Origin of the sequence: Halococcus salifodinae DSM 8989, from assembly GCF_000336935.1 — an archaeon.
Taxonomy (GTDB): domain Archaea; phylum Halobacteriota; class Halobacteria; order Halobacteriales; family Halococcaceae; genus Halococcus; species Halococcus salifodinae.
The window spans coordinates 1-55,775 of sequence record NZ_AOME01000078.1 but is presented as its reverse complement, the minus strand read 5'-3'; the positions used below and the strand labels follow the sequence as shown (position 1 = coordinate 55,775).

55 protein-coding genes and 3 tRNA genes (1 of these 58 running past the window's edge) are annotated in these 55,775 nt (G+C 65.0%); 37 read left to right on the top strand and 21 right to left on the bottom strand.

Translation table 11 applies throughout. The annotated features are described in order from the left end of the window. Window positions 1–179 carry the 3' portion of a MazG nucleotide pyrophosphohydrolase domain-containing protein gene (locus C450_RS17085; protein ID WP_005045553.1) on the top strand. 127 nt of this gene lie to the left of the window's left edge, so 179 of the gene's 306 nt are visible here — the last part of the coding sequence; the start codon falls outside the window, past its left edge; the stop codon is at window positions 177–179. Window positions 180–189: 10 nt separating this feature from the next. Here C450_RS17085 and C450_RS17080 read toward each other — a convergent pair whose 3' ends face one another. Next, the gene (locus C450_RS17080; RefSeq protein ID WP_049910370.1) at window positions 190–561 is read right to left on the bottom strand and encodes a dihydroneopterin aldolase family protein; all 372 of its coding nucleotides are present in this window, start codon (window positions 559–561) and stop codon (window positions 190–192) included. Window positions 562–854: 293 nt separating this feature from the next. On the opposite strand from C450_RS17080, the gene C450_RS17075 reads away from it, so the two are divergent. Together C450_RS17075 and azf are read left to right on the top strand one after the other, a co-directional pair. Next, a complete protein-coding gene (locus C450_RS17075) occupies window positions 855–1,463 on the top strand; it encodes a translation initiation factor IF-2 subunit beta (protein ID WP_005045550.1) in 609 nt (202 codons plus the stop codon). 99 nt (window positions 1,464–1,562) lie between these two features. Continuing rightward, on the top strand, window positions 1,563–2,318 hold the full coding sequence (azf, locus tag C450_RS17070; RefSeq protein WP_049910363.1) for an NAD-dependent glucose-6-phosphate dehydrogenase Azf: 756 nt from the start codon (window positions 1,563–1,565) through the stop codon (window positions 2,316–2,318). Window positions 2,319–2,354: 36 nt separating this feature from the next. Here azf and C450_RS17065 read toward each other — a convergent pair whose 3' ends face one another. From C450_RS17065 to C450_RS17055, 3 genes are all read right to left on the bottom strand, one after another. Beyond that, window positions 2,355–2,849, bottom strand: a complete 495-nt coding sequence (locus C450_RS17065; RefSeq protein ID WP_005045548.1) for a hypothetical protein — start codon at window positions 2,847–2,849, stop codon at window positions 2,355–2,357. 61 nt (window positions 2,850–2,910) lie between these two features. Next, on the bottom strand, window positions 2,911–3,531 hold the full coding sequence (locus tag C450_RS17060) for a DUF309 domain-containing protein (protein WP_005045547.1): 621 nt from the start codon (window positions 3,529–3,531) through the stop codon (window positions 2,911–2,913). A 65-nt stretch (window positions 3,532–3,596) separates the two neighbouring features. Then, entirely contained in the window at window positions 3,597–4,034 is a 438-nt protein-coding gene (locus tag C450_RS17055; protein WP_005045546.1) for a DUF4112 domain-containing protein, read from the bottom strand. 146 nt (window positions 4,035–4,180) lie between these two features. Here C450_RS17055 and C450_RS17050 point away from each other — a divergent pair, with 146 nt between their 5' ends. After that, entirely contained in the window at window positions 4,181–4,627 is a 447-nt protein-coding gene (locus C450_RS17050) for a MaoC family dehydratase (protein WP_005045545.1), read from the top strand. A 49-nt stretch (window positions 4,628–4,676) separates the two neighbouring features. On the opposite strand, the gene C450_RS17045 is transcribed toward C450_RS17050, so the two are convergent. Continuing rightward, on the bottom strand, window positions 4,677–5,297 hold the full coding sequence (locus C450_RS17045) for a VOC family protein (RefSeq protein WP_005045543.1): 621 nt from the start codon (window positions 5,295–5,297) through the stop codon (window positions 4,677–4,679). Between the two features lie 131 nt (window positions 5,298–5,428). Here C450_RS17045 and C450_RS17040 point away from each other — a divergent pair, with 131 nt between their 5' ends. Then, window positions 5,429–6,043, top strand: a complete 615-nt coding sequence (locus C450_RS17040) for a YegP family protein (protein ID WP_005045542.1) — start codon at window positions 5,429–5,431, stop codon at window positions 6,041–6,043. 375 nt (window positions 6,044–6,418) lie between these two features. Here C450_RS17040 and C450_RS17035 read toward each other — a convergent pair whose 3' ends face one another. The 3 genes from C450_RS17035 to C450_RS17020 all read right to left on the bottom strand — a co-directional run bounded on the left by C450_RS17035 (window position 6,419) and on the right by C450_RS17020 (window position 8,315). Further along, window positions 6,419–6,853, bottom strand: a complete 435-nt coding sequence (locus tag C450_RS17035) for a hypothetical protein (RefSeq protein WP_005045541.1) — start codon at window positions 6,851–6,853, stop codon at window positions 6,419–6,421. Continuing rightward, window positions 6,846–7,544, bottom strand: a complete 699-nt coding sequence (locus C450_RS17030; protein ID WP_005045539.1) for a hypothetical protein — start codon at window positions 7,542–7,544, stop codon at window positions 6,846–6,848. The genes C450_RS17035 and C450_RS17030 overlap by 8 nt, the downstream gene beginning before the upstream one ends. A 698-nt stretch (window positions 7,545–8,242) precedes the next feature. Further along, window positions 8,243–8,315: transfer RNA gene (locus tag C450_RS17020), tRNA-Arg, on the bottom strand. Window positions 8,316–8,411: 96 nt separating this feature from the next. Between C450_RS17020 and C450_RS17015 the strand changes: the two genes are divergently transcribed. Then, entirely contained in the window at window positions 8,412–9,101 is a 690-nt protein-coding gene (locus C450_RS17015; protein WP_005045537.1) for a hypothetical protein, read from the top strand. Between the two features lie 95 nt (window positions 9,102–9,196). Here the strand turns inward: C450_RS17015 and C450_RS17010 are convergent, their stop codons facing one another. Further along, window positions 9,197–10,498 carry a S8 family peptidase gene (locus tag C450_RS17010; protein ID WP_005045536.1) on the bottom strand — a complete coding sequence of 434 codons (1,302 nt, stop codon included), beginning with the start codon at window positions 10,496–10,498 and terminating at the stop codon, window positions 9,197–9,199. A gap of 689 nt (window positions 10,499–11,187) precedes the next feature. Here C450_RS17010 and C450_RS17005 point away from each other — a divergent pair. From C450_RS17005 to C450_RS16995, 3 genes are read left to right on the top strand one after another with little or no spacing between them, the layout of a single operon-like run. Next, entirely contained in the window at window positions 11,188–12,639 is a 1,452-nt protein-coding gene (locus tag C450_RS17005) for a single-stranded DNA binding protein (RefSeq protein WP_005045534.1), read from the top strand. 45 nt (window positions 12,640–12,684) lie between these two features. Further along, entirely contained in the window at window positions 12,685–13,128 is a 444-nt protein-coding gene (locus C450_RS17000; RefSeq protein ID WP_005045532.1) for a histone family protein, read from the top strand. Next, window positions 13,125–14,138, top strand: coding sequence for a histone deacetylase family protein (locus tag C450_RS16995; RefSeq protein ID WP_005045531.1), 1,014 nt, complete (start codon window positions 13,125–13,127; stop codon window positions 14,136–14,138). The genes C450_RS17000 and C450_RS16995 overlap by 4 nt, the downstream gene beginning before the upstream one ends. On the opposite strand, the gene cca is transcribed toward C450_RS16995, so the two are convergent. Further along, complete coding sequence (gene cca, locus C450_RS16990; protein ID WP_005045529.1) at window positions 14,117–15,481, bottom strand: CCA tRNA nucleotidyltransferase; 1,365 nt, start codon at window positions 15,479–15,481, stop codon at window positions 14,117–14,119. The genes C450_RS16995 and cca overlap by 22 nt on opposite strands. Window positions 15,482–15,565: 84 nt before the next feature. Here cca and C450_RS16985 point away from each other — a divergent pair. Both C450_RS16985 and C450_RS21780 read left to right on the top strand, forming a co-directional pair. Beyond that, window positions 15,566–15,638 (top strand) — tRNA-Asn (locus C450_RS16985). A 425-nt stretch (window positions 15,639–16,063) separates the two neighbouring features. Next, a tRNA-Ile gene (locus C450_RS21780) sits at window positions 16,064–16,192 on the top strand. Window positions 16,193–16,250: 58 nt separating this feature from the next. Here the strand turns inward: C450_RS21780 and C450_RS16980 are convergent. Then, a complete protein-coding gene (locus C450_RS16980) occupies window positions 16,251–17,405 on the bottom strand; it encodes an NAD(P)/FAD-dependent oxidoreductase (RefSeq protein WP_005045528.1) in 1,155 nt (384 codons plus the stop codon). A 146-nt stretch (window positions 17,406–17,551) separates the two neighbouring features. On the opposite strand from C450_RS16980, the gene C450_RS16975 reads away from it, so the two are divergent. From C450_RS16975 to C450_RS16955, 5 genes are all read left to right on the top strand, one after another. Then, the gene (locus C450_RS16975; RefSeq protein ID WP_005045527.1) at window positions 17,552–19,132 is read left to right on the top strand and encodes a DHH family phosphoesterase; all 1,581 of its coding nucleotides are present in this window, start codon (window positions 17,552–17,554) and stop codon (window positions 19,130–19,132) included. A gap of 48 nt (window positions 19,133–19,180) precedes the next feature. Then, window positions 19,181–19,984, top strand: a complete 804-nt coding sequence (locus C450_RS16970) for a CBS pair associated ParBc domain-containing protein (RefSeq protein WP_005045526.1) — start codon at window positions 19,181–19,183, stop codon at window positions 19,982–19,984. A gap of 322 nt (window positions 19,985–20,306) precedes the next feature. Beyond that, window positions 20,307–21,329 (top strand): ABC transporter ATP-binding protein, encoded by a 1,023-nt coding sequence (locus C450_RS16965; protein ID WP_005045524.1) that lies wholly within the window; start codon window positions 20,307–20,309, stop codon window positions 21,327–21,329. Beyond that, window positions 21,326–22,141 (top strand): ABC transporter permease, encoded by an 816-nt coding sequence (locus C450_RS16960; protein ID WP_005045522.1) that lies wholly within the window; start codon window positions 21,326–21,328, stop codon window positions 22,139–22,141. Before C450_RS16965 ends, C450_RS16960 begins: the two co-directional genes overlap by 4 nt. A gap of 376 nt (window positions 22,142–22,517) precedes the next feature. Beyond that, a complete protein-coding gene (locus C450_RS16955; protein WP_005045520.1) occupies window positions 22,518–23,726 on the top strand; it encodes a trans-sulfuration enzyme family protein in 1,209 nt (402 codons plus the stop codon). A 5-nt stretch (window positions 23,727–23,731) separates the two neighbouring features. On the opposite strand, the gene C450_RS23730 is transcribed toward C450_RS16955, so the two are convergent. After that, on the bottom strand, window positions 23,732–24,157 hold the full coding sequence (locus C450_RS23730) for a DUF7347 domain-containing protein (protein WP_440717302.1): 426 nt from the start codon (window positions 24,155–24,157) through the stop codon (window positions 23,732–23,734). Between C450_RS23730 and C450_RS16950 the strand changes: the two genes are divergently transcribed. The 8 genes from C450_RS16950 (at window position 24,071) to C450_RS16915 (ending at window position 34,252) form a co-directional block, all read left to right on the top strand. Next, on the top strand, window positions 24,071–25,771 hold the full coding sequence (locus C450_RS16950; RefSeq protein WP_005045519.1) for a methylmalonyl-CoA mutase family protein: 1,701 nt from the start codon (window positions 24,071–24,073) through the stop codon (window positions 25,769–25,771). The genes C450_RS23730 and C450_RS16950 overlap by 87 nt on opposite strands. 146 nt (window positions 25,772–25,917) lie before the next feature. Next, complete coding sequence (gene acs / locus C450_RS16945; RefSeq protein WP_005045518.1) at window positions 25,918–27,894, top strand: acetate--CoA ligase; 1,977 nt, start codon at window positions 25,918–25,920, stop codon at window positions 27,892–27,894. Window positions 27,895–28,053: 159 nt separating this feature from the next. After that, complete coding sequence (locus tag C450_RS16940; RefSeq protein WP_005045517.1) at window positions 28,054–29,505, top strand: substrate-binding protein; 1,452 nt, start codon at window positions 28,054–28,056, stop codon at window positions 29,503–29,505. 195 nt (window positions 29,506–29,700) lie between these two features. Next, entirely contained in the window at window positions 29,701–30,672 is a 972-nt protein-coding gene (locus C450_RS16935) for a branched-chain amino acid ABC transporter permease (protein WP_005045516.1), read from the top strand. Between the two features lie 181 nt (window positions 30,673–30,853). Next, a complete protein-coding gene (locus C450_RS16930; RefSeq protein WP_049910368.1) occupies window positions 30,854–31,996 on the top strand; it encodes a branched-chain amino acid ABC transporter permease in 1,143 nt (380 codons plus the stop codon). After that, window positions 31,996–32,754: an ABC transporter ATP-binding protein gene (locus C450_RS16925; protein WP_049910360.1), complete on the top strand. Its 759-nt coding sequence runs from the start codon at window positions 31,996–31,998 to the stop codon at window positions 32,752–32,754. The genes C450_RS16930 and C450_RS16925 overlap by 1 nt, the downstream gene beginning before the upstream one ends. Then, window positions 32,751–33,494, top strand: coding sequence for an ABC transporter ATP-binding protein (locus C450_RS16920; RefSeq protein WP_005045513.1), 744 nt, complete (start codon window positions 32,751–32,753; stop codon window positions 33,492–33,494). The genes C450_RS16925 and C450_RS16920 overlap by 4 nt, the downstream gene beginning before the upstream one ends. After that, window positions 33,491–34,252, top strand: a complete 762-nt coding sequence (locus C450_RS16915; protein WP_005045512.1) for a thioredoxin domain-containing protein — start codon at window positions 33,491–33,493, stop codon at window positions 34,250–34,252. The genes C450_RS16920 and C450_RS16915 overlap by 4 nt, the downstream gene beginning before the upstream one ends. Window positions 34,253–34,319: 67 nt before the next feature. Here the strand turns inward: C450_RS16915 and C450_RS16910 are convergent, their stop codons facing one another. Next, on the bottom strand, window positions 34,320–34,715 hold the full coding sequence (locus C450_RS16910; protein ID WP_005045511.1) for a universal stress protein: 396 nt from the start codon (window positions 34,713–34,715) through the stop codon (window positions 34,320–34,322). 87 nt (window positions 34,716–34,802) lie between these two features. On the opposite strand from C450_RS16910, the gene C450_RS16905 reads away from it, so the two are divergent. After that, a complete protein-coding gene (locus C450_RS16905; protein WP_005045510.1) occupies window positions 34,803–35,678 on the top strand; it encodes a DUF7537 family lipoprotein in 876 nt (291 codons plus the stop codon). A gap of 46 nt (window positions 35,679–35,724) precedes the next feature. Here C450_RS16905 and C450_RS16900 read toward each other — a convergent pair whose 3' ends face one another. The 4 genes from C450_RS16900 to C450_RS16885 form a co-directional block, all read right to left on the bottom strand. Continuing rightward, entirely contained in the window at window positions 35,725–36,003 is a 279-nt protein-coding gene (locus C450_RS16900) for a DUF7520 family protein (protein WP_005045509.1), read from the bottom strand. A 342-nt stretch (window positions 36,004–36,345) separates the two neighbouring features. Further along, window positions 36,346–38,139: a cbb3-type cytochrome c oxidase subunit I gene (locus C450_RS16895; protein ID WP_049910366.1), complete on the bottom strand. Its 1,794-nt coding sequence runs from the start codon at window positions 38,137–38,139 to the stop codon at window positions 36,346–36,348. Between the two features lie 190 nt (window positions 38,140–38,329). Then, window positions 38,330–38,722: a DUF6684 family protein gene (locus C450_RS16890; protein ID WP_005045507.1), complete on the bottom strand. Its 393-nt coding sequence runs from the start codon at window positions 38,720–38,722 to the stop codon at window positions 38,330–38,332. Between the two features lie 40 nt (window positions 38,723–38,762). Beyond that, window positions 38,763–39,167 carry a DUF7541 family protein gene (locus tag C450_RS16885; RefSeq protein WP_005045506.1) on the bottom strand — a complete coding sequence of 135 codons (405 nt, stop codon included), beginning with the start codon at window positions 39,165–39,167 and terminating at the stop codon, window positions 38,763–38,765. A gap of 117 nt (window positions 39,168–39,284) precedes the next feature. On the opposite strand from C450_RS16885, the gene C450_RS16880 reads away from it, so the two are divergent. Next, entirely contained in the window at window positions 39,285–40,145 is an 861-nt protein-coding gene (locus tag C450_RS16880) for a cytochrome c oxidase subunit 3 (protein ID WP_005045505.1), read from the top strand. 80 nt (window positions 40,146–40,225) lie between these two features. On the opposite strand, the gene C450_RS16875 is transcribed toward C450_RS16880, so the two are convergent. After that, complete coding sequence (locus C450_RS16875; protein WP_005045504.1) at window positions 40,226–43,474, bottom strand: FAD-binding and (Fe-S)-binding domain-containing protein; 3,249 nt, start codon at window positions 43,472–43,474, stop codon at window positions 40,226–40,228. A 232-nt stretch (window positions 43,475–43,706) separates the two neighbouring features. Then, window positions 43,707–44,573 carry a cytochrome c oxidase subunit II gene (gene coxB, locus C450_RS16870; RefSeq protein WP_005045503.1) on the bottom strand — a complete coding sequence of 289 codons (867 nt, stop codon included), beginning with the start codon at window positions 44,571–44,573 and terminating at the stop codon, window positions 43,707–43,709. Window positions 44,574–44,688: 115 nt separating this feature from the next. Between coxB and C450_RS16865 the strand changes: the two genes are divergently transcribed. From C450_RS16865 to C450_RS22175, 6 genes are all read left to right on the top strand, one after another. Beyond that, window positions 44,689–46,191: a heme o synthase gene (locus tag C450_RS16865; RefSeq protein ID WP_005045501.1), complete on the top strand. Its 1,503-nt coding sequence runs from the start codon at window positions 44,689–44,691 to the stop codon at window positions 46,189–46,191. A 22-nt stretch (window positions 46,192–46,213) separates the two neighbouring features. Next, window positions 46,214–46,891, top strand: a complete 678-nt coding sequence (locus C450_RS16860) for a DUF7546 family protein (protein WP_005045500.1) — start codon at window positions 46,214–46,216, stop codon at window positions 46,889–46,891. Between the two features lie 78 nt (window positions 46,892–46,969). Continuing rightward, on the top strand, window positions 46,970–47,200 hold the full coding sequence (locus C450_RS16855) for a SelT/SelW/SelH family protein (protein ID WP_005045498.1): 231 nt from the start codon (window positions 46,970–46,972) through the stop codon (window positions 47,198–47,200). A gap of 72 nt (window positions 47,201–47,272) precedes the next feature. Further along, window positions 47,273–48,340 (top strand): ABC transporter ATP-binding protein, encoded by a 1,068-nt coding sequence (locus C450_RS16850; protein WP_005045497.1) that lies wholly within the window; start codon window positions 47,273–47,275, stop codon window positions 48,338–48,340. 29 nt (window positions 48,341–48,369) lie between these two features. Then, the gene (locus C450_RS16845) at window positions 48,370–49,089 is read left to right on the top strand and encodes an ABC transporter permease (protein WP_394324915.1); all 720 of its coding nucleotides are present in this window, start codon (window positions 48,370–48,372) and stop codon (window positions 49,087–49,089) included. Between the two features lie 236 nt (window positions 49,090–49,325). Continuing rightward, a complete protein-coding gene (locus tag C450_RS22175; RefSeq protein WP_161606976.1) occupies window positions 49,326–49,490 on the top strand; it encodes a hypothetical protein in 165 nt (54 codons plus the stop codon). A 35-nt stretch (window positions 49,491–49,525) separates the two neighbouring features. Here the strand turns inward: C450_RS22175 and C450_RS16835 are convergent, their stop codons facing one another. Further along, a complete protein-coding gene (locus C450_RS16835; protein WP_005045494.1) occupies window positions 49,526–50,134 on the bottom strand; it encodes a DUF420 domain-containing protein in 609 nt (202 codons plus the stop codon). Between the two features lie 122 nt (window positions 50,135–50,256). On the opposite strand from C450_RS16835, the gene C450_RS16830 reads away from it, so the two are divergent. The 5 genes from C450_RS16830 (at window position 50,257) to C450_RS23270 (ending at window position 55,219) form a co-directional block, all read left to right on the top strand. Beyond that, entirely contained in the window at window positions 50,257–50,673 is a 417-nt protein-coding gene (locus C450_RS16830; RefSeq protein WP_005045492.1) for a cobalamin B12-binding domain-containing protein, read from the top strand. Beyond that, window positions 50,670–51,809, top strand: a complete 1,140-nt coding sequence (gene meaB / locus C450_RS16825; protein ID WP_005045491.1) for a methylmalonyl Co-A mutase-associated GTPase MeaB — start codon at window positions 50,670–50,672, stop codon at window positions 51,807–51,809. Before C450_RS16830 ends, meaB begins: the two co-directional genes overlap by 4 nt. 34 nt (window positions 51,810–51,843) lie before the next feature. Next, on the top strand, window positions 51,844–53,613 hold the full coding sequence (gene polX, locus C450_RS16820; protein WP_005045489.1) for a DNA polymerase/3'-5' exonuclease PolX: 1,770 nt from the start codon (window positions 51,844–51,846) through the stop codon (window positions 53,611–53,613). Between the two features lie 420 nt (window positions 53,614–54,033). After that, window positions 54,034–55,002, top strand: a complete 969-nt coding sequence (locus C450_RS16815) for a sugar phosphate nucleotidyltransferase (protein WP_005045488.1) — start codon at window positions 54,034–54,036, stop codon at window positions 55,000–55,002. 85 nt (window positions 55,003–55,087) lie between these two features. Continuing rightward, window positions 55,088–55,219 (top strand): hypothetical protein, encoded by a 132-nt coding sequence (locus C450_RS23270; RefSeq protein ID WP_275039285.1) that lies wholly within the window; start codon window positions 55,088–55,090, stop codon window positions 55,217–55,219. A 17-nt stretch (window positions 55,220–55,236) separates the two neighbouring features. Here the strand turns inward: C450_RS23270 and C450_RS16810 are convergent. Then, a partial coding sequence (locus C450_RS16810) for a Dph6-related ATP pyrophosphatase (RefSeq protein WP_005045486.1) occupies window positions 55,237–55,775 on the bottom strand: 539 nt, incomplete at its 5' end.

The window sequence follows — 55,775 nt, the reverse complement described above, 5'->3', positions numbered from 1 at the left end:
ACTGGGGAACGAAACCGAACGATCTCGACGTCGAGACCGACGAGATCGGCGACGCCCTGTTCTCGTTGCTCGCCGTGGCGGAATCGCTCGACATCGATGCTGGAGACGCTCTCGACGAATCGCTCGCGAAGTACGAGGAGCGTCTCGACGAAACGGGAAGTGCCTCGTCCGACGGCTGACCCGGCGTGGTCAGTCCAGCGCCTCGACCGATGTGACCCGCATCCGGGGATACCCTTCCTCCATCGCCATTCGTGCGGTGATCTCGTTTCCTTCGTACTCCACGACGAGTTCGACTTCCATGAACCGGCCCGTGAGTTCGGTGTAGCCGTGATCGATGGCGGCGTCGAGTTCGTCGACGAGGATCGTGACCGAGACCGATTCGCAGTACGGCTGGTTTTCGATCGCGTCCTCGATCGCGCGCTCCAGACTGGCCGCGCTTTCGGGACTGACCGGCGTGCCGGCGAACTGGTGATACAGCGTGCCGAACTTGATCCCCGCCTCGAAGCAGGCGGTCTGGGCGTCGGTCGGTGGGGGCGAACTTGCTTCGGAGTTGGCGGTCATCAAGTAGGGGTTCATGCTGGGTAGACAAATACACTGTCAGTCGGATGAGTTCATTCGAACAAATTCCGACACAAATGAGAACCGCAGGCCACACCCTCCCCAACCGATTCTTTCGCTCCCTATGGTCGCTCACTCATCCCTCGCACGAGTCGCACGCCTCCGGCGTGCTCCCGCGCGCCACCGCCTACCGCCGACCGCCTACCGTCCACCGTTCTCGGTGTCAAACGGCGGCGAACGTCCCTGGCGCGTTCTCTCACGGAATCCATTTAGGGAGTGAGATCCTCGTATCAGTCATGGATTACGAAGCCAGTCTCGACCGAGCGATGGACTCGGTCCCCGATCTCGACACCGGTGATTCGCGGCTCGACGTGCCCGACGCGGAGGCCCAGAAGGACGGCGCATTCACGCGGCTCGTGAATCTGGGACGGGTCGCCGACGCGCTCTCGCGCGAGCCCGAACACCTCCACCGGGTGATCCAGCGCGAACTCGGGACGAACGGCCAGTTCGGCGACGATCGCGCGCGGTACAACGGATCGTTCTCCAGCGACGATTTCGGCACGGCCATCGACGGCTACATCGAGGAGTTCGTGACCTGTTCGGAGTGTGGCCTCCCGGACACACGCCTCGAAATGGAAGGACGGACCCGAATGCTCCGGTGTGAGGCGTGTGGGGCCTTCCGCCCGGTCGCGAAGAACACGGGCTCCCAGCAGTCCAGCCAGCAGCCCGACGTCGAGGAGGGCCGAACCTACGAGGTCAAGATAACGGGTACGGGCCGGAAAGGCGATGGCGTCGCCGAAAAGGGCAAGTACACCATCTTCGTGCCCGGCGCACAGGAGGGCGACGTGGTCGACGCCTACATCGAGAACATCAGCGGGACGCTCGCGTTCGCCCGGCTGGCGTAGCGCGCCGAAACGGATTCCAGTGGGTCGCTGTTCTTCGACTGTTTCCGCCGCGGGGTGAACCGCACGTTACTTACCGGCGGGTTCCCGACTCCCGGCTGAATGGCGGAGAGGCCACGGGATTCGAGAGTGTTACTTACCGGCGCGTCGGGGCGCGTCGGCGAGGCGATCCTGCGCCGGCTCGGTGAGGAGTACGACTGGCGGCTGCTCGACCGCGAGCCACCGACGGGCGAGCCCGACCACGAGTACGTCGTCGCGGACGTCACCGACGAGGAGGCCGTTCGCGAGGCAGTCGACGGGATGGATGCAGTCATCCATCTCGCCGGCGATCCGCGGCCGGAAGCGCCGTGGGACAGCGTGCTCGCGAACAACATCGACGGGACCCAGACCGTTGTCGCGGCGGCCGCCGACGCCGGCGTCGGGAAGTTCGTCTTCGCGTCCTCGAACCACGCAGTCGGCGCGTACGAGACCGACGAGCGCACACCAGAGCTGTATCGTACGAGCGACGAGTTCCGACTCGACGGCACCGAGCTACCGCGACCGAGCAATCTCTACGGCGTCGGCAAGGTCGCCGGCGAGACGCTGTGTCGGTACTACCACGACGAAACGGGGATGAACACGGTCTGTGTCCGCGTCGGGAACCTGACCGAGGATCACCCGCCGATCGATTACGAGCGCGGGCAAGCGATGTGGCTCTCCTATCGGGACTGTGCCCACCTCTTCGAGCGGTGTCTCGAAGCCGACTACGACTACGAGATCGTCTACGGCATCTCCGACAACGACCGGAAGTACTACTCGATCGAGCGCGCCCGCGAAGTGCTCGGCTACGATCCCCAGGACAACTCGGCAAGATACTGACTCACTCGCCCTCGCCCGTCTCCCTTGCAGTGGTACTCAGTTCGTTTCTCTGACGACATCGGTATCGTCCCGGTAGTTCGTCGTTCCCGACTCCGGACGCATTCTCGCGTCGGTATCCAGAATGGTCTCAACCCGCCGTTCGAACTCCATCTCGGAGATGTTCCCGGCCGCATACTGGCGTTTCGCGACAGCAATGGAGTCGTCGTGGTTCTCTTCGGATGGTGGCGTCGCATCAGGCTGGGAGTACGCTTCTGGCGACTCGACGTTCCCGATGAGCGAGAGATAGACCGGCCAGATCATCATGAGGGAGAAAACAACGAGCCCGAGACTAACCCCTGCCAGCAGGAACGGAGCCCAGAAAGCACTCGACGTGATGAGACCAGCGACCGACCAGACGAGCGAGTACACACCGACGGAGCCGGACGGTACTGCGACGAGAAGCCGACCGGAAGCACCGTCCGGCGTGTAGTGCTCGATGCGTTCGTGGCACTGCTGTCGAGTAGTCGAGCGTGGTGAAGGGTGATCGGCCATATCACGAGCACGGATGACACACTAATAGTATTTTTGAACGACAAATAACCTTCGTGACTTTTTACCGCTCCTCGAACAGCCCATCAACGTCGCGGTCGCGGGCGGCTCGGCGTTCAGTGTGTTCAGTGAGGCGCTGGAGGACGATTCCTCGGTTGTTGGGATCACGGACGAAGTCCATCACGAGCGTCACGAACGGACTGGTCTCGTTGCCGGCAGCGACATCCTCGCGGGCGTATTCGACGGCGCACTCGACGGTCGCGTGGTCGGAGTCGCCCTCTTCGGCGAGGACCTCCGCAGCGACTGCACTCGCTTCGAAGTCGAGGTCATCGAGGACGAGTTGGCGGCCCTCGTGGGTCAGCGAGAGCGGCGGTGCGCGTTCGATCGATTCGGGATCAGTGCCGAGAACGGCGAGATACTCTCGGACCTCGTCGACGTTCACGCCGCGGTAGTCTTCGGGGAGGTCGGCGAGATACTCGCGGGCGCTTTCGGCGAGGCCACACGCGCCCGTCCAGTTGTGCTCAGTCGCGTGATGGACTGCCGCAGTGAACTGGATCAATCCATGCAGAAAGCGTTCGTCCTCGCCCGCATCGAGAGCGAGCCAGCGGTCTTCCCACGCGTCGTGGGCGGCGTGGAAGCGACCGGCGTTGTAGATCGCGATACCGGCCTGGAGATGAGCGTCCATACCTGCCGTTCGGTTCGTGAGCCGAAACGCGTTCCGGGTGTGCCCACGCTGCGGGGGTTGCCCGCTCACTCGATGGGCACGTCGGTACGGTTTTCGAGGTGGGATTCGAGCAGCGCGACGTTGCGCTTGTTGGCTTTCCAGACCGCATCGAGGAGCGTTCCGGCGACCGGAATCAGCCCACCGATCGTGTCGAGGGCGACGTTGCCGATCATCCGGACGAGCGTCTTCGGCGGTACCCCGAGGCGTGTGGCCTCGACGACGATGTGTGAGGAAAGCGCCGCGCCAGCGATATCGCCCGAGACCGGAGCGATGCTCAGGATCGGATCGATGCCGACCCGGTAGCCGATCCCGGGGATCGGGATCGCCTCGTCGAGAAGTGTGGCCATCGCTCGGGAGCGTTTCAGCGCCGCACGCTCGCGGGACGGGAGTGTGTCGGGATCGAGACCGTCCTCGGTGGCAGTCACGTCTTCGAACCAGTCCGTGGACGGGTCGTCTCCTGGCATACGCTCATCACCGACCCGCACACGGATAGACATGCTGCCGGCGAGAGCACGCACCGTCACGCGCCGTCTCCGTTCGCCGGATGGGAGTTCTGGCGTCGAACGGGGGTGTGGGGAACAGCTATAGCCGCCGGCCGACAGTTCGGGACATGGCGCGCGAGTGCTTCGAGGACGTTGCCGTCGGCGAGACACGTGAGTTCGGCAGCCGCGACGTGACCCGCGAGGAGATCGTCGAGTTCGCCGGGCGCTACGATCCACAGCCGTTCCACACCGACGCAACAGCGGCCGGGGAGTCCATGTTCGGCGGGTTGATCGCGAGCGGGTGGCACACCGCGGCGATGACGATGGAACTACTCGTCACGAACGTCTTCGAGGGGTCGGCCGCGACAGGTGCGGTCGGGGTCGACGAGCTTCGCTGGCCGAACCCGGTGCGACCGGGCGACACGCTCTCGGTGCGGACGGAGGTGCTCGACACCGAGTCGTGGAGCGATCGTCTCGGACTGGTTCGGAGCGAGACGACGACCGAGAATCAGGACGACGAGACCGTCATGTCGATGGTCGGGCTCGTGCTGTACGAGCGACGCGACCCGGAGTGAGCGGGCGTCCGCTGTAACTGACGGTCGTCAGCCAAAACGAGCGACCGGGTTACTCGACGCCACCGACGCCGCTCGCCGCGTCCGGGAGGTCGTGGGGTTCGGCGGGGAGGTCGAGTTCTTCGAGCGCGGCCGCGAGATGTTCTTCCTCGGCGTAATCGGCACCCTCGTCCTCACGGATACGCTGGGCGGTCGCGAGCACCTCACCCCGACGATCGTCGGGGATCTCGTACTTGTCGGTGGCGAGTTCGATCACGAGGCCGTTGTTGTCGCGGGTGTACAGCGAGTGGAAGACCCCGCGGTCGAAGACGTTGTAGCCGCGGCCGTCGTCGTCGAGTGCTGCCATCACCTCGTCGAAACGGTCGGGATCGACGCCGAAGGAGAGGTGATGGACCCCACCGACGCCGCTGCGCTGGGGCTGAGGGTTCGACTCGCGGTCGTCGCTCACGAAGAAGGTGATGATGCGGCCGTCGCCGGTGTCGAAAAAGAGGTGTGTTTGGGAAGGGTCGTCGAGGTTGGGCTGGCGCAACACGAGGGACATTCCGAAGAGATCGCGGTAGAACGCGAGCGTGTCGGCTTCGTTGCTGCCCCAGACGGTGACGTGATCGGTGCCGGTGGTGTGGAAGGGGCTGTCGGGTCGTGTTGCCGTGACAGGAGATGGATCGTCGCTCATCGTGTCGAATTCGGGTGCCGACGTGGATGAATCTGTCCGTGGCGGAGAGGGAGGAGGATGGGGAGGGGAGGGGAGAGGAGTTGCAATCGCCGGATGGAGGTTTATGAGAGCGGACGATCAACGGTGATCCCATGAGCGAGCACGATCACGACTACACGCTGACTGTCCGGCCGAACGCCACCCTCAGAGTCGCGTACAGCACCGACGAGGGGGCGCTCGAAAAGGCGCTGGTCGCGTTCGAGTACGGCCACGACGGAGTCGAGGGAATGAGCGACGCCAGCGAAGGGGTCGTATGGCGGGGCTACGAGATCGCGCTCTCGCGCAACGGCGAGAACGTCCTCGATCGCGGGACACCGTTCGTCGAATCGGGCGACGTCGAGCGCGGTCTCGAACGCGGCGTCGACACCGCCACCAAGTACGGCCGGCAGTTGCGCGAGCGCATCGGGGACCTCCGCGAGCGACGGTCGGGATCGTCGCTCGGGATCGCGGATGCTGACGGGGCGGCCGAAACGCCCCGAACGGTCGAAATCCCTGGTCCGCGCGATACGACCGTCGAAATCTCGCTGTCGGGAACGTCGGCGACGTTCGATCTCTACGAGGACGACGGCGGGAGCTGGCGCTGGCGGCTGACCCACGACGACGAGACGCTCGCGGTCAGCCCGACGGGCTACGAGTCGCGCGAGGACGCCGAGGAATCCATCACCGCGCTCAAGGCGAACGCGCTCGGCGCAGAAATCGCAGACTGAGCGACCGCTCACCGGTTTTCGATGCGGAAGTCCTGGCGGAGTCCCACGCGAGCGCCAGCGAGCGTGGGGCACGCCAGGTCGTGAACGAGCGAAGCGAGTGAACGTCCTGGCGGAGATTTGAACTCGCCAAGACGGACCTGCTCGCTTTGCTCGCAGGTTGCGACTTGTCTGCTCAAATCTCCTGTCGGAGATTTGAACTCCGGTCACCGGCTCCGCAGGCCAGTAGTGTTACTCCACGGGTGCGCCGGGGGCGCACCGCGTGAGAAACCCGGATAGGACGTGCTCCCCTGCTCACAGTACGATTCGACGTGATCAGGATTGATAAAGACGCGCGTCACTGGCTGTTGGCCAATCGCTGCTGGCCGAGTCCGCTGACTACTTTTTCTCGGCCAGCTTCAGGCGGCGAGAGGGATACACCTCGTAATCTACTCCATCACCGTTGAGCTTTGAGAGGGGTATCTCCTCTTCCCTATCAGGCCAACTCGGCATGTAATCATCGAGCACATCACGCTCGACGACGATGACCACGTCGTCGTTCGGCGGATAGTGGTCGTCTCGCTTAGCGAGAGTTTCTCCTGTACCGGGGAGATCCCATTCCGATGCGGTCGCGTCGGGGAGATTCACGACGACCAAATCATCGGGGTCCGAGTCATCGATGTCGTGGACGATGTCGCCGAATTTTAGCCCCTGGTCAACCTCGGCTGCCCCGCCCCCCGAGAGTGTCTGCTGTCGTGAATCGGTTCCAGTTGTTTCTTCGGCGCTGTCCTCGTCTTCATCCCGTTCTGGTCGTGTGCCGTATGTGTTACCCATGAATGTCGACCTCTTGATCGCTCGACTGTGTGAAGTGATCGAGCGTCGTTGGTTTGAGAAGTGCTGTTCTGGGGCTGGGCTCCCATGCAGCGAATTCTTCGTGAGAGAATGCCCCCGACTCAGTTCTGCACGCACGGATCCAGTTGCTCTTACCTGCAGCTGCGACGACGCGAGGGGGAAGCCTCCGAAGATGATCGGGAGCGAGCCGCCCAATGAGTAGAACTCCGCTAGGGTCTATCACGTCGACAAGACGTGTGGCGTGTCTGACCATACTGCGGTAGCCAGGATATTGAGTGACGTCGAACGCACAGTACCCAGTGTCGATCTTCTCGAACGTCCGCAAACATCGTTTGAAATGCCACCGTTTGTATCCCTTTGCAAGTGGGATGATTTGGGTGCTGCTGGCGATCTCATTGAGGTGTTCGTAGATCTCCAACAGGCCGTTCATGCACTCATCGATCTGCTCGATTTGCTCGTCAGCGGTCATCGACCTGTATACCCACCTGTCGTGGGGGATGTAGTAGTCAGGGCGGACTTCTTCGATTTGCTCGAGTTCTTCTTCGACTTCCAGATCGACGAGATACTTGTCCTCCTGAGTGGTAGTGACGATGAGCTTCTGGTCGGGCCGAAATGTTTCGTTGAATACCTCTGGACGACGTGCAAGCCACTTCGCTCGCTCGCGAGTCGTCATCAAGTATTCCAGGTTCGAGCAATCTGGAAGGAACCCCCTATGGTTCGAGTTGCTGGGCTCGAACTTCGTAACAATGCCTCGCGGATACCCTCCCTCAGTAGTATCCGTACTGTCGGTTAGCGGCTTGGAGTTGCCACTATCGCCTGTAGAACTTGCGGAATTCATTCTCTGCTAGCCAGCCTCTTACTGTTTTCATTGAGAGGCAATTATCAATTGTTGCTAAGAACATAAGAAGGTGTTGGTGGTCTTACTCTAGGACTTAGAAGACCCTCATATCTCGCAGATCGACGGATTAGTCAATCGTATTTTGCCGCTACCAATAGTCTCAGGGGAAGGTTTATATCCGCGCTTAATATATCTATATATGAGAAAGTCACGATAACAGAAGCGTCCGGGCGTTGCAGCGCCCGAACGTGGCTTTCTCATGGTGGCAGAAAGCCATGCAATCAAACGACAGCGACGGCAATGAAACTTTGGTCGAGAAGCGCGCACGCAGGGAGTCTTTCGGCTTCACAGTGTGTCGAAACGGCGTCGTCAACGTACGTAACGAGTCTTACGGCGACGATAAGAGCAAATATGCTGAGTGGGTGGCAGGCCAACAGCACACCACATTATGTGAAATTGACGTCCTGGCGGAGTCCTGCGCGAACGCAGTGAGCGCAGGGCACGCCAGGACGTGAACGAGCGAAGCGAGTGAACGTCCTGGCGGAGATTTGAACTCCGGTCACCGGCTCCGCAGGCCAGTAGGATAGTCCACTACCCAACCAGGACTCACTCCCCTCTACACCAGTTCGGGTTAAACCCGTTACGGTTGCCGCGTCGGCGAGCCGCCACAAGACACATGTTTTCGCCCGGTGACGTGCCAACATGAACCGTCGTGAAGTCCTCGTGGCGACTGCCGCCATCGTGAGCACTGGCTGTCTCGGCAACAGCGGGGGCGAGAACGGCTCGACTGCCGAACCCACCGATGGAGCCGCCACAACGACCGAGACGACCGAAGCCGACGCCACGGACACGGCCGAATCGACCACCACCGCGACCGAAACGGCCACGACGACCGCCGAATCGACGGGGACGACGACCGGCGGTGAGGCCACGAAAACCACCGCAGCCCGCACCAAGACGCCAGAGGGAACGACGATGGACGGAACGACCACGGATGGGCCGACGAACGGGACAGCGACCAACGGCACGGCGACGGGCGACTCGGCGGCCGACCGATCGTTCACGGTGCGCGAGACAGGAGGCGAACCGGGCAACGAGGCGAGCGTGACCGTCGAGAGCGGGGGCTCGCGGATCGTCGTGGCCGGAACGATCACCGGTGGGAACGGGTGTCAGACGGCCGTCCTCGATGCAGTGCGGACCGACGACGGGACACTCCAAGTCGTGGTCGCCACCGAGCGCGCCGCGGACGCCGGCACGATGTGTACGCAGGCGCTCGTCGGGATCAGCTATCGCGCGACCGTCACCGTGGAGAGCCAGCCGACGTCGGTGACGGTGATCCACCGCGGCGCTGGCGGCGAGGAGACAGTCACCACCGCCGAACCCGGCAGTTGACCGTCCGAGCGAGAGACCGAACGAACGCGCACTCGCCGTCTCATTCTGATCGGGGGGTTTGTGACGAACGAAAGAGACCGCGTCGTTAGCCGCTTTCAGTCATCTTCTTCTTCCTTTTCGTCTTCTTCTTCTTCTTCTTCTTCTTCTTCTTCCTCTTCGTCGTCTTCCCTCTCCCCGTCGTCCTCTTCTTCGCCGTCATCGTCTTCGTCGTCGTCCGACAGCCTGGCAACCAGCGCAGTGAGGTCGAGATGGCCGTCGCCACGGAAGTCGGGTTCACCGATGTCGCTCGCGGTGTTCCGGATGGCGTCCTCGACCTCGCTGACGCTGAGATCGGGTCGCAGCGATCTGGCGAGTGCGACCGCACCCGCGACCTGCGGGGCCGCCATCGAGGTTCCAGCCTTGAAGCCGTACTCGGCGGAGACTTCGCCGTTCTGTTGGCTGAAGACCGTCGAAAGCACGAGGTCGTAGAAATACTTGGGTTTGTCCGCATCGCCGTCGCCGAACTCCGTAGACGCCTCGGGATCGAAGTTGCCGCCGCCGGCGCTCACGTCGATGACGCTGCCGCCGTAAAAGGTGTACTTCGCCGGCTGCGTGGTCGGCTGCCGGAGCGGCGGGAGCCCCTCGTACTCTCCGTCGTCCTCGTCGTCCTCCTCTTCATCATCGCCCTCGCCGGTCCGCGGCTCGTCGTCCCAGAGGAAGCCGATCGGTCCCGTCGCCGAAACGACGAACATGCCCTCGGCCTCAGTCGGGATACCGAGTACCCGCTTGGGGTCGAGGTCGGTTCCGTCGAGACCGGGATCGTCTCCATCGTTGCCGGCGGAGTTGACGACCACCGTTCCCCGCTCGTTGGCGTACGCGACGGCTCGGTCGAACATCTCCTTGATCGGGAGCAACCCCTCGTAAAAGCGCGGGTTGGTGAAGATCTCTGGGAAACCGAGGCTCATGTTCGCCACGTCACAGCCTTTGTCGGCGGCGTCCATGATCGCGGCGATGATAGCGCTGTTGGCTCCGCTGTTCTCGGCCGTCGGCGAGAACACCCGAAGCGCGAGGAGGTCAGTCTCCGGAGCGACGCCGAGCACGCCGCCGCGTCCGCCGTCGAAGTCGTTCGTCGCGGCGGCGATGCCGGCGACGTGTGTGCCGTGGTCGCCCCCACCAGGGGCGAAGAACCCCTTCCCGTCGCTGGTGAAGTTCTTCGAGAGGTCGCGATTGACGACTTCGTCGAGATCCGGGTGGTCGGCGTACACGCTGGAATCGATGATGGCGATCCGTGACCCCTCACCCTCGGTGACTTCGTGAACTTCTTCGATGTCCTGTACTCGCTTGTCCCACTGGAGCCGACGGCGCTCGGGAAGCCCCGACCCCTCCTCGTCTTCGTCCTCGTCGTCGTATTCTTTCACCGGCCCCCCCCTCGGCCTCCGCCGCGACATCGCCCTGAAGCGACTTGTCCGCGGCAGACCCGTGTTTGACCATCTCGAGGTCGGGGACGGTCGCCGCGTCGCCACCGACCGACTCGGGGTCGCCGCGGGCAGCCAGCACGTCGATCGCCGAGAGGTCGTGGACGATCTCCACGCTTTCGGGAATCTCCGACCGAGACACCTCTTCGAGGTCGATCATGAACCGCTGGTTGTCGCCGCTCCCCTGTGCCGCAACGGGACCGGCACCCAGCACCAGACCACCGGTGACTCCCGCCAGTTTCATGAACGTCCGTCGGGTTCGTTCCATCGTCTTTAGCCTATCGTAGTTCGATAAATAAATATCATTTGGTTATTGGATGATATTACAGTATTTGTCGGTATTTTATTATTCTCAGTAAGGGTGTTTGTGTCTGTCTCACGAAGGCGGATTACGGGACCGATCGATTCGTCGATATCGTCTTCGAGATGGCTGTGCGAGTAACTCACGTTCTCATGGACGACGTGAGCAGTTCCGATGATCCGCGACGATCCGTATCGAACGGGCCGATTCGTCGGCGACCGCGAAAGCGACGAGCGGATGGACGATCCCGTCAGGCGAATCGGTGGCCACGGCGGTGCGACGCCGTGACGACAATGTTTAAGCGCGCATCGCTCGTGGACTGGCGTAGAACATGGGTGCGATAGCAGAGATCTACGCGGACCTCGACGCCGACGTACCCGAGGGGGAGTTCCGGGAGGCCGTCGAGGAGAAAGTCGAGGAGATGGGGGGGCTCGCCGACGAGGAGACCGCCGCGATGTTGATCGCCCACGAGGTCGCCGACGGCGAAGTCGAGGGCGTCGCCGACGTCGAACCGGGGATGGAGGAGGCGAAGTTCGTCGCGAAAGTCACGAGCGTCGGCGAACTCCGCACCTTCGAGCGCGACGAGGAGGACGAGGACGGCCAAGTCATCAACGTCGAGGTCGCCGACGAAACCGGGCGAATCAGGGTCGCGTTCTGGGACGAACAGGCAACGGGCGCGGCCGAAGAGCTCGAAACCGGTGCGGTGCTCAGGGTTGCGGGCCGACCGCGAGAAGGGTACAACGGGATCGAGGTCAGCGCGGATCGGGTCGAGCCGGCCGACGTCGAAGTCGACGTCGATCTCGACGCCGCCGACACCATCGACGGACTCTCGCTCGGTCAGTCCGACGTCGACCTCACGGGATTGATCCTCGATACCGACACCGTCAGGACGTTCGACCGCGACGACGGCTCGGAGGGACGAGTGGCGAACCTCACGCTCGGCGACGAAACGGGACGGACGCGAGTGACGCTCTGGGACGACCAGGCCGAACGGGTCGAGGAACTCGCCGCCGGCACGACGATCGAACTCACCGACGGCTACGTCCGCGAGCGCAACGGCGACCTCGAACTCCACGTCGGCGATCGCGGCGGGCTCACGGAGGTCGACACGACTGTCGAGTACACGCCCGAAACCACGTCGATCGAGGGACTCGAAATCGATACGACCGTCGACATCGGCGGCGTCATCAGGTCGACCGATCCGAAACGCACCTTCGACCGCGACGACGGTTCGGAGGGCCAGGTCAAAAACATCCGCGTCCAGGACGAGACCGGCGACATCCGCGTCGCGCTGTGGGGCGAGAAGGCCGACCGTGATCTCGGACCGGGTGACGAGGTCCAGTTCGCGGACGTCGAGATCCAGGACGGCTGGCAGGACGATCTCGAAGCCTCGGCGGGCTGGCAGACGAGCGTGACGACGTTCGACACTGGTGGGGTGCCCTCGACTACCGAGGACGACGAGGCCGGCGCAGACGACGAGACGGGTCTCGGGGCGTTCGCCGGCGATGGTGCGGACAGCGAGGACGGGACGACGGGCGACGGACACGAAACCGAACGTGAAGCGGAAGTGGACGCGGCAGCCGAAAACGGGGCCGGAAGCAACACGGAGGACGGCCCGATCGAGTTCACCGGAACGGTCGTGCAGGCGAGCGATCCGGTGGTGCTCGACAACGGCAGCGAGACGATGCGTGTCGAGACGTCCTCGACTGTGCATCTCGGCGAGGAGCTCACCGCTCGGGGACGGACGGCCGACGGCACGCTCGATGCGGACGAGGTGTTCTGACGTCCCACGGAAACCCTTAAGACCGGAACAGTCCCCGTATGCGCTATGAGCGTCGAGCTCCCGTTCGCGCCGGTCGATGCCGTGATTCGTCGGCACGCCGGCTCGCTGCGGGTGAGCAGTGAGGCCACCGAGGAGCTCGCCGAACGCATCCAGGAGCGCGGCGCGCGCCTCGCGGCAGACGCCGCCCAGCGCGCGACCGACGACGACCGCAAGACTCTCCAGGCCGCTGACTTCGAGACTGACGCCGCCGAGTCCGGGGAACTCGAACTCCCGGTCGCGCCGGTCGACCGTATCGCTCGCCTCGACATCGACGACCGCTACCGGGTCGCCCGCGACGCCCGTGTCGCCCTCGCCGGCCGGCTCGAACGCTACGCCGGCCGGGTCGCGACGGCCGCGGCGGTGCTCGCGCGCCACGCCGGCCGGCGCACGATCACGGTCGCCGACGTCGAGACGTACTTCGAACTCGCGCCGTACTACCACAACGAATGAGATTCGGCTACTCCGCGGAGTGTCTCGAACACGACCCTGGCTCGCGCCACCCCGAGAGTCCCGATCGGCTCCGCGCCATCCGCCGGGCGCTCGCGAAACGCCACGGTGTCGAGTACGTCGAGGCCGATCCGATCGACGAGTCCGCCGCACGAGCGGCCCACGACCCCGATTATGTACAGAAGTTCCGCGAGTTCTGCGCGTCGGGCGGCGGCCAGTGGGATCCCGACACCGTCGCTGTCGAGGCGACGTGGGACGCCGCACTCCGGAGCGCGGGCCAGGCGGTGTGGGCCGCCGAGGCCGCCCTCGACGGTGCGAGCGAGCGCGAGACGCCGTTCGCTCTCGGGCGGCCGCCGGGCCACCACGCGGTCGCCGACGACGCGATGGGCTTTTGTTTCCTCAACAACGCCGCCATCGCGGCCGAGGCGATGATCGACGACGGCCGCGCGGAGCGGGTCGCAATCATCGACTGGGACGTCCACCACGGCAACGGAACCCAAGATATCTTCGAGGATCGGGGCGACGTGTTCTACGCCTCGATCCACGAGCGCGGGCTCTACCCGGGCACTGGCGAGGCCGGCGAGATCGGAACGGGCGACGGCGAGGGGACGACCGCGAACCTCGCCTTCCCCTCCGGGGCGGGCGATCCGGCGTACGTCGCCGCAGTCGACGAGGTGCTCGCTCCGCTGCTCGACGATTTCGATCCCGATCTCCTCCTCGTGAGCGCGGGCTTCGACGCCCACGAACACGACCCGATCTCACGGATGAGCGTCTCGACCGAGGGCTACGGCGTGCTGGCCGCCCGACTCCGCGATCTCGCGGCCCGGTCCGACGCGGGCTTCGGGTTCGTTCTCGAAGGCGGCTACGGTCTCGACACCCTCTCCGAAAGTATCACGACGGTGAACGAGGTGTTCGGCGGGTACGATCCCGTCGAACCCGAGGGCTCGGCCGACGATCGCGCACGTGCGGTCATCGACGAAGTCCAGGCGGCTCACGGTCTCGGCGAGAAGTAACGCGCCAGCTCTACTCCGAACTCGTCGGCCAAGCGAGCCGTCTCGTCCCCAACGAGCACCGTGTAATCGGCTGCGAGCGCGCGTTCGATGTCCGCGCCGAGCGCTACGTCGAACAGTGCGTCGCTTTCGAGGAACGCGCGGGGGCTGGGAAACGTGCGGTCGCGCTCGACCACGTATCGTCCGTCATCGATGAACGGACCGTAGCAGTCCGTATCGGAGTACTTCTGGTAGAAGGTGGTTGCGTGCTCGCGCGCGCTCACCGGGGGACCCTCGTGGCGCTCGATCGCTGGACGTTCGGCAACCCCGAGTTCGACGAACAGAACGGCCGACTCGTCGGCGAACGCGGCCGAGCGGAGCGAGTCGAACCCGCGACGGTCGAGCGCGTCGACTACCCCGCGACGGGAGCGTTCGAGTTGGGGGTAGAGCTGGTCGGCGACGAGATCCGGCGCGTCGAACCGCACGGCGACCGGGATCGTGCCGCGGCGTTCGAGTTCGGTCCGGACCTTTGCGGCCGAGAGCGGTGTCGGCGAGTCGAAATCGAACGCCGATTCGCGCGGGTCGGCGAGGAGGTCGCGGGCGTAGTGCTGGAACCGGGCGAGATTGGTAGTCGAGAGCACCGCCGCGACGTTGCGTCCCGAGTCAGTGGGATCGACCACCACGAGCGGATCATCGAAGCTCTCGCTGTGGGCGTCGCCGTGGCCAGCGGGATCGAACCGCACAGGGGAGTTCCAGTCGGCGGCCGCCTCGATCAGCGGGCGGAATCCGCCGTGTTCGAGCGTGAGGAGTTCGACGAGATAGCCCGAAAACCCCCGTGTGCGGAGGTCGCTGCCGTAGACACCGACTGCCGAGAGGAATCGTTTGGCGAGTCTGACGTCGGCGGCGAGTCCTGCGTCGAGTCGGGCGTCGAGATACTGCGTGTGGAAGGGCGTCCGATCGACCGCCGACCGGACGTCGGCCGCGCGCTCGACCCGAAAGCAGGGGACGAGATCGACCGCGAACCCGTCGAACGTGCCCGTGACGTAGGGGTGTTCGGCGTATTCCTCGCGGCCGTCGGGGAGGACCCGGTGGCCGACCGCGAGCCCGTGGCGTTCGAGCTCCTCGCGCGGGAGATCAGGCGGGAACCGGACGAACAGATCGATGTCGCGGTCGCCGGGCAGCCACGTGCCGCGAGCGGTTGAGCCGACGTGGACGACGTCCGCTTCGACCGGGCGATCCGCGACCGCGCGCTCAGTGGCGTCGGTGAGCCGATCGACGGCCTCGTCGAGACGGGTGCGTTCCTCGGCGTCGGGAGTGACGCGATCGCGGACCCGCGTGAGAACGGCGTCGAGGGCGTCGTCGGTCATACCGAGGGTTCCCCGCCGCCGGGCGAAAACGTGTCGGTCGAAAGCGAAACGGCTATGAACGAACTCGCGTTAGGATGGAGTAGAGCCGCCGTAGCTCAGTTGGTAGAGCACCTGGTTGTTACCCAGGTTGTCCCAGGTTCGAGCCCTGGCGGCGGCGTCTTTTCGGCGCGCAACGTGACGAGCGGAGCGAGTCACCAGCGCGCCGTGAAAGCGCAACCCGACAGGGGTCGGGCTCGAAAGTCGCAGCGGCCGAACGAAGTGAGGCCGACCGTCTTTCGGCGTTCGAGCCCTGGCGGCGGCGTGAATTTTCTTCGGAAATTCACGGCCCGCGAGACGTAGTCTCGCGACGGTGTAAAATCGCTCCGCGATTTTACGACCCGTGAAAACTCATCGAGTTTTCACGACGGCGTGAGATTTCTGCGAAATCTCACGGCCCGTCAGATCCCGCCGGAATCTGACGACGGCGCTTCTTTCGGCGCGCAACGTGGCGAGCGGAGTGATTTTACCATTTTTATCCGATCGTGGATCGCCGAAAGCACATTCGGTAAGCTAAAGGGCCAGACACAGGAAGAAACCAATCAAGGGCCCTTAGCTCAGTGGTAAGAGCGCTCGGCTCATACTGACATCTGAAGGTATGCACCGCCGTCTCAGTGCGACCCTCGGATGACATGAGACACCGAGTGGTCGTTGGTTCGAATCCGACAGGGCCCATTTACAGCGACCGAGAAAGGAGCAGACGGCGTAGAGATGTGTTGTCGGTCCCGAACCGCTACATGTCGGGCCACGCGCGCGCCGCCCGGGACGAGCCCGCGATGTCCCGGATCCACCGCGCGGCGACCGCTTTCTTCAGGAACTTCGCGGCCGGCCCGCCGAAGGTGTTGATCGGGACGTTGACCACGTTGTGCGCGACCGCCTTCTCGCCGACCGATACCAGCGTTCCCTTGTCCTCGTGAGTCCACGACGTCAGCGGCTGGCCGTGGAGCGCGCGCGCGACGTTCTCGCCGGCGACCTCGGCGGCCTGCCACGCGGCCTGGGCGGTCGGTGGACACGGACCCTCGGGCTGATCGACGATCGCCGAATCGCCCAGCGCGAACACCCGATCGTCGCTCGTCTCGAAGGTCGCTGCGGCGTTGACGCGGTTGTGCTCGTTGTCGAGTTCTGTACCGCCCATCGCGTCCTGACCCGTAACCCCGCCGGCCCAGACGAAGACGTCGTGTTCGAGCGTTGCGTCCGACTCGAAGTGGATCACGTCTTCGTCGGCCTCGGTGATCGGGTCGGCGGTCGAGATCTCGATGTCGCGTTCGAGCAGACGCTTTCTGAGCGCGCCCTGGAGTTCGGGATCGTTGCCCGGGAAGATCTCTTCTAAGGCCTCGACGAGCGTGATCTCGATCGGGGCGTGGTGTAGATCACGGAACTCCGCGATCTCGCCCGCGGTCTGGATGCCCGAGAGGCCCGCACCGCCGACGACGACCTGTGCCGGGTCGTCGGGAGTGGCGTCGCGGGCGGCTTCCTTCACTTCGTCGTGGATCTCGAGCGCGTCGTCGAGACTCTTGAGCGTGAACGAGTGCGCTTCGAGACCGTCGATCCCGTAGTACGCCGTTTGCGAACCCAGCGTGACCAGCGCGTAGTCGTAGTCGACCGTCGAGCCGTCGGCAAGCGCGATCTCTCGGTCGTCGCAGTCGAGATCGGTGACCTCGCCCTCGATGAAGCGGGTGTGTGGGGATTTGATCTCCTCGACCGGGATCGTGATGTTCTGACGGACGCTCGGGTCCCGGATGCACCGGTGGGCCTCGTGGAGCACGAGGTGGTGGTCGTGATCGGAGAGCCAGATGATGTCGGCCTCGTCGTCGAGGGCGTCTTCGAGGCTCTTGATCGCCCCAGCGCCGGCGTAGCCAGCACCGAGCACGACAACGGTTTCGGTCATGTCCGTCCTGCGCGGCCAGTCGTTACAAAGCCTTTGAAACCGGGGCGGGAGCGGAACGGTGGTGGGTCGTCCGTTCGACGACGATCCGGCGGCATGATCCGGATGCTGGCGGAGGGTTTTAACCATCGTGGCGTCCATCGGTGGGCATGGTCTCGCGGCTCGTGCTGGGATGTGGCTCGGTCGGGCGCATTCTGGTCGACGCGCTCGGCGATCGTCCCGGCGGCGTCACGGTGCTCTGCACCGACGAGCACCGCGTCGAGACGCTACGAAGCGACCGCGTCGCGGCGCGACGAGCCGACCCGACCGATCCCGCGACGCTCGCCGACCTCGACAAACCGGTCGACGTCGTCGTCGTAGCGAGCGACGACCCTGCAACCAACGAAGCCGCCGCGACGGCGGCACGCGAAACCCACCCGAACGCGTTCGTACTGGCGTACACCGGCGAAGAACCGACCGACGACCGCCGGTTCGCGATCGAGTCGATCGCCGACCGCACGATCACGTCGGCGACGACCGCGGCGACCGAACTCCTCGAACGTATCGGCGAGGAGAGCATGCGCCCCCGCCGGCTCTGGCGGGTGCTCCGCACGATCGACGGCCCGCTCGCGATCGTGACCCACGACAACCCCGATCCCGACGCGATCGCGAGCGCGCTCGCGCTCCGCCGGATCGCCGCAGCGGCCGGCTGTGACGCCGAGGTCTGCTATTTCGGCGCGATCACCCACCAACAGAACCGCGCGATGGTCAACCTGCTCGACATCGAGATGCGCGAGCTCGCGCCCGACGACATCGACGAGTACGGCGGGATCGCGCTGGTCGATCACTCGCGGCCGGGAGTCAACGACCAGCTCCCCGAGGACACCCCTATCGACGTGCTGATCGACCACCATCCGCCGCGCGCGCCGGTCGAAGCGCGGTTCGTCGACCTCCGGAGCGACGTCGGTGCGACCAGCACCCTCCTCGTGGACTATCTCGGCCGACTCGGGATCGAGATCGACAGCACGGTGGCGACAGCGCTGCTCTACGGCATTCGGGTCGACACCAAGGACTTCCAGCGCGAGGTGTCGACCGTGGACTTCGACGCCGCTGCGTTCTTGCTCCCGTACGCAGACGAAGACATCTTGGAGCAGGTCGAGACGCCGAGCATGAGCGCCGAGACGCTCGAAACGATCGCGCGCGCGATCTCGAACCGCGAGGTCTCGGGTTCGGTGCTGGTGAGCTACATCGACGACCTCCACGAGCGCGACGCGCTCGCCCAGGCCGCCGACCAGCTCCTCGACATCGAAGACATCCGAACGACGCTCGTCTACGGGATCATCGACGGCACGATCTACTGCTCCGGCCGGACGCGGGGTGGCGGTCTCGACATCGGCGAGACGCTCCGGGACGCGTTCGATCGGATCGGGAGTGCCGGCGGCCACGCCGACATGGCGGGCGCACAGCTCCCGCTCGGACTGCTCGGCGACGCCGACGAGACCGCGCTCTCAGGGATCGTCCACGACGTCATCAACGATCGGTTCTTCGGAGCGATCGAATCGCGGCCGGACGTGGAGCCGACAACGACGACGCCCGACGTGACCGCGGGAGCGACCGAGCTGGCTGGGGCGGACGAGACGGGCGAGGCGGTCGAAACGAATGCGGGCGACGGAACGAGTAGGAACCATAGCGACCCCGAGGAGGCGTCCGGCGACGATGACGAACGTCGCGAAACGACCGACGACGGTTGAGCCACCTGAACGAGAGGTTTTTGTCCGGCGACGACGATCACACACCCAATGGCCACCGACACCGGCACACCGCGGGTCAGCGACTACATGACTCGCGACGTCGTGACGGTCTCGCCCGACGACACGGTCGCGTCGGTCGCCCGCCGCGTCGCCGAGAGCGACGAGGAACACAGCGGTTTTCCGGTGTGTGACGGCCGGCGGTGCGAGGGGTTCGTCACCGCCCGCGACCTCCTGCTCGCCGCGGACAACGCCGCCGTTTTCACGGTGATGTCCGAGGATCTAGTCGTCGCCCACCCCGAGATGGATCTCGACGACGCCGCACGGGTCATCCTCCGCTCGGGCATCCAGAAACTCCCCGTCGTGGACGACGCCGGCAATCTCGTCGGGATCATCTCGAACGCCGACGTGATCCGGAGCCAGATCGAGCGCGCCACCCCCGAGAAGGTCGGCAAGCTCTCGCGCACCCTCGAAAACATCCACGAGATCGGGACGCGAGAAGAGCGCCGTCGGGTCGCGCTCGACGACCTCACACCAACCCAGTCGAAGGTGTACGCCGACGAACTCGAAGGCCGGCGATACGAACTCGAACACGGTCTCGCCGAACCTCTCGTCGTCATCGACAACGGGGGGAATCTCCTGCTCGCCGACGGCCACCACCGCGTGAAGGCTGCCGACCGCCAGGGGATCGAGGAGTCCGACGCCTACGTGATCGTACTCGGGGAGAGCGTCGAGCTCGGAATGGCCGAAACCGCGCGCAAGGAGGGGCTCGAATCGATCGAAGACATCTGCGTCGTCGACTACGCCCACCATCCCCTGGTGCAGACGATCACCAGACTGAACGAAGCCGAGTGAGCGACGCGGCCGCGCGAGCCGCCACCGTCGATCGTTCTTAGAGCAGGTAGAGACGCCCGTGACGCTACGCGTTCCCGGCTGCGTGATCGAAATCGACGACGCTCAGCATCCCGTCGAGCGTCAACTGGAGCGTGTCAGTGTCGACTGTAACGGCGACCCTGACCCGGGAGGGGGATCCTCGGAAACGACGGTCCCGCCGTGTCCGCCGATGAAGTCGCATTCGAGATAGTCCCGAGAACTCCTCCCCCGACACATGTGTTCCATCAAACAGAAATATAACTCTGGAAACGTTTAATGATAGCGGCCATGGGAATGTGATCGAATGAGCACGAACGCACCGCTCGAACACGAACAGGCGAGCGATCGAGCGACCGAGCAATCCGACGAACGGAGTCGTTCCGTGGTTTCAGTTGAGGGACTCGAAAAGACCTACGGAGACGGTGACGACGCTGTTCGCGCCGTCGAGGACGTCTCGTTCGACATCGAACCGGGCACTGTGGTCGGACTGCTGGGGCCGAACGGGGCCGGAAAGACCACGACGATCAAGGCGATGCTCGGGCTCGTCGTCCCCACCGCCGGAACGGTGACGATCGACGGCGTCGATGTCCACGACGATCCACGGGCGGCCTACCGGCAAGTCGGCGCGATGCTGGAAGGTGCGCGGAACGTCTACTGGAAGCTCACCGTTAGAGAGAACTTGGAGTTCTTCGCCGCGCTCAGCGGCCGGCGGCCCGCCGCGGTGGCCGACCGCCACGATCGGCTGCTCAACCAGCTCGCGCTCGCGGAGAAGGCCGACAAGCCCGTGAACGACCTCTCACGCGGGATGAAACAGAAGGTGTCGCTCGCCTGCACCCTCGCACGCGACGCCTCGGTGGCTTTCCTCGACGAACCCACCCTCGGCCTCGATGTCGAGAGTTCGCTCGAACTCCAGCGAGAGCTCCGCCGGCTCGCCGACCAAGAATCGATGACGGTCGTGCTGTCGAGCCACGACATGGACGTGGTGCAGGCAGTCTGCGACCGGGTGATCATCATGAACGACGGCCGCGTCGTGACCGACGACACCGTCGACGGCCTCATCGATCTCTTCCGGAGCCAGGCCTACCACATCACCGTCGACGACCTCCCGGACGGGGTGCGCGACCGGCTCGAAGCCGAGTTCGACGCCGACGGGTTCGAGTCGGTCGGCGATCAGGCACGCTTTGCAGTGTCGCTGCCCGACGGGCGCGCGCTCTACGACGTGATGGACGCGCTTCGAGAGGCAGACACCGTGCCGGCGTCGGTCGACTCGATTGAGCCCGACCTCGAAGACGTGTTCCTCGAACTCACTGGGAGTGAGGACGGATGAGTACGGACACCGCGAGCCCAGGAACGGGCGCAACCACCGACGCCAGCCTTGCGACCCTCGTCAGGGCGATCGCGAAAAAGCGCGCGCTCCTCCTCGTGCGCTACCCGGTCAACACGCTCTCACAGTTCGGGGTGATGTATCTGGTCTTCCTCATCATCTTCTTCGGCGGGCGCGCGATCGCGGGCGCGGCGCTCGCGAACTCGATCGAGGGGATCATCGTGGGCTACATGCTCTGGTCGGTCTCGATCACGGCCTATTCCGGGCTCGCGTGGAACGTGACTCGCGAGTCACAGTGGGGCACCCTCGAACAGCTGTTCATGTCGCCCTTTGGCTTCGGGCGGGTGATGGCGATCAAGACCGCGGTAAACGTACTGGAGGCGTTCCTCTGGGGAGTGCTTATCCTCGCGTTGATGCTCGCCACGACCGGTCAGTCCCTCGTCATCGAACCGGTGACGGTGTTGATCCTCGGCGGGCTCGCGGTCGCACCCGCGGTCGGCGTCGGGTTCGCCATGGGGGCGCTCGCCCTGCTCTACAAGCGGGTCGAGAACGCCTTCAACATCGTCCAGTTCGTGCTGATCGGCCTGATCGCCGCGCCGGTCACCCAGTACCCGCTCCTCAAATGGCTCCCGCTCGCCCAGGGCAGCCACCTCCTCGGGCGCGCGATGACCGATGGCGTCCGGCTCTGGGAGCTTCCTGTCACCGAGCTCGCGATCCTCGTCGCCACCGCGGTCGGCTATCTCGGCGTCGGCTATCTCGCCTTCCACCGGGCGCAGCGCCGCGCGCGGCGAAAGGGCGTCATGGGTCACTACTGAGCGCTCGACGCCGCCGTCTCCGCCCGGATCGCGTCGCCGAGCTCGGCGAACTGTTCGCGACCGGGATCGGCACGATTTCATGGACTTTCGCTACCCTCTCGACAGCCTGTCCCCCGTTTGCACGCCACCAGTCGTCGCTTTTGTGTTGCTACCGTTATCAGCATCGGCGATCCGGGACACACTTCGAATACGAGCGGTTCGACAACTACCGGGAGCGATCGGGTTCCACCCCGAATCGCGAAGAAGTTCTGAAAGCAGCACACAACCCACGAATCCAGAGGTAGTATCGTTGCGTGATGATCGAAAGTAATACGAATATTGGTTTTTATTACCCGAAATTGCACACGTTTATCGCGTGGCTGTCCGTGGCAGTGGCATGGAGAGAGAGACTGAGCCTCGTTTCGAGACACGGAGTGTCTCGACCGGCGAAGATCCCGCAGAGACGAGTGCCGGAGACGTGACGGTCCCGATTCATCTGGCCTCTACGTACACCCTCCCCGGTATCGACTCCGACCTCTCGTTGGAAGACGTCGACCCGGATCGCGGCGAATACCTCTACGGTCGGCTCTCGAACCCAACACGGCACGCTGCTGAGAAGCGAATTGCTAGCCTCGAACGGGCAGATCACGGCTTCTGTTTCGCGTCGGGTTCTGCTGCCATCGCGACCACGTTTCTCGCCACCGTCGAGCCAGGTGATCACGTCGTCGCGTTCGATGACCTCTATGCAGGTACAACACGGATGCTGACCGATTTCTTCGAAAAGCAGTTGAACGTTCGAGTGACCAGTGTTGATGCAACCGACCCTGGGAACGTCGAGGCAGCCATCCAGCCCGAAACGAAGCTGGTCTGGATGGAGTCCCCAACGAACCCATCCATGCGGATATGTGATCTGTCTACGATAGCGAACGTTGCCCACGAAAACGATGCGCTGCTCGGTGTCGACAACACGTTTCTCTCTCCGTACTTCCAGCAACCACTTTCGCTCGGTGCTGACGTGGTCGCTCACTCCACGACGAAGTACCTCAACGGCCACTCCGACTCCATCGGCGGTGCTGTCGTCACCGATCACGATACGGTAGCCGAAGAGATGAAATTCCTCCAACAGATCGCATTGGGGAATCAGATGCCGCCATTCGACGCATATCTCCTTCTCCGGGGGACGAAAACGCTCTCTGCCCGGATGCGTGATCACGAAGCTAACGCACTGGTGATCGCAGAGTACTTGGAAGACCACGATGCGGTGGATACCGTCCACTATCCTGGATTGGAGTCCCACCCCCAACACGATCTGTCCGAGCGCCAGCAGTCCGGCTACGGGGGTATTCTTTCGTTCGATATCCAGGGAGATCAGTCCGATGCGATCGAATTTCTCGAATCGCTTTCGGAGTTCTCACTGGCAGTTTCGGTTGGTGGTGTCGAGTCGCTGATCCAACTGCCCGCAGCGATGACGCACGAACCGCTGGGAGCCGAAACCCGATCGGCGCTCGGAATCACCGATACACTCATCAGAATGTCCGTAGGTATCGAGCATATCGACGACCTCGTTGCGGATCTCGACGACGGATTTGCATCGATAGCGCAATGAGTGTGTCATCGGATCCGAATATGACTCCCGAGTGACGAGCGAAGCGGCGTAGCGTTCCAGAAACCCCTCCTCTCCGCAGTTCCAACACCCGTCCAACCCACGGACTTCCCCGAGTCGCGGGTCCCGACTCGCTCGCGCAGGTCCGAAAAGGAAAGCGCGTCCTCGGCATCCGCGATCTCACGGTGGATGGCGACCCGCGTTTCGTTGCCGAGGGCCGAGAGGCGTCGCTCGGATCCGCTGTGGAGTGGGTCGTGGTCGACGTTCGGCCGTCCGTCGGTATCGATCCGTGCTCGATCGACACCGATGCCCGAATCTTCTTTACCGGCCCGGTAACAACGTCCAGTATGTACGACGATGAAGATCTCGCCGCAATTCGGGAGGAGAAAGAACGGTGGAGCGAGGAGACGCTCGACCCCGTTCTCGATCGCCACGGCGAGCGCCAGGAGCGCTTCGCCACCGTCTCGAACCTCGAAGTCGACCGACTCTACACCCCCGACGACGTCGCGGACATCGACTACGAGGAGGATCTCGGGTACCCCGGCGAGGAGCCCTACACCCGGGGTGTCTACCCCACGATGTACCGCGGTCGGACGTGGACGATGCGCCAGTTCGCCGGGTTCGGCACCGCAGAAGAGACCAACGAGCGGTTCCGTTTCCTCGTCGACGAAGGGCAAACCGGCCTATCGACCGCGTTCGACATGCCGACGCTGATGGGGATCGATTCGGACGATCCGATGGCCGACGGCGAAGTGGGGAGAGAGGGCGTCGCTGTCGACACGCTTCGGGACATGGAGATCCTCTTCGACGGGATCGATCTCGAAGAGGTCTCGACCTCCTTCACCATCAACCCGAGCGCACCCGTGATCTTCGCGATGTACGTCGCGCTCGCCGACAAGCGTGGCGTGCCCCGCGAGAAACTTCGTGGGACCATGCAGAACGACATGCTGAAGGAGTTCATCGCCCAGAAAGAGTGGGTCACGCCCCCCGAGTCTTCACTCGAACTCGTTACTGATACTGTCGAGTTCGCGGTCGAAGAGACCCCGAAGATCAAGCCGATCTCGATCTCGGGATATCACATCCGGGAAGCGGGCTCGACCGCGATTCAGGAGCTCGCCTTCACCCTCGCCGACGGGTTCGCGTACGTCGAGGACGCGATGGAGCGCGGACTCGAGATCGACGAGTTCGCCCCGCAACTGTCCTTTTTCTTCAACTCGCACAACTCGCTGTTCGAGGAGGTCGCGAAGTTCCGGGCCGCCCGCCGGATCTACGCGAACGTGATGGACGAGTGGTACGACGCCGAGGACCCGAAATCGAAGCAGTTGAAGTTCCACACCCAGACCGCGGGTCAGTCTCTCACTGCCCAGCAGCCGCTCAACAACATCGCCCGCGTGACGGTTCAGGCGCTCGCGGGCGTGCTCGGTGGAACACAGAGCCTCCACACCAACAGCTACGACGAGGCGCTTGCGCTGCCATCCGAAGACGCCGTTCGTGTGGCGCTCCGGACTCAGCAGATCATCGCCGAGGAATCCGGTGCGGCCGACATCGTTGACCCGCTCGGGGGGAGTTTCGCGGTCGAGTCGCTGACCGACGAGACCGAGGCGAAAGCGATGGAATACATCGAGGAGATCCGCGAGATGGGCGACGGCTCCGTTCGAGACGGCGTCCTGACGGGAATCGAACAGGGCTACTTCCACCGCGAGATTCAGGACGCCTCGTTCGAGTATCAAGAGCGCGTCGAGGAAGGCGAGGAGACCGTCGTCGGCGTCAACGAGTACACGATGGACGAGGACACCCGCCCGGAGATCCTCGAAGTCGACGAGGGGGTCCAGGAACGACAGCAGTCCCGCCTCGCCGACGTGAAAGCAGAACGCGACGACGGGAAGGTCGAGGACGCGCTGGCGGACCTCGAAGACGCCATCGAGACGGGCGAGAACACGATGCCGGCGATCGTCGACGCGGTCAAGGTCGGGACGTCGATGGGCGAGATCATGCGGGTGTTCGAGGCGCGCCACGGTTCGTACAGCGAGACCGTCGGCGTCGCCTGATCACGGAAGCGTCGACGTCCGAACACGCCCGATCGACCGACGGCGACACGCCCGGATTTTCGATTCGAGTTCTTGTGTCGCGAAACAATGCGGGTATCGTTAACGATATGTGGCGTACCACCGAACCACACGACTGGAGGACAATCATGTCAGACGAGGATATCACGATCGAGTCGCGGCTCGCCGAACAGGACTACTTCGAGCCGCCCGAATCGTTCGTCGACCAGGCGAACGCCGCCGACCCCGCGATCTACGACCGCTTCGACGAGTTCCCCGCAGGCTTCGAGGAGTACGCCGAGATGCTCGACTGGGAGTCCGAGTGGGACACGGTGCTCGACGACTCCAACCCACCGTTCTACGAGTGGTTCGTCGGCGGGGAGTTGAACGCGAGCCACAACTGCGTCGACCGCCACCTCGCAGAGCGTGGCGACGAGACCGCCATCCTCTGGGAGGGTGAGGACGGCGAGACCCGCGACATCACCTACGACGATCTCCACGAACAGGTCAACGAGACCGCGGCCGCACTCCGATCGGTCGGGGTCGAAGAGGACGATATCGTCACGATCCACCTCCCGATGGTGCCCGCGCTCCCGATCACGATGCTCGCGTGTGCCCGGATCGGTGCGCCCCACAGCGTGGTCTTCGCGGGCTTTTCGGCGAACGCGCTCGCCGAGCGCGTCGGCAGCGCCGAGTCGGATCACATCGTGACGATCGACGGCTACTACCGCCGCGGCGAGTTCCTCGATCACATCGAGAAGGCCGACCAGGCCATGACGGAGACCGACCGTGATCCCGAGGTCCTCGCGTGGACCCGCCACGACGAGCCGGAGGTCGACGTCAGCGACGACTACACGATGATGTCGGCGCTGCTGGACGACCACCGCGGCGAGACGGTCGAGCCGGTCAGTCGCGACGCCGAGGACCCCCTCTTTTTGATGTACACCTCCGGCACGACCGGCCAGCCGAAGGGCTGTCAGCACCGCACCGGCGGGTATCTCGCGTACGTGACGGGGACCTCGAAGTACGTCGAGGACATCAAACCCGAGGACACCTACTGGTGTCCCGCCGACATCGGCTGGATCACCGGCCACTCCTACATCGTCTACGGCCCACTCTCGCTGGGCACGACGACGGTGATGTACGAGGGCGCACCCGATCATCCCACCAAGAGCCGGATCTGGGAGATCGCCGAGTCCTACGACGTCGATATCTTCCACACCTCGCCGACTGCCGTGCGTCAGTTCATGAAATGGGGCGAGGAGCACGTCGAGGGCCACGACTTCGACTTCCGACACATGACCACCGTGGGCGAGCCGATCCAGCCCGAGGCGTGGCTCTGGTACTACAAGCACATCGGCGACGAGAGCGCGGTCATCGTCGACACGTGGTGGCAGACCGAGACTGGCGGCCACCTCATCACCAACCTGCCCGCGATCCAAGACATGAAGCCAGGCAGCGCGGGCCACCCCGCACCGGGGATCCAGCCCGCGATCTACGACGACAACGGCGAGGCGATCCCGACCGAAAGCGACGAGGCGGGCAACCTCGTCATCGAGCGCCCGTGGCCCGGGATGCTCCAGACCGTCTACGGCAACGACGAGCGGTTCATCTCGGAGTACTGGGAGCGGTTCTCGGACACGGATTCCGACGATTCGAGCGACTGGGTGTACGAGGCGGGCGACGGCGCGGTCCAGGCCGAGGACGGCTACTATCGTGTTCTCGGGCGGCTCGACGACGTGATGAACGTCGCCGGCCACCGGCTGGGAACGATGGAGCTCGAAAGTGCCGTCGCGGAGGTCGAGGACGTCGCCGAGGCCGCGGTCGCCGCGCGCGAGGACGCCCAGAAGGGCGAAGTCCCCGACGTCTACGTCACCGTCAGGGAGGGTGTCGAAGAGAGCGAGGCGGTCCGCGACCGGATCGTGGGCGCGATCGAGCAGGAGATCGGGAAGTTCGCGCGACCGAACGAGGTCATCTTCGTCGACGACCTCCCGAAAACCCGGTCGGGCAAGATCATGCGCCGACTGCTCGAGAACATCTCGAACGGTGACGATCTGGGGAACACCACCACACTTCGGGATCCGAGCGTCCCCGAGGAGATCCGCGACCAGGTCCAGGCCGACTAAACAGCCGTCCACTCGTCCTCACCGAGCCGTCTCGACGGTCCAACGTGTCGAACGGTATCGATTCAGTTCCAGGAGTGGCATCAATCGCCTGCTTTATTGATCAACCACAGATATTGTTCTGATGCAAAGATTATTATGTTCTTCTTCCATGCAACTGGTATGCGACGCGAGGACACAGGACAGACCCGCCGTGACGTGCTCAAACTGGCCGGTGCATCGGGAACCGTCGGTATCGCCGGTTTGGCAGGCTGTCTCGGCGGTGGTGGCGACGGAAACGACTCCAGTGGTGGCGGTAACGGTTCCGGCGGTGGCGGCGGTGGAAGCAACGGGTCCGGTGGTGGTGGTAACGGTTCCGGCGGTGGTGGTAACGGTTCCGGCGGTGGCGGCGGGGATTACCCGTCACTCGGCAACTTCCCGATCGAAGGCGATACCGCGATGTTCGGGCTCACCGTCCCCCAGAGCGGGTCCTACCAAGCAGAGGGCGCGAGCGAACTCAACGCGTACAAACTCGCCATCAACCATCTCAACAACGGCGGCGGCTGGGTCGGCAACTTCGAGGACCTCAGCGGTGATGGCGTGCTCGGCAAGCAGATCGACTTCGTAGAGGGCGACACAGCGACCGACCCCGACACGGCACGGAACGCCGCCAGCCGGATGATCAATCGGGACAACGTGATCATGTTCACCGGCGGGTCGTCGAGTGCAGTGGCGATCGCGCTCGAATCGCTGGCCCAACAGGAGAAGGTGCTGTACCAGTGTTGTCTCACCCACTCGAACGCCACGACCGGAAAGGACTGCCGGCGGTACGCCTTCCGGGAGATGTTCAACGCATACACGACCGCACAGGCACTCGTGCCACCGGTGACGGAGGAGTACGGGGACGACCTGAACTTCTACCAGCTCTACGCCGACTACACGTGGGGCCAGAGCGTCCAGTCGTCGATGAAGCAGTTCTTCGAGGAGGCCGGCTGGACCGAGGTCGGCAACACGGCGACGCCGCTGGGAACCTCCGATTTCTCCTCGTACCTCTCGGAGGCCCAAAGCTCGGACGCGGACGTGCTGTTCCTCGACGAGTACGGGCTCGACGGTGCGAACTCGCTCAAGCAGGCCGTCAACCAGGGTCTGACGGAGAACATGGAAATCGTCGTCCCGCTGTACAACCAGCTGGTGGCCGGTAACGCGAAACAGGCGATCCCGGGCGTGTTCGGGACGACCGCGTGGGATCCGGGGATCGACAACGAGCCATCGAACACGTTCGCCGACGCGTTCCAGCAGGAGTATGGCAACCCACCACCGGGCGTCGCACAGCTCGCGTACGCACAGATCCTCCAGTACGCGGCCGCCGCCGAACGCGCTGGGACGTTCTACCCGCCGGAAGTCATCCGACAGCTCGAGGGTTACGAGTACAACAACATCGGTCTGGGCCAGGAAGTGATGCGGAAATGCGACCACCAGGCTCAACGGGCGGTCCCGGTCGTCCAGGGGAAACAGACCGGCGACCAGAGCGAGGGCGACCTGCTGGATCTCGTCAACCTCGTCCCCAGCGACCAGGTCGGCTACGACTGCAACACCGGCCCGGCGGCCGAGTGCGAGCTCGGCAGCTACGAGTAGTTCTCCCATCACACCGCGTTTCGAGGGCAATATGTGGTACCGACGATCGAGCGACCGGCCGAGAGAAGACGACAGAATGAACGATCCAACAGCGACCGACTCGAACAGTACCGTCAAGTACCACCGATCTCCCTGCCACCGTCGGCAGTTCGGCGTCGGTGGCGAACGACCGAGAAGCGAGAGCAGGAGCGTTCGATGAGCCTCCTTGCCGAAACGGTCCGCATTCTCCTCAACGGCCTCCAGACGGGGGCGATCTACGTGCTGTTGGCGATCGGGCTGTCGATCATCCTCGGCACGCTCAAGTTCGTGAACTTCGCCCACGGCGCGCTGTACGTCGTGGGACTCTACGTCGGCCTTCTGGTCTCCCAGGAAACGACGTTCTCGCAGGGACAGCTCGCCGAGTTCGGATTCGGCACGCTCGGGCTCGACATGGGATTTCTGGCCGCGTTGATCATCGTCCCAATCATCGTTTTCGTGCTCGGGATGGCGATGGAACGGTTCGTCGCACGACCGTTTTACGACCGCCCCGACACCGACCAGATCCTCCTCACCTTCGGGCTCGCGATCGTGGTTCAGCAGGCTCTCAGGGTGCTTTTCGGCGGCAACAGTCAAAGCTTCGCCCAGCCCGCGTGGGCGTCAGGGGCGGTGCAGCTGCCGCTGGTCGGCGGGTTCCCCCAGTGGCGGCTCTGGGTGATCGTCATCACGGCAGTGTTGGTTGTGCTCGTGTACGCGCTGATCGAGTTCACCGACTTCGGGCTCACCGTGAGAGCGGGCACCCAGGATTCGGAGATGGTCCAACTCCTCGGGATCAAGATCACGCGGCCGTACATCGCGGTGTTCGGTATCGGTGCCGCGCTGGCTGGCGTCGCCGGCGTCGTCGGTGGCCCGCTGACCGTCGTCAACCCGACCGTCGGGACCGACGTTCTCGTGCCAGCGTTCCTCACGGTCGTCATCGGCGGGCTCGGCAGCATCAGAGGCGCGGTGCTTGGCGGGCTGATCCTCGGGATCACGCAGTCGTTCCTGATCCAGTGGAGCCTCGTGATCCCCGCGCTCGGGATCAACTACGGGCTCGCGCCGTGGTCCCAGGTCGGGATCTACGCGATCGCCGCGATCATCCTCCTCGTGCGTCCTCAGGGCCTGCTCGGCAGCGAGGTGGATATCTCATGAGACTGGAGACGACGCCGATCCACGGTGAATCGACCGACCCACGCCCGCGGCGTTTATTAGCGCGCACTCCGTGTGAGAGACATGAGACCGTCGATCACGGTACCGACCCCCATTGTACGGTTCCACGGTGTCGACGGAACTGGGCCACGTGGATTCGTGGCCGTCCGTGGAGGTGGTGTGCATGAGTGATAAGAACGCGAACGCGACCGAGACCGAAGCCGACGGCGGCGAGACCGTGAGTGGGGGGACCGGTACGGCGTCCCTCGATGGGGTCCGATCCCGGTGGGAGCGCGTCCGCGGGCGGGAGTCGACGATCATCGCGCTGACGATCGTCGGCGTCGCGCTGTTTCCGTATCTGCTCGCCCGAGCACCGGTGATCAGCGATCTGCTTCAGGGCTACCAGGAGCTGGCGTCGTTGATCCTCGTCTGGGGGATCTTCGCGATCGGGTTCGATCTGCTGCTCGGGCGCACAGGACTGCTCTCCTTCGGCCACGCTGCGCTCTGGGGAGCGGGTGCGTACGCGGCCGGCTGGCTCAGTGCGAACGTCGTCCAGTCCCCGCTCGTGATCGTCGGGATCGCGGTGCTGTTCGCTGTGGTCCTCTCGGTCGTGCTCGGGGTGTTGTCGCTCCGGCGGGGCGGGATCTACTTCGCGATTCTCACGCTGGCGTTCGCCCAGATGATCTACTACATGGCCTCGGCACCGCTCGCGTCCATCACTGGCGGCGACAACGGGTTGACCGGCGTGGAGATCGGGCCGCTGCTCGGCTCGTTCGACCTCGGGACAGAGCTCCCGTCGGTCGCCGGAACGCTGCTCGGCACGTGGCGATACGCGTTCATCGCCGCGGCACTGGTGGCGAGCGTCGCGGTCATCCTGCGGATCCTCAACTCACTGTACGGGATCGTGTTCCGTGCCATCCACGAGAACGAGCAGCGCGCGTCGTTCGTCGGCTTCAACGTCTGGCGATACAAACTGGCGGCGTTCGTGCTCTCGGGGACGTTTGCGGGGCTCGCGGGAGCGCTGTTCACCGTCCACGGCGAGTACGTCCCGCTGTCCTCGCTGTACTGGACCACGAGCGGCGAAGTGGTCATCATGACCGTTCTCGGCGGCGTCGGGACGTTGATCGGCCCGCTGATCGGAGCCGGGATCTACCTCTGGGTCGAGTACATCGTGAGCGGTGGCTACCCCTTCGACTGGATCGGCCCCTACTGGCATCTCGTGCTCGGACTGGTCTTCGTCACGGTCGTCGTCCTGTTCCCCCAGGGCGTCTGGGGCGTCGTGGAGGACGGTCGATCGTGGATCGCGGCACGGCTGGAGGAGCGCTGATGGCGCTGCTCGAAACCCGTGGGCTCGTGAAGCGGTTCAACGGGCTCACCGCGACCGACGACGTCGATATCGCGATCGAAGAGGGCGAGCGCGTGAGCGTGATCGGGCCGAACGGCGCGGGGAAGACCACGCTCATCAACCTCATCACGCGGATGCTCGATCCAACCGAGGGCGACATCGTGTTCCAGGGCGAGTCGATCACCGACCGTGCCCCCTACGAGGTCGTCCAGCAGGGGATCAGCAAATCGTTCCAGACCGCCTCGATCTTCCCGGAACTCACGGTCGAGGAGAACGCCGAAATAGCTGCACTCGGGGCCGAACACGGCTCGTTCCGGCTCAACTTCCTCCGTCATCGCAACCGGTATTCGGCGGTCGACGACGCGACCAAGCGAACCCTCGAAGCCGTCGATCTCTGGGGCCAGCGCGAAGTGCCGGCGGCCGATCTCCCCTACGGCGACAAGCGCCGGCTGGAGATCGGGATCGCGCTCGCAAGCGAGCCGGATCTCCTCCTGATGGACGAGCCCACCGCCGGAATGAGCCCCGAGGAGACCAACGCGACCGTCTCGCTCATCGAGGACGTGAAGGAGGAGCTCGGACTCACACTGGTGTTGGTCGAACACGACATGGAGATCGTTTTCGAGGTCTCCGATCGCATCATCGTCCTCAATCGGGGCCGAGTCATCGCGGAGGGGACCCCCGAGGAGATCCAGGGCGATCCGGACGTTCAGGAAGCCTACCTCGGTGGTGTCGAGCTGTGAGCCTGCTTACGCTCGACGAGGTCGACGCGTACTACGGCGAGAGCCACATCCTGCGCGACCTCTCGATGACGGTCGAGGACGGCGAGATCTGTGCGCTGCTCGGTCGCAACGGCGCGGGGAAGACGACGACGCTGCGCTCGATCGCGAGTTCGAAGCCGCCCGACGTCCGCGACGGTACGATCACCTACGACGGCGAGGACATCACCGGGAGAGCCGTCGAGGACGTCGCGATGGCCGGGATATCGCTCGTGCCCGAGGAGCGACGGATCTTCGCGGACCTCACCGTCGGCGAGAACCTCCACCTTGCGGACGTCGCGCGCAACCGTTCAAACACGTTCGGACGCTCGGTACAGGTCCAGCGGAGCGGGATGTCGACCGAGGATGTGTTCGAGTTCTTCCCCCGACTCGAAGAGCGCGAATCCCAGAAGGCCGGCACGCTCTCCGGTGGCGAACAACAGATGCTCGCGATCGGTCGCGCGCTGAAACAGAACACCGAGCTGTTGATGCTCGACGAACCCTACGAGGGGCTCGCACCGCAGATCATCCAGGCGGTCGAGAACGCGATCGAGCGGATCCGCGACGCAGGCACGACCCTCCTGCTGGTCGAGCAGAACGCCGCGGCGGCGATCAAGATCGCGGATCGGTGTTACGTGATCGACCAGGGTGCGATCGTGTTCGACGGCACCGCCGAGGAGCTTCGTGACGACGACGAAACCCGTGAACGGTATCTCGGCGTATGACGGCCGACGATACCGACACCGAACGCACAGGAGCCACCGTGGATACCGGCAGTGACGACAACGATAGAGCCGACCCCGACGCCGAAGCGCTCCTCGACGCGCTCATCGACGGCGGCGTGGTCGCGGTCGACCCGGAAACCTCGACGGTCGCCACGACCGCCGAATTCGAGGACACCCGTGCGGTGTATCACGACACCTACGCCGACGCGTCGGCCGAACGGTTCCACGAGTCGGTCGCCGAGGTGTTCGGTCTCGACTCGGCGGGGGCTGCGGCCGAGCAGGTCGACGAACTCGGCGTCACCCGCGAAGAGTTCGTCGCGTACCTCGCGATCGACGCCCACCTCGATCGGTCGCCGTCGACGGCGACCCTCGCCAGGATGGCGCGTGTGGTGAGCGAACTGCGTCCCGGGACACCGGTTCCGGATGCGGTGGTCGAACTCGACGACGGGAGCTACGAGAGGTTCGTCTCGTCGCACGACCGCGCGATCGTCACGGTCTGGAAACACCACTGTGACCCCTGCGAGGCGATGAAGGACGACCTCGACGAGATCCTCGCCGCGATCCCCGATGAGGTGGCCGTCGGGGGTCTCGACGGTGAGGACTGCCCCGAGTTTCGGCGTGCAATCGGCATCGACGCCGCCCCGGCGCTGGCGCTGTTCACGGACGGGGAACTTCGGGAAGGGTTCACCGGTCGGGCGACGCCTGACCGTGTCGCCGCGGCGTGTACCGAGGTCTACGAAGATGGCGACGGCGCGTGACACCGCGAGCACGGTTCGCGCGGCGAACGACCCCGATTTTGAGAGCGCCGTCGAAGCGACGTGGCGCTCAGTCGTTCAACCCGGCGACGAGCACCGGGCGCTCCGCGTTGAGGATCACCGACTGAGTCACGCTGCCGAACAGCGCCTTTCCCGACGGGTTGCGCTTTCGTCCACCGATGTAGATCGCGTCGGCGTCCCGCTCGGTCGCCAGTCGAAGGATGGCGTCGGTCGGGTCACCACTCTCCTCCGCGACGGAGTTCTCGATCCCGGCGTCGTCGAGGCGATCGAGCGCGCGCCGGACCGATCCAACCTGGGTAACGGACGCCCCCGACGGGTTCTCGCCGAAGACGTGACAGACCGTGACGTGAACGCCGTCGGCCGCGTTCGGCAGACGAGTAACGGCGTCGAGCTGTCGATCGAGGCTCGTTCCGTCCGCGTCAACACACAACAGGATCTCGTACATGTCCGACCACTCCGGAGAGCGGCGACTTAGCTGTTGTGACGGGATCGAATCCAGAATCGCAGTACGGGTATCGTGAGGGGCACCCACATGCGCCGCATCCTTCCGTTCGTCCTCGTCGTCTGTGTCGTTCTCGCCGGCTGCAACGGTGTCTTCGGGACAGAGAGCGACGAACGGACGCCGACGCTCACGCCGGTAGCCGTCCCGACCGACGAACCGACCCCGACGCCCGTGCCACGGCTCGCACCGGGTCTCACCGGCAAAGGAGTCGTGAACGCCAGTGCGCTCGCAGCGGCACACACCGCCGCGTTCGAGAACACGTCGTTCACGGTACGGCAGACGGTGGTGTACCGAGCCGAGAACGGCACGTCGATCCGTCGGATCGAGAGCACTACTCGTGTCGCCGATGGCCGCTTTCGGGTCACGAGGCGCTGGAACGAATCGACGACGTTGCAGCAGGTGGAGTACTACGACGACAGCGAGCGTGTTCTCGTAGCAACGACCAGGGCGAACGACACGACGACGTATCGCCGGTTGTCGCCACAGGCGGTCGTCGCCCAGCGGTCGTCGGTCCTGGGAGCGGGCAGCGGACGGATCGAAACGATGTTCGTCGCCGCCGAAACCCGCGTCGCCAACCGGACGGACCGCAACGGTACGACGGTCTATCGCCTCGTGCCGGCGGTAGCTCGCCGAGAGACGTCGAACACGGCGACCGTTCTGGATCGATCCGTCAGCGTCCGTGCTGGCGTCACCGAACAGGGGCTCGTGCGGAACTACACGCTCACCCAGCGACTCAGTGGTGATGGGGCCGACGGGGCGACGACGATCGTCGTCTCGGCGCGCTACACCGCGATCGGCGCGACCGATGTCGAGCGCCCCACCTGGTACGGAAACGCGCTCGCGGCGACCGACGCGACGGCGTCGAATCGAAACGAGACGAATCCGAGGCCGACGACAGCCGGCTGAACGGTCCTGATTGGTCCGTCGTCCGGCTTGCTCGTGAATCCGCCCGTTATGCGTCGTAGCGCTGCGAGGCGTAGCTCACGAGGATCAAAACGATTCCCAGCCCGACCCCCATCGTCCCCATCCCGTAGATCGCGAGCCCGAGCGGCGTGGGCTGGAGTTCGATCAGGAAGAAGAGATCGACCGGGCGGAGCTCCTCGGGGCCATAGGTTCCGAGCAAAAAGCCCGTGAGCCCAGCGATGGCGATGACAACGACGTACACGACCATGACCACCGATCGACCGCGTCGGCCGGTGGATGGCGTCGTCGCCGTCGGATTCTCCGACATACCGCTACGTCGCGCCCGCCGGACAATCAGCCTTTTGTCCTCGCGCGCCTCACATGCCGTATGGCCGAAAAAGAACTCCTCCTGTTGATTCTGGTCGCCATCTCGATGTCGATGGCGGTGATGACCGTCGTGCTGGTCGTCAGCTGATACGGTCGCCGACAACCTGCGATCGAATCTCCGACCGCACAGCACAACCGCCTGTTCTACTCGTCTTCTGCTGTTCGGGAGTTCTATTTCACTCCTTCGACGAGAGTCGTACGACAGCGGCGCGTTCACCATCGTCGGAGCGATCCGACGTGGTTTGCGGTCGCGTTGCGACCGCTCACTTCCGGGAGACTCGTTTCACTCGTCCGACGAGGTTCGCCTCGTTTCGCTCGGCTCACCGCCGTCAGTCATCGCCGTCTCCTCGTCGGTATCCTCACCGCCGTCGGCGATCGCGGTCTCGGTGCGGCGTTCGTGCCACTGCCACTCGTGGGTGAACTGGCCGCTCTCCTTCAGGTTCCACGGATCGGCGTCCTCCATCGTCGGAGCCTCGTACCACGACTGGACGATGTTCCAGATCCAGATGACCTGGCCAACGAAGATGAGCAGTGCGCCGAGCGTTGCGAGCTGGTGGAAGACGGTGATGATGTTCACCGGCCCGAGGCCGAAGTCGTACGTCGCGTACCGCCGGGGCATCCCGAGATAGCCGAGGAACAGCATGGCGAAGAACGTCAGGTTGGTCCCGATGGCGGTGAGCCAGAAGTGGGCTTTCGCCAGCCGCTTCTGGTACATCTTCCCGGTGAACAGCGGGAACCAGTAGTAGATTCCGGCGAAGAAGGCGAACCCGAGCAGCCCCATCACGATGTAATGGAAGTGGCCCACCACGTAGTAGGTGTCGTGGAGGACGAGGTCCACGGGGATCGAGGCGAGGAACACACCGGTGACCCCGCCGATGATGAAGTTCGACACCGCGCCGATACAGAACAGCATCGGGGCTGTCAGTCTGACGTTGCCGCCCCACATCGTGGTGATCCAGTTGAACGTCTTGACCGCGCTCGGGATCGCGATCGCGAGCGAGACCGCCATGAAGCTCGCGCGGATCCGGGGATCGATCCCGGTCGCGAACATGTGGTGAGCCCAGACGCCGAACGAGAGCACTCCGATCGCCAGCGTCGAGTAGACCACGAACTTGAAGCCGAACAGCTTCCGTCCGCTGAACTTCGGGATCACGAGACTCAGTATCCCCATCGGCGGTAGCGCGAGGATATACACCTCGGGATGGCCGAAGAACCAGAACAGGTGCTGCCAGAGGATCGGTCCGCCGCCCTCTCCGACCGCGAAGAACGTCGTCGCGAAGTTGCGATCGAGCAGCAGCATGATGAGCGCGCTCCCCAGCAGCGGGAACGCGAACAGGATCAGCCCGGACTGGGTCAGGATCGTCCAGCTGAAGATGTCGAGATTCGCCCAGTTGACGTCGGGACCGCGCTCGGTGAAGATGGTGGCGATGAAGTTGATCGACCCCATCGTCGCCGAAACCCCGGTAAGATGGAGGCCGAGCAGCATGAAGTCGACGCCGACGTTCGCCTGCGTTCCGGACCCGACGCCCGCCGACAGCGGGGTGTACATCGTCCACGCGGTCTGTGCCGGGACGATGTCGAGGCTTGCGATCGGCGCAGTAAAGAACCCCGCCCAGATCAGGATCGCCCCTGGTGGAAGGAGCCAGAACGCGATGGCGTTGATCCGTGGGAACGCCATGTCGTCAGCGCCGATCAGCAGCGGGATGAAGTAGTTCCCGAAGGCCGCGATCGCGGGCGTGCCGAACAGGAACAGCATCGTGATGCCGTGGCTCGTGAGCAACGAGTTGTAGAACTCAGCGCCGATGACGTCGGTGGCCGGCGCGAGGAGTTCGGCACGCATCAGCATGACCATGATCCCACCGACGGCAAAGGCAATGGTTGCGTACGTTCCGTACAGGACCCCGATGTCCTTGTGATCGACAGTCGTCAACCACCGGATGATCCCGCCGGGCTTCTCCTCGTGGGCGTAGCCGGTTTCGCCGGAAACGGCACCACCGCCGCCAGCCAGCGGCGTGTACGACCGCCAGTCCTCGATTCGGGTGAGCCAGACCGCCACGCCCGCGAGGAGCAGCCCCATCAGGACCGTCAGCGCGAGCTGGGCTTGTACCATACGCGGATCTCGAATCCACAGCGTAAAGAATCCTTAGATTTCGGCCAGCAGTTCGGGAAGACGAATCGCCCGACAGGAGCCTCTTCGCGGGCGAATTGGGTCGAGACCGACGGCGGGATGGAGACGGTTCGACGGCCGGATCACGACCGGTCGATCGTCACTCCGAGTCGGCTTCGGTGACGGCCGGTTCGAGATCGTCGTCATCCCCATCGGTCGTCGTTTCGTCGTCGGCCGTCTCGGCGGTGACGCCATCGGCGAGGTCAGCGGTCGCACCCGTCGATCCGGATTCGGCGGTGCTGGAATCGGTGGTCACCGCTTCGGCGTCGGCCTGTTCGGCTCCGGCGATCGCCCGTCCGGAGAAGTACGTGAGGAGCGCGAGCGCGACGAAGGGAACCACCAGCAGCGCCATGCTCACCGCCGTCAGGAAGAGGTTCTGCTCCCACGGCCTGACGACGAGAAACAGCACCACGAAAAACAGGATGATCCCCAGGGGGATGACGTTGACCGTGAGATCGAGGAGCGTCTCGCGGTCGAAGGTACGCTCTGACATTGGCCGCGGGTTCGGCCAGCCCGATAAATAGGTTGTCGGTTCAGTACGGATCGTTCTCGACGTACCGTCCGCCGGCCCCCACGAGTGCGGCGACCACTCCCGCGACCGCGAGCGCCGCACCACGGGCGACGATCGCGCTGGGTTCGAGCAGAGTGGTCGCGAGCGCGTCGACCGAGAGGGTATCGAGCTGGGTGAACGCGAGGATCGCGCCGAGCGCCACGAGCGCGAGCCCGAGCCCCACGAGCAGGTTCCAGGGCCGCTCGGCGTAGCCCGACTCCTGGACGATCCCCGCGACCGACGCGACGAGCAACAGGAGGCCGCCGACGGCGACCGGGAAGACGTTAAAGAGGAGGCCGAGCTCCGAACACACGAACCCGAGGACCACGATCAGCGGCCAGGGGCTCGACATCCGGTACTGGTCGCTGATTCCGGGCTGCTCATCCATACCCGACGTTGGGCAGCGAGCGTAAGAAATCCATCGAAAGCCACGCGACCACGACGGCGATCGTGGCGACCGAGGAGGTTGGGAGGGTTTTTGGTGGTCGGTCCGCAACCCGAGCGCATGGGAACAGCGGACGATACGGCGGAAGAACACGGCGGCCATCACCTCCCGGCGGACGAGGACTGGCCGCGCGGGTTCGGCGAGGCGAGCTGGTGGCCGTTCGTGAGCGCGGCGGGCGCGGCCGGGCTGTACGTCGGCGCGGCCCTGTTCTTGCTGGGGCGTGGCGACGTGGAGATCGTGTCACCGATGGCCGGTCCGGCGGTGTTCATCGCCAGCACCGGACTGTTCCTCGGTGGCCTGTTCGGCTGGCTGTATCACGCCTTCATCGCCGACTTCTGGGCGCGCGGCACCGACGAACACAGCGCTGACACCCTCCGATTCGCGATGGTCCTGTTCCTCGGGACCGAGATCGCCACCTTCGGGGCCGGATTCATCTACTACTTCTTCATCCGGGTCGGCACGTGGGCACCCGGCGAGCTACCACCGCTGGTGAGTTCGCTCGTCCTCGCCAACACCGCGATCCTCGTGATCAGCAGTTTCACGTTCCACTTCGCCGAGGTCGCACTCCGGAAGGGCAACCGGCAACGCTTCCTCGGCTTGCTCTCGGTCACCGCGCTCCTCGGCATCGTCTTCATCGGTGGGCAGATCCTCGAGTACTACGAGTTCATCGTCCACGAGGGGTTCACGCTCACTAGCGGCATCTTCGCGAGCGCCTTCTTCGGGCTCACGGGCCTCCACGGTCTCCACGTCACGCTCGGGGCGATCCTGATCGGGATCGTCCTCATCCGGGCGTTCGCCGGCCAGTACTCCGCCGAACGTCACACCTCCGTGAGCACGGTCTCGATGTACTGGCACTTCGTCGACGTGGTCTGGCTCTTCCTGGTCGTGGTGCTCTACGTCGGCGCTGTCGCGAACGTCTGAGCGGTTTCGGCGGCTGAAAACGTCGATCGGAGCGTTTCGGCGTCTCAAAGCGTTTCGGCGTCTCAAAGCGTTTCGGCGGCTCAAAGCGTTTCGGCGAGTTTCTCGATCGGATGTGGCGGCTCGCCGTCGACGCGCTCGCCGATCTGACTCCGGCAGGACGCACCCGGTGCGACGACCCGATCGCCGTCGCTCCGCTCCACTTGGTCGAAAAGCACGTCGGCGATCGCCCGGCTCATCGAGCGATGTTCGGCCTCGTAGCCGAACGAACCGGCCATCCCACAGCAGCCCGAGTCGAGCGGATCGATCTCGTAGCCCGCCCGTCGGAGCACGCCCACCGCGTGGTGGTCTTTCTTCGTGGCCTTCTGGTGGCAGTGGCCGTGGTACGTGAGCGACTCGTCGGGACTGGCAGTGTCGAGCGTCTCGTCGAGGCGGAACCGATCGAGATACTCCATCACGCCGTAGGTGTTTTCGGCGACGATCTCGATGCCACCTTGTGCCGTCCCACCGTCCGTCGCCGGCTGTTCGCCGGCCTCACCGGCCGCGACGGTACCCGTGGGCGCGCTCTCGTCGGGTCCGAGCAAATCGAGATAGTCGGACTGGAACATCACCGCATCAGAGGGTTCGACGACCACGACATCCCAGTTCCGGCGGACCAGCGGCGCGAGCGCGGCGACGTTCTGCTCGGCGGCCGTGCGCGCCTTGTCGAGGAACCCCTTCGAGAACGCGGGCCGCCCGCTGTCGGCGACCCCGAGCGGCAGCCGAACGTGGATTTGGGCGGCTTCGAGCACCGCGACGGCGGCTTTCCCGGCTTCCGGATGGTTGTAGTTGGTGTAGGTGTCCGGAAAGAGCAGGACACGCCGATCGGCGTCACCGGCCGGCACCCGCGCGCCGCCGCGTGCCTCGAACCAGTCCTCGAAAGACTCGTCGTGGAACGTGGGAAGGGTGCGGTCAGGGGCGATACCGACGGTCTTCTCCAATACGGTGCGCGCGCCCGGCAGCTCGGATGCCCAGTTCGAGAGCGGCGCGAACCGACTGCCGAGCGCCGAGAGCCGGTCGATGTTGGCGAAGAGACGATCGCGGAGGCTCGCGCCGTGGCGCTGGTGGTGTTCGTGGGTGACCTCGGCCTTCATCTTCGCCATGTCGACCTCGCTCGGACAGTCGTTCGCACAGCCCTTGCAGCCGATACACAGATCCATCACCTCGTTCATGAACTCGACGTCGAACGCTGCTTCAGATCCGTCTCCCTTCGCGGGCCGTGCGGCCCGCTCCGAGTTGGCGGCTGTCGCCGCCCCGAGATCGCCGCTCATCGCCTGGCGGAGCAGGTTCGCCCGGCCGCGGGTGCTCAGGATCTCTTCCTCCGCGGCTCGGTAGGTCGGACACATCGTGCCGCCGGTGGTCGACTGGTGACCCCGACAGCCGCCGCAGCCGTGACAGAGCTCGGCCATCCCCTCGAACCCGTTCTCGTTTTGCCACTGGAGTGCGGGATCGAACCCGGCGTCGAACTCGTAGTCGGGATCGAACCGGAGGTTCTCGGTCAGATCAGGCGCGTCCGTGCTTCCCTGCCCGGCATCGTCTGCCGCCTCGTCGGGAAGGCCACAGACCTGGCCCGGGTTCAGGAGCCAGTCGGGATCGAACGCCGATTTGAGGTCGCGAAACACGCCCCAGAGGTGGTCGCCGTAGAGTTTCCGGTTCCACTGAGTGCGGGCGCGACCGTCGCCGTGCTCGCCAGACACCGACCCGTCGAGCTCCACCACGAGATCGGTCACGGCGTCGGCGATCCGTTCCATCGACTCGACGCCATCGACGGTTTTGGTGTCGATCAGCGGCCGGACGTGGAGCACGCCGGGACCGGCGTGGGCGTAAAAACTCGCGAACGTGTCGTTGTCGTCGAGGATCTCCTGAAACCCGGCGACGTACTCCGGGAGGCGTTCTGCGGGGACGGCGCAGTCCTCGATGAACGAGATATGCTTCGCGTCGGAGGTCCGCGAGAGCAGGATCGGGAGCCCGGATTTCCGGAGCTTCCAGAACCGTGCGCGGGTGTCGGCGTCGTGGGCCTCCATCGCCGCCCGGGCGTACCGTCGTTCGTCCGTCCGTTCGGCCGCGCCGGCGCTCGGCTCCGTCGCTGGATCGCCGTCGGGCACCCGGTCGGCGATCAGGTCGGCGACCTGTTGTTTGCCGTCGGCATCGGAGTCGGCGTAGAATTCGACGAGGAGGACGGAGTCGGTCCCGTCGGACAGCATGCCGACGACGTCGGCGAACTCACTGGTGTCACGCGCGAGATCGAGCAACACATCGTCCATCACCTCGACGGCGGCGGGATCGTGTTCGAGGATGGGTGTGACGTCTTCCATCGCATCGCCGAGTGAGTCGTACGTCAGCAGCGCAACGGCCTTCGTTTCGGGGATGGGTTCGAGCGAAACGGTGGCCTCGGTGACGATCGCGAGGGTGCCCTCGCTGCCACAGAGCAGGCGGGCGAGGTTCACCGATCCGGACTCGCTCACGGCTTCGCCGTTCGTCCGTTCCGAGGCGCGTTGTACCTCGCGGGCGTCCTCGACCAGTCGATCGAGATCGTACCCCGAGACGTTGCGCTTCAGATCGGGATAGGCGTCCTCGATCGCGTCCACCTCCTCGTCGAGAATCCGCGCGACGGCGGCGTGAATCTGCGCTTCGAGATCTCCTGCCGGATCGGCGCGGTCGTGGAGTTCCTCGATCCCGATCTCGCCGAACTCGGTCACGGTGCCGTCGGCGAGGACGACCTCACACGATTCGACGTAGGCGTCGGTCTTGCCGTATTTCAGCGAGTGTGCGCCCGTGGAGTTGTTGCCGATCGCACCCCCAAGGGTGCTCTTGTCGCCCCACGCCGGATCGGGCGCGAACTTCAGCCCGTGGGAGGCGAGCGCCGCGTCGATGTCGGCGAGATAGCTCCCTGGCTGGGCACGTGCGGTCCGCACGTCGGGATCGACGTCGACGAGCGAATCCATGTAACGGGTGAAATCGAGGACGACGGCCTCGTTGACCGCCTGTCCCGCGAGGCTGGTTCCGCCGCCACGCGGGAGCACCGGAATCGACCGCTCGGCACAGTAGCCCATCACCGCGGCCACGTCGGCAGTCGAGCGAGGAAAGACGACGCCGATTGGCGTCATCTCGTAGGCGCTCGCGTCGGTGGCGTAGAGCTGTCTGGTGTAGGTATCGAAGCGTGCGTCGCCCTCGATCCGCGATCGGAGATCGTCGAGGAGCTCCGGCCGTGCCACCGTGGTGCTTCGGTGGTCGTAGCTCGCGTCGTGTGCTGGTCGGTCGGCCGTCGGCGACCGGTCGAACTCGCTGGTCATCGTCGAGCGACCTCCCGGCGTTCGATCCCGTCGAGAGAGACCGAATCACGGGGACGCCTCCCGAATTCTGACTCGGTCGTCCGCGGTCGGGTCACTCGTTGCATGGCCGTCGTGAACGAGTGGACTGGACGAATGCGTTGCATGTCTACAGCAAACGAGAGCGCAGAAATGATTCTTTGGTCGAGCAGCCGTGATGTCGGTCGGGAACGATGCTCGTCGTGTCGAAGGGAGTTTACGCCGGCTTCGCCGGGATCGCACTCATCGCCGAGCTGTTGGAGGCGTTGCCGCCTGCCGAAGCGTTGCCGCCCGACGAGGCGTTACCGCCGGACGCCTCCTGCTGGCCGAGCCACTGTTGGTAGTCGTCCTGGGGCATCACGGTCATGTTCGCGAGCATCCCGGAGTGGCCCGAGCCACAGAACTCGGCGCAGTAGAGCTGGTAGGAGCCGGGTTCGGTGGGTTTGGTCTTGATGGTGTTGTACTCGCCGGGGACCGCGTCCTGTTTCAGCCCGAGTTCGGGGACGTGGACCGCGTGGATCACGTCGGTCGAGGTGATGTGGAAGTAGGTGTCGGTCCCGTTCGGAACGGCGAGTGTGGAGGCGTTGACGCCTGCCTCGGGGTAGTGGAAGGTCCAGCCCCACTGGTAGGAGATGATCTCGACTTCGACCGCGTCACTGTCCGGTGGGGGTGCGGTCGCGCCTGACTGGTTGATCAACACGTCCGCCCCGACCTGCTGTTGGGCCTGGGCCTGGGCCTGGCCGCCGCTCGCGTCGGGCACCAGCGAGACGTAGGGGTTCGCGAGGACGGCGAACGATGCGAGTCCGACGAACAGCAGGATGATCGCGGTCGTGATCGTCCACGTGATCTCGAGACGACGGTTCTCCCTGGTTGGCTGGGGATCGTCGTTGTTCCGGAATCGGATGACCGTGTAGATCAGGATGACCTCGACGAGGATCGTGATCGGGATCGCCACGTACAGCAGCGAGGTGTTCAGGTTCGAGATCATCCGCTCGGTGACCGACTGCGCCATCGCCGGCTCGACAGCGGCGAGAAGTAGCGCGACGACGAGCGGTGCGAAGAGGCCGATACGCGTTCGCTTCATTTGGTCTGGAGTTTGCCGGTAGCGCATAAATACCTGCTGACTTTCCCGCTCGGTGGCCGAAAACGCGGGGCCTAAGTGCGGTCGCGACGAAGCAATGAGTCGAGTTACACTAGCCGTGGCCACCGATACAGACTCCGTCCCGACGCGGGTGACGACGCTGCTCGCCGCCGCCGCCGTCGGCGTCTACCTCCTGATCGTGATCGGGGCGACCACGACGCTCTCGCACGCCGCCGCCGCGTGTACGACGTGGCCAGCCTGCGGCGTCGACCTCTCGAACCCACGCCTCGCCATCGCGTGGGGCCATCGCATCGCCGCGGCCCTCGTTGGCCTGCTCGTCCTCGGCGCGATCGTCGCCGCCTGGCGCGCGCCGACCCCGCGACGCGCGAAGACCGCTCTCGCCGTGCCGTTCGTGCTCTACCCGGTCCAGATCGGGATCGGTGCGCTCGCCGCGACCACCAGCGCGGAGTGGATTTCGACCGCCCACCTGCTCTGTGGCGTCGGGATCTTCACCGGCCTCGTCGTCGCGCTCGCGTGGACGCTCGAAATCGATGCTCCCGGCACCGACACACCGGCCGCAGCAGCCGATACCGACGCACGAGCCGCGGACGCCGCTCCGTCGGCCGCGACAGCCACCGAACAGGTGACAGCCGGAACGGTCTCCGCTGACGACTCGGACGAGCCAGCGGTCGTCGAGAACGACGTCGAACCACTGTCGAACCGATCGCCGTCGCCGGCTGACGAGGGGCTGATCGAACGCGCACGGACCGTCGGCACGGCGTACTTCCGGCTGATGAAACCCCGACTGATGTGGTTGCTGTGTCTCGTCGCGGCCGCCGGGATGGCGCTCGCGGCCGGACCAAACCTCGACGCTGGCACCGTCGTGCGGGTGCTCGGTGGTGGGGTGCTCGCGATCGGTGCGAGCGGCACGTTCAACCACGTCCTCGAACGCGACATCGACCGGCGGATGCAGCGGACCGCCGACCGGCCGCTCGCGACCGACGAAGTCGGTGTCCGCAACGCGATGATCTTCGGCTGCGTGCTCGCGGTCGCGTCGCTCGGTCTGTTCGCCACCGTGAACCTGCTCTCGGCGGCGCTCGGACTGTGTGCCATCCTGTTTTACAGCGTGATCTACACGCTCGTACTCAAACCCAACACTGTGCAGAACACGGTGCTCGGGGGTGCTGCGGGCGCGCTGCCGGCGATCATCGGCTGGGTCGGCGTCACGGGAAAGATCGGAATCCCGGGCCTCGCGCTCGCGGGCGTGATCTTCCTCTGGACGCCGGCGCATTTCTACAACCTCGCCCTGGCGTACAAGGACGACTACGAGCGCGGCGGGTTCCCGATGATGCCGCTTGTGCGTGGCGATCGGGTCACCCGCCGGCACATCCTGTGGTATCTCGGGGCCACCCTGCTCGGCGCGAGCGTGCTCGCTGCGGTCGCCGAACTCGGGTGGCTCTACGGCGCGGCCACGGTCGCCTTCGGCGGCCTCTTCCTCTGGGCGGTGGTCCGGCTCCACCGCGAGCGGACCGAGGACGCCGCGTTCCGGGCGTTCCACGCGTCGAACGCCTACCTCGGTGCGGTGCTCGTCGCGGTCGTGATCGACGCTGTCGTGCTGTGACCTCGTACTTTCCAGACCACTCATGAGCTACGACCGCATCGCCGTCCGCGATCGCCTCGCTCGCGTCAGTCCGACACCCGAAGCCCTGCTGTGGGGCGCGATTCTCGTCACCGCCGAACTCCTGGCGCTGTTGCTCTACCTCGTCCAGCCGAACGTCACACCGACCGCGATCCGGTACTACGTCTACCCGTTCATCTGGATCAACGTCGGTCTCTGGGCGCTCGTTCGGACCGACGCGCCGGCAGCGAGTCGGCGGCGACGCTACGCCGCGGGCGCGCTCGCAGTGGGCTATTTCGCGGTGCTCGCGTACGCCGGCGGGCTCGTGGGCTCCGGTCTCGGCGAGATGGCGACCGGGCTTCGGATCGCCCCCCTGCCACCGGGACAGGGGCCCGCGCTGATCTACGGTGGTGAGGCGATCCGGCTGGNGCTCTTTCCCTACAGGATCGTCGGCTACGTCGCGCTCGCCGTCCTCGTCTACGCTACCGTACTCGACGTGGCGGGCTCGGCGATCGGGGGCGTTCTCGGGCTGTTCTCGTGTGTGAGCTGTACGTGGCCCGTGATCGCCTCGTTCGTCGGCGGCGTCGCCGGGGGCTCCTCGGCGGTCGCGAACGCTGCGCTCTCCGGATCGTACGGACTCTCGACCGTGATCTTCGTCGTGACGGTCGGACTGCTGTACTGGCGGCCGTTGGGCGATGAGTAGCGCCGTGACGACCGGCAGGCGGACGCGGACGGACCAGAGGGGCAAAAGCGTAAATCGCCCGCGACCGTCGTGATCTGCATGGCAACCGTCGAGATCGAATACTGCGTCCCGTGTGGCTTCCTCGAACGAGCCGAAGCAATCCAGCACGCGCTGCTCGCCGGTCTCGGCGAGGAACTCGACCGGGTAGCGCTCGTGACTGGCGATCACGGCGTACTCACGGTCGCGGTCGACGACGAGACCGTTTTCGACAAAGAGGAGGACGAGTACGACGTCGACGGGATCGTGCGGGAAGTCCGCAGTCGGCTGTGAGCACCAGTCAGCGGTGCGACCGATCGTCGGCGAATCGATCCCCTTAGAACGGCTGCGGCACTCGGTTTCGGTATGGAACGGGCACTCGTCGCCGAGGACATCCATCGAAAATACGGCGATCGGGTCGCGCTCGATGGGGTCTCGCTGTCGGTCGACGCCGGCGAGGTGTTCGCGCTCGTCGGACCGAACGGCGCGGGCAAGACCACGCTGGTCCGCGCGCTGACCGGCACGACCGCTGTCGACGGCGAGGTGTCGGTGTTCGGCGAGTCGCCCGCGACCGTCGCGAAGTCGCGACTCGGCGTCCTGCCTCAGGAGTTTACCCCGCCGGAGCGTCTGAGTGCGCGCGAGCTGATCGCCTACTACGCCGGGCTCTACGACGCTCCCCGCGACGTCGAGGGCGTGCTCGCGGACGTCGGGCTCGCCGACACCGCCGACACCCACTACGAAAACCTCTCGGGCGGCCAGCGCCGGCGGACCTGCGTCGGTGCGACGCTCGTGAACGATCCCGACCTCCTCGTGCTCGACGAGCCCACGACGGGGATCGATCCCGCCGGCCGCCGTGATCTCCGGCGACTCCTCGCCGATCTCGCCGACGGCGGCACCACCGTGCTTCTCACCACCCACGACATGACCGAGGCCGAGCGCCTCGCCGATCGGGTGGGGCTGCTCGCCGACGGCCGCCTCGCCGCGGTGGACTCGCCCGCAGCCCTCGTCGCCGAACACGGTGGCGAGAACCGGATCGTGGTCGATCTCGTCGCCGACCCGATCGAGGACGGAACAACGATCGACGACAGTGATGGTACGGCCCCGTCGCCAGCGACTGCGGTGGACGCGCTCGGCGAGACTGGCCACCGGGTCGAACTGCGCGACACCGAACTCGTTGTTCACGGGGTTGACGCGGCGGACATCGGCAGAGTGGTCGACGATCTCGAACGCACCGGGATCGTCTACGACGGTCTCGAATGGCGACAGCCCGATCTCGAAGACGTCTATCTCGCGGTGACCGGACAGGCGCTCGTCAGCGGCGAGGAGCCGGTCGCAGAGCCGACGGACGACGACGGCAACGACAGCGACGACACCGCAGCGGAGACGCCAGCGAAGCCGAACGCGAGCGACGGCGAAACGGGGGTTGCACAGTGACCGCCACCGGCCGGGTCGGCGCAGAGTTCATGGCGGCGTGGCGATCGTTCCTCCGGCGACGGACCGCGGTCTTTTTCACGTTCTTCTTCCCCGTCCTCCTGATTCTCATCTTCGGCGTGCTCGTCCAGACCCAGCCCACGGGCGGCGGACTGTTCACCGAGCCAGCGGGCTACTACGTGCCTGGCTACCTCGCGGTCGTGGTGCTGTTCACGCCGCTCTCGCGGATCGGCAGCACGGTCGCGCGCCACCGCGACGGCAACCGTTTCGAGAAGCTCGCGACCACGCCGCTTTCGCGTACGGAGTGGCTGCTCGCCCGAACGCTCGTCAACGTCGTCATCATCGGGATCGCGAGCCTGCTCATCCTCGGGCTCGTTGTGCTCGTTACCGGAGCCGAGGTGGCGCTCTCCGTAGTCTTAGTCCCGTTCGTCGGGGTTGCAGTCGCGCTGTTCTGTGGGGTTGGCGCGCTGCTCGGCAGCCTCGCCGATTCGACCGATGGAACGATCGCCGCGAGCAACACGATCGCGCTCCCCCTTCTGTTCCTCTCGGAGACGTTCGTCCCGCCCGATCTGCTCCCAGCGTGGTTTCAGCCCATCGTGAATCTCTCGCCGCTGACTTACTTCGCGCGCGGCGTGCGCGCGGTGACGAATGGAGCTAGCGCAGCGGCGTGGGGCGGGGATCTCGCCGTCCTCTGCGCCCTCGCGGCCGGCTTCGTCGCGCTCGGTGCGTATGCGCTCCCGCGAACGGACTGACTTGTCCGGTGAGGTCGAGGCTACTTCCTCCAAAAGACGCGCTCGAAACAGGCATGATCCGTGTGTACAGTAGTTTGATATGGAATCGCGGACACCAGCAGGGTAGTGAGACTGGAATGGGTGTAGTGGGTGAGCCGAATTCGTTGCTGTACATGCTCAGCTATTTTCTCCTGTTTCCTCCCATGATGATCGGAGGGCTGTTGATTCCTATCGGACTGCTACGCCTGACGGGATGGATGACGACCGGCAACAGTGTCGAGAACGCCATCGGTGAGCGACCCGAGTACAAATCACGGCTCCACCGCTTCGCCACGTTTGCGACCGGATTCGTCTGCATGCTCGCTTCCGGTGTCGTGTTTCTGGTGGTAGTGGAGGGAGTCCTGTTCGGCCCCCTCGGTTGAACGCGCTTTCCTGGAAAGAGGTGCGGCGGCCGGGGCTACCTGGGAACCCACGAGTAGACGTGATTCAGGAGGAAGTAGGTCACGACGCCCAAAAAGAGGCTCAGCGACCACGACGCGACCGCGATCCGGCCGACCCGCGCGTGGGCGGTCTCGGCGAGTTCGGCGGGCGTGTGGGTCAGTCCGAGCACGACGGGATAGATCACGACCGGCACCGCGATCGCCGACAGCAGGATGTGGATCGCGAGCATAGCGAGGTAGATCGGCTCGATGATGCCGGCGTAGGCACCCAGGAACTGCCCTTCACGGATCACGATCGATTTCTCGAACCCTCCGCCGATCTTCCAGAGGTAGAGCACGAGGAAGGCGAGGATCAGCCCGAATGCGGTGAGCATCGCCGCGCGGTGTCGCCACACGTCGTCGCAGCGGATGAGGACGTAGCCGACGAGCAGCGCGGTCAGCGCGAGGCTGTTGATGACCGCGATCGCATCCGAGAACAACAGTACAGTTTCCTCCCCGATCGGCGGGAAGACGTCGACGATGCCGGCGAAACTCCCGAGAACGAGCACGTAGCCGATGACCGAGAGGACGGCGGTGACGGCGAGTGGATGTCGCTTCACCGGCCCCTCGGCGCTCGCAGTGGCCATGCGTCGAAGTCGGGCCGCGGGTGGTATCCGTCTTCGGATTTCTGGCGACCGGGCAAGAGACAGAATCGACCCACATCGTCGTTACCGATAGACCCAAACCGCGGGCGGGCAAACGTTGCCGCATGAGTGCGGGGCAGACACAGCAACCGATCCGATGTCTCGTCGCCAAGGTGGGCCTCGACGGCCACGACCGCGGCGCACACGTCATCGCGCGGGCGTTCCGCGACGCGGGCTTCGAGGTGGTGTACTCGGGGCTGCATCGCTCGCCCGACGAGGTCGTCCAGGCCGCAGTCCAAGAGGACGTCGACGTGCTCGGCATCTCGATCCTCTCGGGCGCGCACAACACGCTCGTCCCCAAAATCTTGGACGGTCTCGACGAGTACGACGCTCTCGACGATACCTTGGTACTACTTGGCGGAATCGTCCCCGACAAGGACCAAGACGAACTCGAAGAACAGGGCGTCTCGGCGATCTTCGGTCCCGGCGCGTCGATGGAGGACACCATCGAGTTCGTCCGCGAGAACGCCCCCGAGCGATGAGCGACCTGCTCGAACGGCTGCTCGACGGCGACCACCGCGCGCTGGCGCGTACGATCACCAACATCGAGAACCGCGCGCCCGGCTACCGTGACCTCGTCTCTGGCCTGTACGAGCACGCCGGCACCGCCGAGGTGATCGGCATTACTGGCAGTCCCGGCGCGGGGAAGTCCACATTAGTGGATAAGATGGCCGAGACGTACCGCGACCGTGGCGAGACCGTGGGCGTGATCGCCATCGACCCCTCCTCGCCGTTCACCGGCGGCGCGGTGCTCGGCGATCGGATTCGGATGGCCTCGAACGTCGGCGACATGGACGTGTTCTTCCGGTCGATGAGCGCGCGCGGCAGCCTCGGCGGAGTCTCGATCGCGACCGCGGATGCGGTGAAGGCGCTCGACGCGTTCGGCAAGGACCGGATCATCGTCGAAACCGTGGGGGCTGGCCAGAACGAGATCGACATCGTGAAAACCGCCGACACGGTCGCGGTGTTGGTCCAGCCCGGCAGCGGCGACGACGTCCAGATGCTCAAGGCTGGGATTCTGGAGATCGCGGACGTGTTCGTGGTGAACAAGGCCGATCTCGATGGCGCGGACAGAACAGTCCAGGAGCTCCGCGAGATGCTCGACCTGCGCGGGAACGCCGGCTCGGGCAGGAACGACCAGCACACGGGTCACGGCCACCACGCCGAAGTGACAGCAGTCGAAAGCGACGCTGCTGCGGCCGACGCCGACGGTGACGGACGCGCCGGAGCGGCCGATGGAGCCGCGCTCAAGCAGGCCGAGGCCGAACCAGGTGACGACGGCGGATCGGACGCGGTGTGGACACCGCCGATCGTCGAGGCGGTCGCCACCCACGGCGAGGGCGTCGACGCGTTCCTCGACGCGATCGACGACCACCACGCCCACCTCGATTCGACCGGCGAAGCGAGGGCGAAGGCCCGCGAGCGCTACGCCGAGGAGATTCGGACCCTCCTGCGCGAGGACACCGCCGCCCTGATCGCCGAGGAGATCGACGCTCGCGGCGGAATCGACGATCTCGTGGATGGCGTCGTCGCCGGCGACACCGATCCGTACGGGATCGCCGACGACGTCCTCGATCCCGTCGCGGCGTGTCTCCGCGAGCGCCGCGAGGACGGATGACGGGAGTAGCGACCTCGGAGGGAGGGAGCCCGACGTGAGCCGGAACGACGCAGTCGCCGATCGGTTCGAGGAGTTCGCCGATCGCCTCGAAGCCACCGGTGTCGAGTACAAACCCCAGTCCTACCGCCGAGCGGCCGAGAACGTCCGTGCGCACCCCGAATCTGTCGAATCGCTGGTCGCCGGCGACGGGGAGGGCGTCGAGGCGATCGAAGGGGTCGGCGAGGCGCTCGCCGCGAAGATCGTCGAGTACGTCGAAACGGGTGAAATCGAGGAGCTGGAGGAGTTCCGGGCGGAGCTGCCCGTCGACATGGCCGCGCTCACGAGCGTCGAGGGCGTGGGGCCGAAGACGGTGGGGACGCTGTACGACGAGCTCGCTATCGAGGATCTCGACGACCTCGAAACCGCCGCTCGCGAGGAGAAGATCCGCGAGATCTCCGGGTTCGGCGCGACCTCGGAAGAGAACATTCTCGCGGGGATCGAGTTCGCGTGGCAAGCGAACGAACGCTCGCTGCTTGGCGATGCGCGCCCGCTGGGCGAGGAGCTGTTGGAGTACGTCGCTGGTGGAGTGGACGAGGCGAACGAAGCGGTCGAGCGGTGCGAGCTCGCGGGCTCGCTCCGACGATGGCGCGAGACAATCGGCGACGTGGATCTCCTCGTCGCGAGCGACGATCCGGAGGCCGTGGTCGAGCGCTTCACCGACTGGGGGCGCGCAGACACCGTGATCGAGGCGGGCACAAGCAAGGCGAGCCTCCGCGCGAACGGCGTCCGGATGGATCTCCGGGTAGTGGTGCCCGAGGAGTTCGGGAGTGCGCTCCAGTATTTCACCGGGAGTCGCGACCACAACATCGGGGTCCGAAACCGGGCGATCGAGCGGGATCTGAAGGTCAACGAGTATGGCGTGTTCGATATCTCGGGTGTGGACGACCCGGACGCCGGCCAGCGAGTCGGCGAGCGGGTTGCGGGCGAGACCGAGGCCGGAATGTACGAGGCGGTTGGTCTGCCGCACATCCCGCCCGAACTCCGAGAGGACAGCGGCGAGATCGACGCGGCCGTTGCGGGCGAGCTGCCCGATTTGGTCGATGCCGACGCCGTTCGTGGCGATCTTCACGTTCACACCGACTGGTCCGACGGCAAGGACGGGATCGAGGAGATGATCGCGGGTGCGGCCGCGTTCGGCCACGAATACCTCGCGATCACCGATCACGCGGCGGGGCCAGGAATCGTCGCCGACACCGGGCTCTCGGACGACGATCTCCGCGAGCAGCGCGACGCGATCGAGGACGCGGCCGCCGCCGTCGACGCCGAGATCGATGTTCTCTGTGGGGTCGAGGCCAACATCGACGCCGATGGCGCGGTGTCGGTCGGTGATGGAGTGCTTGACAAACTCGATCTCGTGGTGGCCTCGCCGCACAGCGGACTCGATGGCGACGGCACAGATCGGATCGTCGCGGCGATCGAACATCCCTCCGTCGACGTGATCGGTCACCCGACCGGACGCTACCTCAACCGGCGGCCGGGCCTCGAACTCGACTTCGAGCGGGTCGCTCGCGCGGCCGCAAAACACGGCGTCGCGCTCGAAGTCAACGCGAATCCCTCTCGGCTCGATCTGTCGGGTGGTGCGGTCCGGACTGCGATCGAGGCCGGGGCGACGATCGCCGTCGACACCGACGCCCACCGGCCGGCGAGCTACGAGCTGCTTCGCTACGGCGTCCACACCGCCCGTCGGGGCTGGGCCGAGGCCGGTGACGTGCTCAACGCCCGTGATTTCGATGGACTGCGCGCGTTTCTCGACAACGAAGCCTGAAATCGTCGCTCGACACGGATCGAACCAACTGGCGGCGGTTGCGGTAGCGATGGAGCGGTGCGGTTGCGGTTAGCGGTTCCTGGTGGATGAAGGGCGAGACCACGAACGGAGTGAGTGGTCGAGGGCTTCGGCGGTTGCGGAGAGCGTTAGTGATCTCACCGCGAGCGACCGAAGTGAGCGGGGGTTTTTGATGCACCGGAAGACGCTTCGCGTCTTCCGAGCCTTCGTTCGCTCCGCTCACGAAGACACATTTTTGCGAGGAGTGGTGTGCGAGCGAGTGAAACGAGCGAGCACACCCGACGTGGTTCGAAAGGCGCTTTGCGCCTTTCGTCATGCCGAGACGGCGAAGCCGTCTCGTAGCAAAGTAAAAAGGTGCGTGCAATGAAAAAGGACTTACCGGGCCGCCGAGTGTGAAAGCGCATGCAGGCTATCGTGCTCGCTGGCGGCTATGCGACGCGGCTCTGGCCGATCACGAAACATCGGCCGAAGATGTTTCTCCCAGTCGGCGACACGGTGATCATCGACCGGATCTTCGAGGAGTTGGAAAGCGACGAGCGCATCGACGAAGTGTACGTCAGCACGAACGAACGCTTCGCGGGGGCGTTCGAGGAACACCTCGCCGAAAGCGACTTCACGAAACCACAGCTCAGCGTCGAGGACACCTCGGGCGAGTCGGAGAAGTTCGGGGTCATCGGCGCGCTCGCCCAACTCGTCGAGCGCGAGGGGATCGACGACGATCTCCTCGTGATCGCGGGTGACAACCTCATCAGCTTCTCGATCAGCGACTTCGTGAACGAGTTCGAGGCGCGCGAGGCCCCGACGATCGCGGCCTACGACGTCGGCTCCCGCAAACGCGCCACATCGTTCGGCATTCTCGAACTCGACGGCGATCGAGTGGTCGACTTCGAAGAGAAGCCCGACGATCCGCCGAGCACGCTCGCCTCGATCGCGTGTTATGCCTTCCCGGCGGACGCGATCGCCTTCGAGGAGTATCTCGCGGGCGACAACAACCCCGACGAGCCCGGCTGGTTCGTCCAGTGGCTCCAGGCGAAGCGGCCGGTCTACGCCTACACCTTCGACGACGCGTGGTTCGACATCGGCACCGCTGAAGGCTACCTCGAAACCGTCGCGTGGGCGCTGAACGGCGACACCGCGATCGAGCCCGACGCGACCGTCGAGAACAGCGAGATCGGCGACGACGTCCACGTGATGGGTGGCGCGACGATCAGGAACGCTACCGTCGACCGATCGGTGATCTTCCCCGACGCCACCATCGAGAACGCGACGGTCACGGACTCGATCGTGGACGAGGACGCCCACATCGCTGGCACCGACCTCGCCGGCGCGCTCGTCGGTGCACACACGAAACTCCCGGACGACGCGGACTGATCGATCGGTTCCAGTGATCAGTCGAACGGCTGAAACGATGTCTCGGTCCAGAACGTTCTTGACTGCCGTCGCCTAACCGATAGCCATGTCATCACGAACGAAGCAGGCCATCGCGGTGCTGTTCGGCGTCGTGATCGTCGCGTTCGGGGTTCACTACGCGTTGTTCGGTTCGCTCCCCCTCGGCAAGCCGGCGCTGCTCGACACCGAATCAGAGTAGTTTCCTCCGGCCAGCGGTTATCCTTCTTCGAGCCACGCGTCGGTGATTCGAAGCGTCCCACGAACGCCGTCCCACTCCGTCTCGTAATCGAGTTCGAGTCGTCGGTCCATATGCGGACCAGCAGTGACGAGCGTCTCGAACTCGCCACCCTCGCCGAGAACGTGGACGCCGTACTCGTCGTGGAGGACTTCGAGCTCGTCGAACGCAGCGGCGTCGAGCGTGCGTCCCAGCCACGACTCGTCGAGGCCGCGGGCGGCGACCGCGAGCAACCGGATCTCGAACCCCGCATCCAACATCTCGTCGGCGAGCGTGCGCGGATCGCGCTGCCAGAGCGGGGCGAACAGATCGACATCGAGTCGGTCGCAGAGCGCCTCGATCCGGCTCGTCTGGAACTCGCTTTCGACCGCGCCCGCGATCACGCCCGCGAGGCCGCCGTCGATCTCGTGATCGAGGTCGCGCAGCGCGCGTTCGAGCGGCTCGATCTCGGCGTCGCCACGCGCGCCCGAATCGGTCTGGTCGGCTCCCGCCGCGTCGAGATCGACCTCGACGAGATCGA

Excerpts from the sequence above, each read along its gene's own strand:
- C450_RS17080 (WP_049910370.1), bottom strand. The coding sequence starts at position 561 with ATGACCGCCAACTCCGAAGCAAGTTCGCCCCCACCGACCGACGCCCAG.
- C450_RS17075 (WP_005045550.1), top strand. The coding sequence starts at position 855 with ATGGATTACGAAGCCAGTCTCGACCGAGCGATGGACTCGGTCCCCGAT.
- azf (WP_049910363.1), top strand. The coding sequence starts at position 1,563 with ATGGCGGAGAGGCCACGGGATTCGAGAGTGTTACTTACCGGCGCGTCG.
- C450_RS17065 (WP_005045548.1), bottom strand. The coding sequence starts at position 2,849 with ATGGCCGATCACCCTTCACCACGCTCGACTACTCGACAGCAGTGCCAC.
- C450_RS17060 (WP_005045547.1), bottom strand. The coding sequence starts at position 3,531 with ATGGACGCTCATCTCCAGGCCGGTATCGCGATCTACAACGCCGGTCGC.
- C450_RS17055 (WP_005045546.1), bottom strand. The coding sequence starts at position 4,034 with ATGCCAGGAGACGACCCGTCCACGGACTGGTTCGAAGACGTGACTGCC.
- C450_RS17050 (WP_005045545.1), top strand. The coding sequence starts at position 4,181 with ATGGCGCGCGAGTGCTTCGAGGACGTTGCCGTCGGCGAGACACGTGAG.
- C450_RS17045 (WP_005045543.1), bottom strand. The coding sequence starts at position 5,297 with ATGAGCGACGATCCATCTCCTGTCACGGCAACACGACCCGACAGCCCC.
- C450_RS17040 (WP_005045542.1), top strand. The coding sequence starts at position 5,429 with ATGAGCGAGCACGATCACGACTACACGCTGACTGTCCGGCCGAACGCC.
- C450_RS17035 (WP_005045541.1), bottom strand. The coding sequence starts at position 6,853 with ATGGGTAACACATACGGCACACGACCAGAACGGGATGAAGACGAGGAC.
- C450_RS17030 (WP_005045539.1), bottom strand. The coding sequence starts at position 7,544 with ATGACGACTCGCGAGCGAGCGAAGTGGCTTGCACGTCGTCCAGAGGTA.
- C450_RS17015 (WP_005045537.1), top strand. The coding sequence starts at position 8,412 with ATGAACCGTCGTGAAGTCCTCGTGGCGACTGCCGCCATCGTGAGCACT.
- C450_RS17005 (WP_005045534.1), top strand. The coding sequence starts at position 11,188 with ATGGGTGCGATAGCAGAGATCTACGCGGACCTCGACGCCGACGTACCC.
- C450_RS17000 (WP_005045532.1), top strand. The coding sequence starts at position 12,685 with ATGAGCGTCGAGCTCCCGTTCGCGCCGGTCGATGCCGTGATTCGTCGG.
- C450_RS16995 (WP_005045531.1), top strand. The coding sequence starts at position 13,125 with ATGAGATTCGGCTACTCCGCGGAGTGTCTCGAACACGACCCTGGCTCG.
- cca (WP_005045529.1), bottom strand. The coding sequence starts at position 15,481 with ATGACCGACGACGCCCTCGACGCCGTTCTCACGCGGGTCCGCGATCGC.
- C450_RS16980 (WP_005045528.1), bottom strand. The coding sequence starts at position 17,405 with ATGACCGAAACCGTTGTCGTGCTCGGTGCTGGCTACGCCGGCGCTGGG.
- C450_RS16975 (WP_005045527.1), top strand. The coding sequence starts at position 17,552 with ATGGTCTCGCGGCTCGTGCTGGGATGTGGCTCGGTCGGGCGCATTCTG.
- C450_RS16970 (WP_005045526.1), top strand. The coding sequence starts at position 19,181 with ATGGCCACCGACACCGGCACACCGCGGGTCAGCGACTACATGACTCGC.
- C450_RS16965 (WP_005045524.1), top strand. The coding sequence starts at position 20,307 with ATGAGCACGAACGCACCGCTCGAACACGAACAGGCGAGCGATCGAGCG.
- C450_RS16960 (WP_005045522.1), top strand. The coding sequence starts at position 21,326 with ATGAGTACGGACACCGCGAGCCCAGGAACGGGCGCAACCACCGACGCC.
- C450_RS16955 (WP_005045520.1), top strand. The coding sequence starts at position 22,518 with ATGGAGAGAGAGACTGAGCCTCGTTTCGAGACACGGAGTGTCTCGACC.
- C450_RS16950 (WP_005045519.1), top strand. The coding sequence starts at position 24,071 with ATGTACGACGATGAAGATCTCGCCGCAATTCGGGAGGAGAAAGAACGG.
- acs (WP_005045518.1), top strand. The coding sequence starts at position 25,918 with ATGTCAGACGAGGATATCACGATCGAGTCGCGGCTCGCCGAACAGGAC.
- C450_RS16940 (WP_005045517.1), top strand. The coding sequence starts at position 28,054 with ATGCGACGCGAGGACACAGGACAGACCCGCCGTGACGTGCTCAAACTG.
- C450_RS16935 (WP_005045516.1), top strand. The coding sequence starts at position 29,701 with ATGAGCCTCCTTGCCGAAACGGTCCGCATTCTCCTCAACGGCCTCCAG.
- C450_RS16930 (WP_049910368.1), top strand. The coding sequence starts at position 30,854 with ATGAGTGATAAGAACGCGAACGCGACCGAGACCGAAGCCGACGGCGGC.
- C450_RS16925 (WP_049910360.1), top strand. The coding sequence starts at position 31,996 with ATGGCGCTGCTCGAAACCCGTGGGCTCGTGAAGCGGTTCAACGGGCTC.
- C450_RS16915 (WP_005045512.1), top strand. The coding sequence starts at position 33,491 with ATGACGGCCGACGATACCGACACCGAACGCACAGGAGCCACCGTGGAT.
- C450_RS16910 (WP_005045511.1), bottom strand. The coding sequence starts at position 34,715 with ATGTACGAGATCCTGTTGTGTGTTGACGCGGACGGAACGAGCCTCGAT.
- C450_RS16905 (WP_005045510.1), top strand. The coding sequence starts at position 34,803 with ATGCGCCGCATCCTTCCGTTCGTCCTCGTCGTCTGTGTCGTTCTCGCC.
- C450_RS16900 (WP_005045509.1), bottom strand. The coding sequence starts at position 36,003 with ATGTCGGAGAATCCGACGGCGACGACGCCATCCACCGGCCGACGCGGT.
- C450_RS16895 (WP_049910366.1), bottom strand. The coding sequence starts at position 38,139 with ATGGGGCTGCTCCTCGCGGGCGTGGCGGTCTGGCTCACCCGAATCGAG.
- C450_RS16890 (WP_005045507.1), bottom strand. The coding sequence starts at position 38,722 with ATGTCAGAGCGTACCTTCGACCGCGAGACGCTCCTCGATCTCACGGTC.
- C450_RS16885 (WP_005045506.1), bottom strand. The coding sequence starts at position 39,167 with ATGGATGAGCAGCCCGGAATCAGCGACCAGTACCGGATGTCGAGCCCC.
- C450_RS16880 (WP_005045505.1), top strand. The coding sequence starts at position 39,285 with ATGGGAACAGCGGACGATACGGCGGAAGAACACGGCGGCCATCACCTC.
- C450_RS16875 (WP_005045504.1), bottom strand. The coding sequence starts at position 43,474 with ATGACCAGCGAGTTCGACCGGTCGCCGACGGCCGACCGACCAGCACAC.
- coxB (WP_005045503.1), bottom strand. The coding sequence starts at position 44,573 with ATGAAGCGAACGCGTATCGGCCTCTTCGCACCGCTCGTCGTCGCGCTA.
- C450_RS16855 (WP_005045498.1), top strand. The coding sequence starts at position 46,970 with ATGGCAACCGTCGAGATCGAATACTGCGTCCCGTGTGGCTTCCTCGAA.
- C450_RS16850 (WP_005045497.1), top strand. The coding sequence starts at position 47,273 with ATGGAACGGGCACTCGTCGCCGAGGACATCCATCGAAAATACGGCGAT.
- C450_RS16845 (WP_394324915.1), top strand. The coding sequence starts at position 48,370 with ATGGCGGCGTGGCGATCGTTCCTCCGGCGACGGACCGCGGTCTTTTTC.
- C450_RS22175 (WP_161606976.1), top strand. The coding sequence starts at position 49,326 with ATGACGACCGGCAACAGTGTCGAGAACGCCATCGGTGAGCGACCCGAG.
- C450_RS16835 (WP_005045494.1), bottom strand. The coding sequence starts at position 50,134 with ATGGCCACTGCGAGCGCCGAGGGGCCGGTGAAGCGACATCCACTCGCC.
- C450_RS16830 (WP_005045492.1), top strand. The coding sequence starts at position 50,257 with ATGAGTGCGGGGCAGACACAGCAACCGATCCGATGTCTCGTCGCCAAG.
- meaB (WP_005045491.1), top strand. The coding sequence starts at position 50,670 with ATGAGCGACCTGCTCGAACGGCTGCTCGACGGCGACCACCGCGCGCTG.
- C450_RS16815 (WP_005045488.1), top strand. The coding sequence starts at position 54,034 with ATGCAGGCTATCGTGCTCGCTGGCGGCTATGCGACGCGGCTCTGGCCG.
- C450_RS23270 (WP_275039285.1), top strand. The coding sequence starts at position 55,088 with ATGTCATCACGAACGAAGCAGGCCATCGCGGTGCTGTTCGGCGTCGTG.